50 protein-coding genes and 3 pseudogenes (1 of these 53 only partly in view) are annotated in these 57,245 nt (G+C 70.5%); 29 read left to right on the top strand and 24 right to left on the bottom strand.

The genetic code is table 11. The features are described from left to right. The 3 genes from AC3AGO_RS00680 to AC3AGO_RS00670 form a co-directional block, all read left to right on the top strand. Positions 1–617 carry the 3' portion of a carbohydrate ABC transporter permease gene (locus AC3AGO_RS00680; RefSeq protein WP_487818081.1) on the top strand. The gene continues 685 nt to the left of window position 1, outside the view, so 617 of the gene's 1,302 nt are visible here — the last part of the coding sequence; the start codon falls outside the window, past its left edge; its stop codon occupies positions 615–617. Beyond that, complete coding sequence (locus tag AC3AGO_RS00675) at positions 614–1,462, top strand: carbohydrate ABC transporter permease (protein ID WP_487818080.1); 849 nt, start codon at positions 614–616, stop codon at positions 1,460–1,462. Before AC3AGO_RS00680 ends, AC3AGO_RS00675 begins: the two co-directional genes overlap by 4 nt. Before the next feature lie 142 nt (positions 1,463–1,604). Continuing rightward, the gene (locus AC3AGO_RS00670) at positions 1,605–3,284 is read left to right on the top strand and encodes a glycoside hydrolase family 13 protein (protein ID WP_487818079.1); all 1,680 of its coding nucleotides are present in this window, start codon (positions 1,605–1,607) and stop codon (positions 3,282–3,284) included. Positions 3,285–3,315: 31 nt separating this feature from the next. Here the strand turns inward: AC3AGO_RS00670 and AC3AGO_RS00665 are convergent, their stop codons facing one another. Next, positions 3,316–3,906: a TetR/AcrR family transcriptional regulator gene (locus tag AC3AGO_RS00665; protein ID WP_487818078.1), complete on the bottom strand. Its 591-nt coding sequence runs from the start codon at positions 3,904–3,906 to the stop codon at positions 3,316–3,318. A 100-nt stretch (positions 3,907–4,006) separates the two neighbouring features. Here AC3AGO_RS00665 and AC3AGO_RS00660 point away from each other — a divergent pair, with 100 nt between their 5' ends. Together AC3AGO_RS00660 and AC3AGO_RS00655 are read left to right on the top strand one after the other, a co-directional pair. After that, a complete protein-coding gene (locus AC3AGO_RS00660) occupies positions 4,007–4,465 on the top strand; it encodes a nitroreductase/quinone reductase family protein (protein ID WP_487818077.1) in 459 nt (152 codons plus the stop codon). Between the two features lie 53 nt (positions 4,466–4,518). Continuing rightward, the gene (locus AC3AGO_RS00655; RefSeq protein WP_487818076.1) at positions 4,519–5,388 is read left to right on the top strand and encodes a class I SAM-dependent methyltransferase; all 870 of its coding nucleotides are present in this window, start codon (positions 4,519–4,521) and stop codon (positions 5,386–5,388) included. 21 nt (positions 5,389–5,409) lie between these two features. Here the strand turns inward: AC3AGO_RS00655 and AC3AGO_RS00650 are convergent, their stop codons facing one another. From AC3AGO_RS00650 to AC3AGO_RS00625, 6 genes are all read right to left on the bottom strand, one after another. Beyond that, positions 5,410–6,012: a DsbA family protein gene (locus AC3AGO_RS00650; RefSeq protein ID WP_487818075.1), complete on the bottom strand. Its 603-nt coding sequence runs from the start codon at positions 6,010–6,012 to the stop codon at positions 5,410–5,412. Between the two features lie 162 nt (positions 6,013–6,174). Further along, complete coding sequence (yicI, locus tag AC3AGO_RS00645; RefSeq protein ID WP_487818074.1) at positions 6,175–8,508, bottom strand: alpha-xylosidase; 2,334 nt, start codon at positions 8,506–8,508, stop codon at positions 6,175–6,177. Positions 8,509–8,627: 119 nt separating this feature from the next. Continuing rightward, positions 8,628–9,356 carry a carbohydrate ABC transporter permease gene (locus tag AC3AGO_RS00640; protein WP_487824499.1) on the bottom strand — a complete coding sequence of 243 codons (729 nt, stop codon included), beginning with the start codon at positions 9,354–9,356 and terminating at the stop codon, positions 8,628–8,630. Between the two features lie 152 nt (positions 9,357–9,508). Next, complete coding sequence (locus AC3AGO_RS00635) at positions 9,509–10,465, bottom strand: carbohydrate ABC transporter permease (protein WP_487818073.1); 957 nt, start codon at positions 10,463–10,465, stop codon at positions 9,509–9,511. A 10-nt stretch (positions 10,466–10,475) separates the two neighbouring features. Then, positions 10,476–11,702, bottom strand: a complete 1,227-nt coding sequence (locus AC3AGO_RS00630; protein ID WP_487818072.1) for an ABC transporter substrate-binding protein — start codon at positions 11,700–11,702, stop codon at positions 10,476–10,478. Between the two features lie 80 nt (positions 11,703–11,782). Beyond that, positions 11,783–12,811 carry a LacI family DNA-binding transcriptional regulator gene (locus AC3AGO_RS00625; protein ID WP_487818071.1) on the bottom strand — a complete coding sequence of 343 codons (1,029 nt, stop codon included), beginning with the start codon at positions 12,809–12,811 and terminating at the stop codon, positions 11,783–11,785. A 256-nt stretch (positions 12,812–13,067) separates the two neighbouring features. Between AC3AGO_RS00625 and AC3AGO_RS00620 the strand changes: the two genes are divergently transcribed. Beyond that, on the top strand, positions 13,068–13,502 hold the full coding sequence (locus tag AC3AGO_RS00620) for a hypothetical protein (RefSeq protein ID WP_487818070.1): 435 nt from the start codon (positions 13,068–13,070) through the stop codon (positions 13,500–13,502). A 412-nt stretch (positions 13,503–13,914) separates the two neighbouring features. Here the strand turns inward: AC3AGO_RS00620 and AC3AGO_RS00615 are convergent, their stop codons facing one another. After that, positions 13,915–13,992: a 50S ribosomal protein bL37 gene (locus tag AC3AGO_RS00615; RefSeq protein WP_487824498.1), complete on the bottom strand. Its 78-nt coding sequence runs from the start codon at positions 13,990–13,992 to the stop codon at positions 13,915–13,917. A gap of 161 nt (positions 13,993–14,153) precedes the next feature. Next, positions 14,154–14,690: pseudogene (locus AC3AGO_RS00610) on the bottom strand (GTP-binding protein); the annotation flags it as partial. A 216-nt stretch (positions 14,691–14,906) separates the two neighbouring features. Between AC3AGO_RS00610 and AC3AGO_RS00605 the strand changes: the two are divergent. Further along, entirely contained in the window at positions 14,907–16,070 is a 1,164-nt protein-coding gene (locus AC3AGO_RS00605; protein ID WP_487818069.1) for an RNA-guided endonuclease InsQ/TnpB family protein, read from the top strand. Between the two features lie 321 nt (positions 16,071–16,391). Here AC3AGO_RS00605 and AC3AGO_RS00600 read toward each other — a convergent pair whose 3' ends face one another. Then, the gene (locus tag AC3AGO_RS00600) at positions 16,392–16,805 is read right to left on the bottom strand and encodes an SHOCT domain-containing protein (protein WP_487818068.1); all 414 of its coding nucleotides are present in this window, start codon (positions 16,803–16,805) and stop codon (positions 16,392–16,394) included. 554 nt (positions 16,806–17,359) lie between these two features. On the opposite strand from AC3AGO_RS00600, the gene AC3AGO_RS00595 reads away from it, so the two are divergent. From AC3AGO_RS00595 to AC3AGO_RS00560, 8 genes are all read left to right on the top strand, one after another. After that, positions 17,360–18,310, top strand: coding sequence for a crotonase/enoyl-CoA hydratase family protein (locus tag AC3AGO_RS00595; RefSeq protein ID WP_487818067.1), 951 nt, complete (start codon positions 17,360–17,362; stop codon positions 18,308–18,310). Between the two features lie 295 nt (positions 18,311–18,605). Beyond that, positions 18,606–19,373, top strand: a complete 768-nt coding sequence (locus AC3AGO_RS00590) for a crotonase/enoyl-CoA hydratase family protein (protein WP_487818066.1) — start codon at positions 18,606–18,608, stop codon at positions 19,371–19,373. 130 nt (positions 19,374–19,503) lie between these two features. Next, the gene (locus tag AC3AGO_RS00585) at positions 19,504–20,259 is read left to right on the top strand and encodes a 3-hydroxyacyl-CoA dehydrogenase (protein ID WP_487818065.1); all 756 of its coding nucleotides are present in this window, start codon (positions 19,504–19,506) and stop codon (positions 20,257–20,259) included. A gap of 66 nt (positions 20,260–20,325) precedes the next feature. Next, a complete protein-coding gene (locus AC3AGO_RS00580; protein WP_487818064.1) occupies positions 20,326–21,498 on the top strand; it encodes a thiolase family protein in 1,173 nt (390 codons plus the stop codon). 17 nt (positions 21,499–21,515) lie between these two features. Continuing rightward, the gene (locus AC3AGO_RS00575; RefSeq protein WP_487818063.1) at positions 21,516–22,238 is read left to right on the top strand and encodes a TetR/AcrR family transcriptional regulator; all 723 of its coding nucleotides are present in this window, start codon (positions 21,516–21,518) and stop codon (positions 22,236–22,238) included. A gap of 27 nt (positions 22,239–22,265) precedes the next feature. After that, the gene (locus AC3AGO_RS00570; protein WP_487818062.1) at positions 22,266–23,852 is read left to right on the top strand and encodes an acyl-CoA synthetase; all 1,587 of its coding nucleotides are present in this window, start codon (positions 22,266–22,268) and stop codon (positions 23,850–23,852) included. Beyond that, positions 23,849–25,510: a long-chain-fatty-acid--CoA ligase gene (locus tag AC3AGO_RS00565; RefSeq protein ID WP_487818061.1), complete on the top strand. Its 1,662-nt coding sequence runs from the start codon at positions 23,849–23,851 to the stop codon at positions 25,508–25,510. Before AC3AGO_RS00570 ends, AC3AGO_RS00565 begins: the two co-directional genes overlap by 4 nt. Positions 25,511–25,833: 323 nt before the next feature. Then, a complete protein-coding gene (locus AC3AGO_RS00560; protein WP_487824497.1) occupies positions 25,834–26,388 on the top strand; it encodes a hypothetical protein in 555 nt (184 codons plus the stop codon). Positions 26,389–26,503: 115 nt separating this feature from the next. Here the strand turns inward: AC3AGO_RS00560 and AC3AGO_RS00555 are convergent, their stop codons facing one another. After that, positions 26,504–26,815 (bottom strand): hypothetical protein, encoded by a 312-nt coding sequence (locus AC3AGO_RS00555; protein WP_487818060.1) that lies wholly within the window; start codon positions 26,813–26,815, stop codon positions 26,504–26,506. Positions 26,816–27,025: 210 nt separating this feature from the next. On the opposite strand from AC3AGO_RS00555, the gene AC3AGO_RS00550 reads away from it, so the two are divergent. The 4 genes from AC3AGO_RS00550 to kce all read left to right on the top strand — a co-directional run bounded on the left by AC3AGO_RS00550 (position 27,026) and on the right by kce (position 31,294). Beyond that, entirely contained in the window at positions 27,026–28,090 is a 1,065-nt protein-coding gene (locus AC3AGO_RS00550) for a LacI family DNA-binding transcriptional regulator (RefSeq protein ID WP_487818059.1), read from the top strand. 78 nt (positions 28,091–28,168) lie between these two features. Beyond that, a complete protein-coding gene (locus AC3AGO_RS00545) occupies positions 28,169–29,488 on the top strand; it encodes an MFS transporter (RefSeq protein ID WP_487818058.1) in 1,320 nt (439 codons plus the stop codon). Positions 29,489–29,517: 29 nt separating this feature from the next. Next, entirely contained in the window at positions 29,518–30,282 is a 765-nt protein-coding gene (locus AC3AGO_RS00540) for an SDR family oxidoreductase (protein ID WP_487818057.1), read from the top strand. Between the two features lie 76 nt (positions 30,283–30,358). Beyond that, complete coding sequence (kce, locus tag AC3AGO_RS00535; protein WP_487818056.1) at positions 30,359–31,294, top strand: 3,5-dioxohexanoate:acetyl-CoA acetone transferase; 936 nt, start codon at positions 30,359–30,361, stop codon at positions 31,292–31,294. Between the two features lie 63 nt (positions 31,295–31,357). Here the strand turns inward: kce and AC3AGO_RS00530 are convergent, their stop codons facing one another. From AC3AGO_RS00530 to AC3AGO_RS00515, 4 genes are all read right to left on the bottom strand, one after another. Further along, positions 31,358–31,876 (bottom strand): DUF6083 domain-containing protein, encoded by a 519-nt coding sequence (locus AC3AGO_RS00530; RefSeq protein WP_487818055.1) that lies wholly within the window; start codon positions 31,874–31,876, stop codon positions 31,358–31,360. A 309-nt stretch (positions 31,877–32,185) separates the two neighbouring features. After that, positions 32,186–33,709: an amidohydrolase family protein gene (locus tag AC3AGO_RS00525; RefSeq protein WP_487818054.1), complete on the bottom strand. Its 1,524-nt coding sequence runs from the start codon at positions 33,707–33,709 to the stop codon at positions 32,186–32,188. Between the two features lie 192 nt (positions 33,710–33,901). After that, positions 33,902–34,120, bottom strand: coding sequence for a hypothetical protein (locus tag AC3AGO_RS00520; RefSeq protein ID WP_487818053.1), 219 nt, complete (start codon positions 34,118–34,120; stop codon positions 33,902–33,904). Positions 34,121–34,358: 238 nt separating this feature from the next. Then, entirely contained in the window at positions 34,359–35,480 is a 1,122-nt protein-coding gene (locus AC3AGO_RS00515; RefSeq protein WP_487818052.1) for an NADH:flavin oxidoreductase, read from the bottom strand. Between the two features lie 397 nt (positions 35,481–35,877). Here AC3AGO_RS00515 and AC3AGO_RS00510 point away from each other — a divergent pair, with 397 nt between their 5' ends. Next, positions 35,878–36,465, top strand: a complete 588-nt coding sequence (locus tag AC3AGO_RS00510; protein WP_487818051.1) for a DUF1648 domain-containing protein — start codon at positions 35,878–35,880, stop codon at positions 36,463–36,465. A 135-nt stretch (positions 36,466–36,600) separates the two neighbouring features. Here the strand turns inward: AC3AGO_RS00510 and AC3AGO_RS00505 are convergent, their stop codons facing one another. Further along, positions 36,601–37,539 (bottom strand): sigma-70 family RNA polymerase sigma factor, encoded by a 939-nt coding sequence (locus AC3AGO_RS00505; RefSeq protein ID WP_487818050.1) that lies wholly within the window; start codon positions 37,537–37,539, stop codon positions 36,601–36,603. A gap of 24 nt (positions 37,540–37,563) precedes the next feature. Next, entirely contained in the window at positions 37,564–38,754 is a 1,191-nt protein-coding gene (locus tag AC3AGO_RS00500; protein WP_487818049.1) for an NAD(P)/FAD-dependent oxidoreductase, read from the bottom strand. A 362-nt stretch (positions 38,755–39,116) separates the two neighbouring features. Here AC3AGO_RS00500 and AC3AGO_RS00495 point away from each other — a divergent pair, with 362 nt between their 5' ends. Continuing rightward, on the top strand, positions 39,117–40,580 hold the full coding sequence (locus AC3AGO_RS00495; RefSeq protein WP_487818048.1) for a flavin-containing monooxygenase: 1,464 nt from the start codon (positions 39,117–39,119) through the stop codon (positions 40,578–40,580). Between the two features lie 73 nt (positions 40,581–40,653). On the opposite strand, the gene AC3AGO_RS00490 is transcribed toward AC3AGO_RS00495, so the two are convergent. Continuing rightward, a complete protein-coding gene (locus AC3AGO_RS00490; protein ID WP_487818047.1) occupies positions 40,654–41,454 on the bottom strand; it encodes a heparin lyase I family protein in 801 nt (266 codons plus the stop codon). 639 nt (positions 41,455–42,093) lie between these two features. Between AC3AGO_RS00490 and AC3AGO_RS00485 the strand changes: the two genes are divergently transcribed. Further along, entirely contained in the window at positions 42,094–42,705 is a 612-nt protein-coding gene (locus tag AC3AGO_RS00485) for a hypothetical protein (RefSeq protein WP_487818046.1), read from the top strand. A 235-nt stretch (positions 42,706–42,940) separates the two neighbouring features. Beyond that, positions 42,941–44,923, top strand: a complete 1,983-nt coding sequence (locus AC3AGO_RS00480; RefSeq protein ID WP_487818045.1) for a rhamnogalacturonan lyase — start codon at positions 42,941–42,943, stop codon at positions 44,921–44,923. Between the two features lie 159 nt (positions 44,924–45,082). On the opposite strand, the gene AC3AGO_RS00475 is transcribed toward AC3AGO_RS00480, so the two are convergent. Next, a complete protein-coding gene (locus tag AC3AGO_RS00475) occupies positions 45,083–45,475 on the bottom strand; it encodes a hypothetical protein (RefSeq protein ID WP_487818044.1) in 393 nt (130 codons plus the stop codon). A 903-nt stretch (positions 45,476–46,378) separates the two neighbouring features. Between AC3AGO_RS00475 and AC3AGO_RS00470 the strand changes: the two genes are divergently transcribed. The 4 genes from AC3AGO_RS00470 (at position 46,379) to AC3AGO_RS00455 (ending at position 52,007) form a co-directional block, all read left to right on the top strand. After that, positions 46,379–47,872 (top strand): xanthine dehydrogenase small subunit, encoded by a 1,494-nt coding sequence (locus AC3AGO_RS00470; RefSeq protein ID WP_487818043.1) that lies wholly within the window; start codon positions 46,379–46,381, stop codon positions 47,870–47,872. Next, positions 47,869–50,268 (top strand): xanthine dehydrogenase molybdopterin binding subunit, encoded by a 2,400-nt coding sequence (gene xdhB / locus AC3AGO_RS00465; RefSeq protein ID WP_487818042.1) that lies wholly within the window; start codon positions 47,869–47,871, stop codon positions 50,266–50,268. The genes AC3AGO_RS00470 and xdhB overlap by 4 nt, the downstream gene beginning before the upstream one ends. 1 nt (position 50,269) lies before the next feature. Next, positions 50,270–51,130: a xanthine dehydrogenase accessory protein XdhC gene (gene xdhC / locus AC3AGO_RS00460; protein WP_487818041.1), complete on the top strand. Its 861-nt coding sequence runs from the start codon at positions 50,270–50,272 to the stop codon at positions 51,128–51,130. Between the two features lie 424 nt (positions 51,131–51,554). Then, entirely contained in the window at positions 51,555–52,007 is a 453-nt protein-coding gene (locus AC3AGO_RS00455; RefSeq protein ID WP_487824496.1) for a nucleoside deaminase, read from the top strand. Positions 52,008–52,245: 238 nt separating this feature from the next. On the opposite strand, the pseudogene AC3AGO_RS00450 reads toward AC3AGO_RS00455, so the two are convergent. Next, positions 52,246–52,710, bottom strand: a pseudogene (locus tag AC3AGO_RS00450) (YdeI/OmpD-associated family protein); the annotation flags it as partial. A 74-nt stretch (positions 52,711–52,784) separates the two neighbouring features. Next, positions 52,785–53,378: a dihydrofolate reductase family protein gene (locus AC3AGO_RS00445; protein WP_487818040.1), complete on the bottom strand. Its 594-nt coding sequence runs from the start codon at positions 53,376–53,378 to the stop codon at positions 52,785–52,787. 642 nt (positions 53,379–54,020) lie between these two features. Between AC3AGO_RS00445 and AC3AGO_RS00440 the strand changes: the two genes are divergently transcribed. Next, positions 54,021–54,821 carry a GAF and ANTAR domain-containing protein gene (locus tag AC3AGO_RS00440; protein ID WP_487818039.1) on the top strand — a complete coding sequence of 267 codons (801 nt, stop codon included), beginning with the start codon at positions 54,021–54,023 and terminating at the stop codon, positions 54,819–54,821. Between the two features lie 12 nt (positions 54,822–54,833). Here the strand turns inward: AC3AGO_RS00440 and AC3AGO_RS00435 are convergent, their stop codons facing one another. From AC3AGO_RS00435 to AC3AGO_RS00425, 3 genes are all read right to left on the bottom strand, one after another. After that, positions 54,834–55,328 (bottom strand): hypothetical protein, encoded by a 495-nt coding sequence (locus tag AC3AGO_RS00435; RefSeq protein WP_487818038.1) that lies wholly within the window; start codon positions 55,326–55,328, stop codon positions 54,834–54,836. A 232-nt stretch (positions 55,329–55,560) separates the two neighbouring features. Further along, entirely contained in the window at positions 55,561–56,085 is a 525-nt protein-coding gene (locus tag AC3AGO_RS00430) for a hypothetical protein (protein WP_487818037.1), read from the bottom strand. A 317-nt stretch (positions 56,086–56,402) separates the two neighbouring features. Beyond that, positions 56,403–56,729: a hypothetical protein gene (locus AC3AGO_RS00425; protein WP_487818036.1), complete on the bottom strand. Its 327-nt coding sequence runs from the start codon at positions 56,727–56,729 to the stop codon at positions 56,403–56,405. 197 nt (positions 56,730–56,926) lie between these two features. Here AC3AGO_RS00425 and AC3AGO_RS00420 point away from each other — a divergent pair. Next, positions 56,927–57,199, top strand: a pseudogene (locus AC3AGO_RS00420) (HNH endonuclease family protein); the annotation flags it as partial. Between the last annotated feature and the right edge of the window lie 46 nt (positions 57,200–57,245).

The raw sequence follows: 57,245 nt of genomic DNA, 5'->3' as shown, positions 1-57,245 counted from the left end.
TCGTACTGGAGCGGCTCGGTGCGGCCCGCGGCTGGATCCTCGCCGTTCTGCTGCTGCCCTGGGCGCTGATCAACGTGGTCGCCGCGCAGCTGTGGGGCTATCTGTTCAACGGTACGTACGGCGCGCTGACCTGGCTCTCCACTCAACTCCTCGGCACCCAGCCGGACATCCTGGGCCAGCCGGTGTCCGCGATGGGCGCCATGGTCGTGGTCGATGTGTGGAAGACGACGCCGTTCGTGGCGATCGTCGTGCTGGCCGGGCTGATGCTCATCCCCGACGACGTGTACGAGGCCGCGGAGATCGACGGCGCGAACGCCTGGACGACGTTCTGGAAGGTGACCCTGCCGCAGCTGCGGCCGATCGTCGCGATCGCGGTCCTCTTCCGCATCCTCCAGGCGTTCGGGATCTTCGATCTGCCCTTCGTGCTCACCCAGGGCGGACCGGGCACGGCCACCCAGTCGGTGGCGATCCTCGGCTACAAGACCCTCTTCCAGGATCTCGACATCGGCGGCGGTGCCGCCATCGCCACCGCCACGGCCGTCATCGTCATGGGCTGCTGCCTGCTGTTTCTGCGCGTCTTCCGCGCCCACGTCGACGAGGAGGGCGAACCGGCATGAGCCGTCGTACACCCCCGGCGGGCATCCGCCGCTACCTCAACACCGTCAATCTCGGCGGACTGCTGATCGTCGTCCTCACCACCCTGCCGCTGTACTGGATGGCCACCGCCTCCCTGAAGGGCCCCGGCGAGATCAGCGCCTCCCCGCCCACCGCCGTGCCCGGAAGCCCCGAACTCGGCAACTACACCGAGGCGTTCGTCCGCAACGGCATCGGCCGCTATCTGCTCAACAGTCTGATCGTCGCCTCGGTCTCCACTGTTCTGGTGCTGTCCCTGGCCTTCTTCGCGGGCTACGCGTTCGCCCGTATGCGGCTGCGCGGCAGCGGGCGGATCATGACGGCGCTGCTGATGCTGTCCGTCTTCCCGCCGATCGCGCTGGTGGTGCCGCTGTTCCTGATGGGGCGCCAGTTCGGGCTGCTCAACACCTATCCCGGGCTGATCATCCCGTACGTGGCGCTGAACCTGCCGTTCGCCATCTGGATCCTGCGCAACTATCTGAGCGGGCTGCCGCGCGAGCTGGAGGAGGCGGCGACCGTGGACGGGGCCGGGCCGCTGCGGACCGCGCTGACGGTGATTCTGCCGCTCGCCCGTCCCGGCCTGTTCACCGCCGGCGTGTTCGCCTTCACGGCCACCTGGGCGGAGTTCCTCCTCGCCCTCACGTTCAACAGCTCCGACAGCCACCGCACCGTACCCGTCGGCATCGCCCTGTTCACCAGCCAGTACACGGTCCCCTACGGGGCCATCTTCGCCGGCGCCATGGTGGCCACCGTGCCCATCGCCCTGCTCGTGCTCATCTTCCGCCGATCCATCGTCTCCGGAATGACCTCCGGCGCGGTGAAGGGATGAGAGCGCCCCCGAGAGCGGACCCTGAGAGGGAGACCGCACGGACCCGCCCGTACCCGCGGGCACCACAGGCCCACGACCGAGCACCGCAAGGCACCGGAACCCAAAGCACCGGAACCCGAGGCACCGCACCGAAAGGCACCGCATGAGCGAGCAGCACACCACCGTCGTCCCGACCGCCGACGCCGACTGGTGGCGGCAAGCCGTCGTCTACCAGGTCTATCCGCGCAGCTTCGCCGACACCGACGGCGACGGCCTGGGCGACATCCCCGGCGTCACCTCCCGGCTGCCCTACCTCGCCGGCCTGGGCGTGGACGCCGTGTGGCTGAGCCCCTTCTACCCCTCCGAACTCGCCGACGGCGGCTACGACGTCGCCGACTACCGCAACGTCGACCCCCGCCTCGGCACCCTCGACGACTTCGACGCGATGGTCGCCGAAGCCGACCGGCTCGGCCTCAAGATCATGGTCGACATCGTCCCCAACCACTCCTCCGACCAGCACGTCTGGTTCCAGGAAGCGCTCCGCTCGGAGCCCGGCTCGGCGGCCCGCGAACGGTACGTCTTCCGCGAGGGCCGCGGCGAGCGGGGCGAACTCCCGCCCACCGACTGGATCTCCTGCTTCGGCGGCCCCGCCTGGACCCGCCTGGAGGACGGCTGGTGGTACCTGCACCTCTTCGCCCCGCAGCAGCCCGACTTCAACTGGGACAACCCCGAGGTCCACCAGGAGTTCCGCGACATCCTGCGCTTCTGGGCCGACCGCGGCGTCGCCGGATTCCGCGTCGACGTCGCCCACGGCCTCGCCAAGGACCTCACCGACCCGCTCCGCGACATCGGCACCGTCGAGAGCTACGAACCCGGCGACCTGCCCGAGGACGGCAGCCACCCCTTCTGGGACCGCGACGCCGTCCACGAGATCTTCCGCGACTGGCGCAAGGTCTTCGACGAGTACGACCCGCCCCGCGTCGCCGTCGCCGAAGCCTGGGTACGCGCCTCCCGCCGCACCGCCTACGCCACCTCCGAAGAGCTCGGCCAGGCCTTCAACTTCGACTTCCTCGCCGCCCGCCTCACCGCGCCCGAACTGCGCACCGCCATCGACACGGCCCTCAACGACGCGCGCGCCGCAGGCGCCACCGCCACCTGGGTGCTCTCCAACCACGACGTGGTCCGGCACGCCTCCCGCTACGCGCTGCCCGACGGCACCGACGAGGCGGGCATCGAGGCCTGGCTGCTGACGAACGGTCAGAACCCGGCCCCCGACCGGGAGCTGGGCCTGCGCCGCGCCCGCGCCGCCACCCTCCTCATGCTCGCCCTGCCCGGCTCCTCCTACCTCTACCAGGGCGAGGAACTCGGCCTGCCCGAGGTCGCGGACCTCAAGGCCGACGACCTCCAGGACCCGGTGTGGATGCGCAGCGGCGGCCGCCTCAAGGGCCGCGACGGCTGCCGCGTCCCCCTCCCGTGGACCCGGGAGGGCTCCTCCTGCGGATTCGGGCCCGGCGGCGCCTGGCTGCCCCAGCCCGCCGGCTGGGGCGAGCACTCCGCCGAGGCCCAGCAGGGCGACCCCGACTCCGTACTGGAGCTGTACCGCTCGGCGCTGCGGCTGCGCCGGAAGCTGGTCGCCGACGAGGCCCTGGAATGGATCAGCGGACCGCGGGACACCGAGGCGGGGCAGCTCCACCTGCGCCGCTCCGGGGGCTGGGAGATCCTCGCCAACCTCAGCCACGGCCCCGTACCCCTCCCGGCCGGCGAGGTCCTGCTCTCCTCCGGCCCGCTGACCGGCGGTCAGCTGCCGCCGTGGACCACCGTGTGGCTGCGCACCGGCAACTGACCGGATGAACAGGCGCGTGCGGGCCGGGGGACTACGCCCCCGGCCCGCACAGCGCACCGGCGAGACGCGCCGCCACCTCGCCGGTGACCGGAGCGTGACCGGTCATCAGCCGGTACCAGAGCACCCCGTACGCCTGGTCCACCAGCAGCTCCACATCCGCGTCCGCAGCCAGCTCCCCGCGCGCCCGGCCCCGTTCCAGCAGGCCGTGCAGCACCTCCCGCCGCCCGTGCGTGAACTCCCGCAGAATCCCGCCGATCTCCGGATCGCGCTGCGCCTCGCCCATCGCGAACCGCAGCAGCGCCGCCGTACCGGGGCTGCCCGCGCCGCGGAACGTCGCCACCAGGAACGCCTCCAGATCACCGCGCAGCGTCCCGGTGTCCGGCACCGGCGCCGTCGCCTCAGCCCGCGCCGCCACCGCCTCCAGCAGCACCGCCCCCTTGGACGGCCACCAGCGGTAGATCGTCTGCTTGCCGACACCGGCCGCCCTGGCCACCGCCTCCACCGTCACCGGCGTCCCCCCGGACTCGGTCAGCAGCCGGGCCGCCGCCTCCAGAATCGCCTGCCGCGCCGCCTCGTTGCGCTGCCGCCCGGTGTGCGGGCGGGGGAGAGACCCTGAACTCATGGGCCGGATCCTACCGTTGACGAAACCGGCAGTCTCGGTAACCTTGCCGAGACGGTCACTCTCGACAACCCGGCCGGCACCCCCGAGGAGGCCAGGCGACATGACCAGCCGCACCCCGCACACCCCGCGCACACCGTCCGCCCCGCACGCCCCGCACGCCAGGAAACGCCGCCTCGTCTCCTGGATGCACCGCCGCCTCGCCAACCCCGTCATGCGGCACCTCGTCGGCCACCTCCCGGGCCAGGCCCTGCTGGAGACCACCGGACGGCACAGCGGCCGCCCCCGCCGCACCCCCGTGGGCGGCCGCGTCGAGAACGGCGGCTTCTGGATGGTCAGCGACCACGGCGCCGCCTCCCAGTACGTCCGCAACATCGCCGCCGACCCGCGCGTACGCGTCCAGATCCGCTCCCAATGGCACACGGGCACCGCCCACTTGCTGCCCGACGACGACACCCGCGCCCGGCTGCGCCGCCTGCCCTTCCACAACAGCGTGATGGTCCGCGCCCTCGGCACGAGCCTGCTGACCCTCCGCATCGATCTGGACGACCACCCCGCCTGACCCCTGTGCGGGACCCCGCGAGCGTCCGCCGGTTCACGCGAGAGAATGTGCTCATGAAACGCGGCGGAACGGCAGACGGTGACGGGCAGGACGCGCGGTCCCAGCAGCACGTGGAGCTGAGCGGCGTGCCCGAGACGCTGCTGTGGAACCTCTACCACCGCGCGTACGAGGCCCGGCAGCCCCGCAGAGTGCTCCACGACCCCCGCGCCGTGGAGCTCGTCGAGCGCATCGACTACCCCTTCGAGGAGAACTTCGGTACGCCCCACGCCCATATGGCACAGGGCCACGCGTTGCGGGTGCGCACCTTCGACGACGCCGTACTGCACTTCCTCGACGAACACCCCGACGGCACCGTCGTCGCCCTCGGCGAAGGGCTGGAGACCCAGTTCTGGCGGGTGGACAACGGGCGGGTCCGCTGGCTGTGCGTCGAACTCCCCGAGACCGCCGCCGTCCGCCGCTCCCTGCTGCCCGACGGCGAACGGCAGACCACCCTGGCCCAGTCGGCGCTCGACCTGTCCTGGCGCGACGCCGTCGATCCCAGCCGCGGCGTCCTGATCACCGCGCAGGGACTGCTGATGTACCTGCGGCCCGACGACGCGCGCCACCTCATCGCCGGCTGTGCCGAACGGTTCAGCGGCGGAGCGCTCGTCTTCGACGCGGTACCGAGGTGGCTGAGCGCCCGTACGATGCGCGGCGCGGTGCACACGCTGCAGGGATACCAGGCGCCGCCGATGCCGTGGGGCCTGGACGCGGGGGAGCTGCCGCGGGTGCGCACGGCCCATCCCGCCCTCACCGACGTCCACGAACTGCCGCTGCCCCGCGGCCGGGGCCCGTACTACGGGCTGCTGGCCCCCTGGCTGCACCGGATGCCCGGGGTGCGCAACGTGCGTCCGACGATGACGGCCATCGCCCACTTCGCCTGATCCACGGGGGCGGGGCCCGGGTCAGCGGCGGATCTGGGCCGCGAACTCCTCGGGCGCCACCGCGTATCCGTGCCGGTCGAGGACGGTGACCCGGGCGCGGTCCAGCAGCACCGTGGGGGTGCCCTGCACCTCGCCGGCGTCGAACGCGGCGCTCACGCGGTCCACCCACGGGCCGTACCGCATCCCGGACACGGCCTTCTCGAACGCGGGGGTACGCAGCCCCTCGACGCCGTCCGCGAGGGAGATCAGCAGTTCGTCGGAGGAGAAGTCGTCGGACTCCTCGGGCGGCTGATGCGCGTACAGGGCGCGCAGATACGCCATGAACAGGCCCTGTCCGGCGTCGGCCGCGGCGCCGAGCGCGTTGAGGGCGTGGTGCGATCCGCTGCCGCCGAGAGCGTCGTCGAGGAACGTCGCGAAGTGGTAGTGGAGGGCGAAGTCGCCGTCGTCCGCCAGCTGTTGCATGGCGACGCCGATGCCGTCCTCCATCCGCTTGCAGTACGGGCAGCGCGGGTCGGCGTAGACGTGCAGGATGTGCTCCGCCGAGGGCGCGCCGTAGACGACGATCGTGCCGTCCCCGGTGGTGTTGCCGGGGGTGTCGGAGTTCTCGGGGGTCGAGGATTGCATACCCACAGCCTCGGTACGGGGCCCCGGCCGCGGCAACAGCGGGACGCCCATCGGTGCTGTTCCTCACTCTGCCTGTGGCCCGCCCGTCCGACGTCTGACCTGGGGTGGGGCGGGTCCTGACTGCGGCGGCCGGCCCCCACGCCGGCCGCCGCAGGGGCGCCGTCAGTCCTCGGGGAGGAGGACCGTGAGGCTCGCGGCCCCTTCGGGCGGGGTGAGGAGGGTGCCCGCCTGCGTGGTCTCGGCCGTTCCCGGCGCGCCCTCGGGGAGCTCCGCCGCGGTGCCGGTGACCAGCACCTGCCACGGGCCCGTCGCCCCGTGGACGGCCTCGACGGTGAGCCGGCGGCCCGTACGGCTGGTGCGGAAGGTGGCGCCCGGTCCGCCGTCCGGCGCCGGCACCCGGGTCGTCACCTCGGCGCCGTCCCGCAGTTGGTGCACTCGCAGGGTGAGGCCGGACAGCCAGTCGTACGACGCGTTGTCGTCACCGGTACCGAGGGGGAGGACGGAGCCGGGGCGGGCGAACAGGGGGAGGCTGTCGTGGCCGTACTGTTCGCGCCGCCAACCGGGCCCCTGTACGCGCTCGCCGGTCAGCAGGTGGGTCCAGGTGCCCTCGGGCAGATAGAACGCGCACGTCCCGTCGGCGGAGAGCACGGGCGCGACCAGGAGGTCGTCGCCGAGCATGTACTGCCGGTCGAGCGTGTCGCAGGCCGGGTCGTCGGGGAAGTCCAGCAGCATCGCGCGCAGCACGGGGGTGCCGTCCTCGGTGGCCTGCCGGGCGGCGCGGTAGAGGTACGGCATCAGCCGGTGCTTGAGGAGGGTGAAGTCGCGGGCGACGGTGACGGCTTCCTCGTCGAAGTCCCACGGCACCCGGTAGGAGGAGCTGCCGTGCAGCCTGCTGTGCGAGGAGAGCAGGCCGAACTGCAGCCAGCGCTTGAACAGTTCCGGCGGCGGGGTGCCCTCGAAGCCGCCGATGTCGTGGCTCCAGAAGCCGAACCCGGAGAGACCCAGGGACAGTCCGCCGCGCAGCGATTCCGCCATCGCCTCGAACGTCGACTCGCAGTCGCCGCCCCAGTGGACGGGGAACTGCTGGCCGCCGCTGGTCGCCGAGCGGGCGAACAGCACCGCCTCGCCGTCGCCGCGTTCGGACTGCAGGGCTTCGAAGACCGTCGCGTTGTAGAGGTGCGTGTAGTAGTTGTGCATCCGCTGCGGGTCCGAACCGTCGTGCCAGACGATGTCGGTGGGGATGCGCTCACCGAAGTCGGTCTTGAAGCAGTCCACTCCCTGGCCGAGGAGGCCGCGCAGCTTGTCCGCGTACCAGCGCGCCGCGCCGGGGTTCGTGAAGTCGACCAGGCCCATGCCGGCCTGCCACATGTCCCACTGCCACACGCTGCCGTCCGGCCTGCGCACCAGATAACCCTTTTCCGCGGCCTCCGCGAACAGCGGGGACTTCTGCGCGATGTACGGGTTGATCCACACGCAGACCTTCAGGCCCTGTTCCTTGAGCCGCCGCAGCATGCCCTCCGGGTCGGGGAAGACCTCCGGGTCCCAGGTGAAGTCGCACCACTGGTAGGCGCGCATCCAGAAGCAGTCGAAGTGGAACACGCCCAGCGGGATGTCGCGTTCGGCCATGCCCCGTACGAAGCGGGTGACGGTCTCCTCGTCGTAGTCGGTGGTGAACGACGTGGACAGCCACAGGCCGAACGACCAGGCGGGCGGCAGCGCGGGGCGGCCGGTGAGGGCCGTGTAGCGGCGCAGGATCTCCTTCGGGGTGGGGCCGTGCACGATGTAGTACTCCAGCGTCTGGTCCTCGACGCTGAACTGCACCTGGCCGACGGCCTCCGAGCCGACCTCGTAGGAGACCTCGCCCGGGTGGTTGACGAAGACGCCGTAGCCGCGGTTGGTGAGATGGAACGGGACGTTCTTGTAGGCCTGTTCGCTGGACGTGCCGCCGTCGGCCTGCCACAGGTCGACGGTCTGCCCGTTGCGGACGAAGGGCGTGAAGCGCTCGCCCAGCCCGTACACCAGCTCGCCCACGCCCAGGGAGAGCTGCGCGAGGGAGTGGTGGGCCCCGTCGGGGGTGCGGGCGATGCCGGTGCCGCGGGCGGTGACGGACGTGAGGGTCTGGCCGTCCGCGGTGAAGTCGAGCCGGTAGGGCGCCGCGGTGTCGGTGCGCAACGTGAGGGCGCCGCTGGTGAGTTCGAGGACGGACCCCTCACGGCGGGCTTTCCCCGCGCCGTCCGTGCCGTGCAGCGCGAAGGACGGGCCGGGGTCCAATGTGCCGGCGTGGTGGGTGACGCGTACGCCGATGACGCCTTCGGCGGGGGCGAAACAGTCCACGGTCAGCAGCGGACTGTTGAGGGTGTCGCCGCGGTGCCGGACGCGGCGCACGGGCGCGTACAGCGTGAACCGGTCGTCCTCCACCCGTACGTCGTCGATCTCGGCGGCGAACGACGCGTCGACGCCTTCGCGCATGTGCCAGTAGCCGTCGGTGAACTTCATGCTGTGTGCCAACTCCTCGTGGTGCGGTGCCCGTCGGGCGGGTGCGGGTGACTGTGGTGAGGTCGGCGGGTGTGTCGGAGGGGCGGCGGGTCGGGAGCTTTCGGGGTGGGGGAGCGGGGCTATTTGAGGGAGCCGCCGGTGATGCCGGCCGCGATGTACTTCTGCGCGACGACCAGCAGGACGGCGGCCGGTACGGCGGACAGCACGGCAGTGGCCATGACCGCGCCCCAGTCGCTGACATGCGCGCCGACGAACTGGTAGATGCCGAGGGTCACCGGTTTGACGTCGTCGGTGGTGTTGAGCGTCAGCGCGAACATGAAGTCCGACCAGGCGAACAGGAACGTGAACAGTCCTGCCGTGATGAGGGCGTTGCGGCTCATCGGCAGAACGATCCGCACGAAGGCGGTGAACCTGTTGGCGCCGTCGACCATGGCGGCCTCCACCACCTCGGTGGGGATGGAGACCATGAAGGCGCGCAGCAGCACCACCGAGAAGGGCAGTCCGAGGGAGGCGTCCGCGAGGATCAGCCCCGGATAGGAGTTGACCAGGCCGAGTTCGGCGTACGCGCTGTAGAGCGCGTTGGCGATGACGATGCCCGGCACCATCTGCGTGATCAGCGTCGTGAACACGATGACCCGTCCGCCGCGCAGCCCGAACTGCGCCAGCCCGTACGCGGCCGGCGCGGCCAGCACCAGACAGCACACCACCGCGCCCAGGGCGACGGTCAGACTGGTCAGCAGGGAGCCGCCCTGGGTGTCGAGCACCATTTTGAAGGCGTCCAGGCTGGGCGACGTGGGCAGCCACCGCACCTCGATGCCCGCGTCGCGCTGCAGCGCGGTGTTGAGCATCCAGTAGAGCGGAAAGAGCAGCACGGCCAGGATCAGCAGCGCTGCCGCCGTGTTCCACGCCCCGCGCAGCCCGCCTTTGCGCCGGGAGACGGGGGAGCGGCGCCGCGCAGATGCGGACCGTACGGATGTCGGTGCGGAGGTGGTCACGGTGCTCACTTCCCCTGTCCGAAGTCGGCGCGGTTCGCGCGGAGATACAGCACGGCGAAGACCGCGCTGATGAGGATGAGGACGTTGCCGACGACGGCGCCCTGGCCGAAGTCGAGCTGCAGGAAGGACAGCTGGTACGTGACGGTGCCCAGCGTCTGCGTGGCGTCGGCGGGACCGCCGGCCGTCAGCGCCAGGATCAGATCGAGGATCTTCACCGTCGACATGAAGCCGAGGACGAGGACGACCGTGATGACGGGCCGCAGCAGCGGCAGCGTCACACTGCGGAAGGTCCGCCAGGGGCTCGCCCCGTCGAGCGCTGCGGCCTCGTACAGTTCGCGCGGAATCTCCTGCAGACCGCCGTACAGGATGACCATGTTGAACGGGATGCCGATCCAGATGTTGACCAGCACCGCGGACAGCAGTGCCACGCTCGGGCTGCTCAGCCACGGCACGCCCCCGTTGGTCAGACCGAGGGCCTGCAGGGCGCTGTTGAGCACCCCGTGCTCCTGGTCGAGGATGCGCCGCCACACGACCGCGGCGACCACCATCGGCACCAGCCACGGCAGCAGCAGGACCGCCCGTACGAGCCCGGAGAGCCGGAAGCGGCGGGAGAAGAACACCGCGAGCGCCAGCCCGAGCGTGAACTGCCCCAGCAGCGAGCCCGCCGTGAACAGCGCGGTGTGCCACAGCGCGTCCGTGAACAACTGGTTGGCGAAGACCGCCCGCCAGTTCTCCAGCCCCTCGAAGGGAGCCTCACCGGTGAAATAGGTGGTGGGCGTGTACTGCTGAAAGCTCATCAGCAGATTGCGCACCAGCGGATAACCGAAGAACAGCGCCATGTAGACCAGCGCCGGGGCCACGAACAGCCAGCGCAGCAGGCCCCGTCGGCGCCTGCCGGGCACCACGGCGGGCCCTTCGTGCGCGGCCTGCCGCACGGGCGCGGGGGAGGTGACGGTACTCATCGCGGGCCCCTCACTGCTGGTCCGTCGTGGCCTGGCGCTGCGCCTCGCGCAGCGCCTGTTCGGGCTCGGCGCGGCCGGTCAGCACGGCCTGGAAGGCGCCGGCGAGAGCCTTGCTCACCGTCGGCCACTGCGTGCCGACCTTCGCGGTGCGGGAGCGCGCCGTGGGCACGAGGCCGGCGACGGGGGCGAGCTTGGGGTTCTGCCGGGCGTACGTACGGGCCGCCACCGTACGGGTGGGCACGTTGTAGACGGCCTCGCCCCAACCGATCTGGTTCTTCTCGCTGTTGACGCAGTTGAGGACCTTCGCGGCGTTCTTCTTGCGCTCGCCGCCGGTGCTCTGCGGGACGGTCATCACCGTGCCGCCGATCGGCGAGACGGCCTTGCTGCCGCGCTCGGGCACGGGGAGGCGGGCCACGTCCCAGTTCACCTTCTTCTGGGCTGAGAGGACCGGCACCTGCCACGGACCGTTGACCATCATGGCGGTGCGTCCTGCGGCGAACTGGTCGTTGACGTCCTGCTGGTTCCAGCTGACGACGGCCTTCGACACGGAGCCCTCGGCGACCATGCCCTTCCACAGCCGCAGCGCGTCCACCCCTCCGCCGCCTGCCGGGCGCGCCTCGTCGCCGCCCGCCGACCAGAAGAACGGCAGGAACTGGTACACGCCGTCCTCGTCCGGGCTGGCGCTGAAGGCCATGCCGTAGTGCCCGTCGCCGGTCAATTTGGCTGCGGCGCTGCGCAGTTCGGCCCACGTCTTCGGCGGTGTGACGCCGGCCTTCTTCAGAAGATCGGTGTTGTAGAACAGCGCCAGGGAGTTGGCCGCGCGGGCGACGCCGTACTGCTTGCCGCCGAACGAGCCGAGAGTGACGGCACTGCGGGAAAAACCGGAGGTGTCCACCCCGGCGTCCTGGAGCGTGCGCAGACCTCCCGTCTCGGCGAACTGCGGCAGTTCGGCGCCGTCCAGCTCCAGGATGTCGGTCAGCGAACGGGACGAGGCCATCCGCAGCGCCTTCGACGTCAACTGCGTGTCCGGCACGCTGATCTGCTCCACGCGCAGCCCGTGCGGACGGGCACAGCGGTCGAAGAACCGCTGGTTCTTACGGTGTTCGGCGGTGTCGGTCGCCGAGTTGAGCACGGTGACGGTGTCCTCGGGCGGCTCGGCGGCACACCCGGCGAGACCCAGCACCACCGTACTGGTCATGAGCATGGCAAATACTCGCGCGTCCCTGCGTGGGGCCATGGTGCTCCCTTCGGTGCGGCTCTGATCGCGGGGCCCGGGATTCCGGTTCCGGGGCCCGCGGGGGTCCTTCGGTGCCGGTGTCAGCCAGTAGTGCGGGGCGGATCGGAGCCGGGCGGTGCGCTGCCGGTCCGTACGGTCAACCGCGGGGGCAGCAGCGTCGCTTCGGGCACCGGCTGCCCGTTCTGCTTGGCCCGCAGGAGCTCGACGGCCTGGGTGCCGACCTCGGCCGCCGGTATGGCGACCGAGGAGACGGGGATCGCCGCACCCGCGGCCACCTCGTCGGGGCACAGCGCGACGACCGAAAGGTCCTGCGGAATGCGCAGCCCGGCCCGCTGGAACGCCTCCATCAGCGGATCGAGCATCGGCTCGTTGTGCACGACCACCCCGGTCAGGTCCGGCTGTTCACGCAACAGCCGGTCGGTGACCCGCGCGGCAGCCCGCGCGCCGTTCTCGCACGGCAGCACCCGCGAGGTGAGGCCGCGCCGGCGGGCGGCGGCCGTGAAGCCCGCCGCCGTACGTTCCGCGAACCCGGTCTGCCGTGCGTACACCTCCGGGGGTGAACCGAGCAGCGCCACCGACCGGTGCCCCAGCTGCGCCAGATGCTCCACGCACGCCTCACCGGCCGCGGTGAAGTCCAGGTCGATACAGGTGAGTCCGGCGGCGTCGGAAGGGAAGCCGATGAGCACGGCGGGCTGCGCCAGGGAGCGCAGCAACGGGACGCGCGGATCGTTCAGCTGGACGTCCATCACGATCAGCGCGTCCACCAGCGCACTGTCGGTCACCCGCCGCAGCCCCTCCTCGCCCTCCTCCTGCGTCAGGAGCAGCACGTCGTGATCGTGTACGCGGGCGGCAGTGGCCACGGAGGCGGCGAACTGCATCTGGACGGGTATGTGGATGCCGGAACGCAACGGCATCTGCAACGCCAGCACATTGGTACGGCTGCTCGCGAGGGAACGCGCCCCCGCGTGCGGCCGGTAGCCGAGCTCGCGCACACTGCGCTCGACCCGCTGCCGGGTCTCCGCGGAGATGGACCGCTTGCCGCTCAGCACGTAGGACACCGTGCTGGGGGACACCCCCGCACGCCGCGCCACATCAGTGATCTTGACCAATGCCCGCCTCCTGATGCCGCGTTGCCCTGCGCCCTGGCCGGACCGTGACCCTTCGGCCCCGTGCCGCCCGGCCCGCCCGTCGCCGGTTGTCGAATCGTTTCGACAACGGATGTGCCGATGCGATGCGGCGGGACATTAAGCGGGGGTCACCGGTATGTCAATGGCGTTAACAAAAGGACCGCGTAGGCGGTGCGGGCAGCCCGGTCGGGCCCGAGCTCCCCAGCGGGGCGCACCGACCGGAAGGCGCGTCAACCTGATGCCTCAGATATCCCCTGACCAGGTGGGTATCGGCAGATCAGGCCGGCTGCGCAGCGCCGTGACCATAGGTTCACCGTTGCTGGAAGTCGGTCTGGGGGAGACCCCGGCGCGTGACACCTGGAGGAAGTTGATGAATGCGGGTACATACTTCCCGGGCCGCGGGACGCTGATCGAAGAGACGTTCTTGAAGGGCGAAGCTCAGGGGGAGGCTCGCGGGAAGGCCGAGGAGCGGGCGCGGATGGTGTTGCGCGTGCTGGAGCGCCGTGGGGTTGCCGTCTCTGCTGACGTCCGGGAGCGGGTGACGGGGTGCGTCGATCTGGAGCTTCTGGAGCGGTGGCTGGAGCGGGCTTTCGTGGCTTCCTCGGCCGACGAGCTCTTTGTCGACGCGGGTGAGGATGTGGACGGTGCTCAGGAGGCGGGGGAGAACTCGTAGGCCGCATCCTCGCCCGTGAATCTCACCCTCAACCTCAGGTTGAGGTGGCCCGCCGGGGCGGTGAAATCGTCGCCTGCGTCCCGGACTTGGGCTGTGTTCTCGACACCGGTATGGGTGAACCGGTCAGCGCGGAGGGGCTGGGGTACGGCTTCCGGGCGAGTGGGGCCGCGCCGGTGTATCGGGGCGGGCCTGGCCTTCGTGGGGGCCGGCGGCTTCGGCTGCGGTCACGCGTAGCCGGGGGTGGCGGCGTGCCGGGTGGCCGTCGTTTTGGGTACGATCCCCCGCGCACCCACGGGGTCTCCCGGTCTCCCGGTCCTCGTCGGGGCCGGGGAGAGCCATCCGGCCCCACCCGCGGGCCTCCCGCGTCAGCGCACGGGAAGCCCTTGGGCGGGGCCCGGGCCGGTATCCCCGCTCAGGACTGGGGACGACGGCCGTGGTTGGCCGAGTTCTTGCGACGTGCCTGCTTCTTACGGCGGCGCTTCGAGGACATGCCAGCTCCCATCTGTGCGATGCGGTTTCGTTGCGTATCCACCGTTTCATACCGCTATTGCGCTCGTAAAACACGGGCCACAGCTCTCCCGCAGGTCACGGCCTTCCAACCGTGCTCTCCGGTCCCGTGAAGTCCCGTGAACCGGGACCGCAGAGCACCGGTCACGCCTTCTGCGGGGTGTCCACCCTGCGGACGACTCGCAGCAGGTACTCGCGGCGGTGCAGCGGGTCGTTGTCGGTGCGGGCGCGCGACGGGGGAGTGCCCCGTACCGGCTGGTGGTGGCCGAAGGCGCACTCCAGGACACCTTCGCCGCTGGTCAGCGCGGGCAGTTGCCGCTCCAGCGCGGACACGGAGGCCGCCGGGATGTCGCCCTCGACCACGTACGCGGCACCGTTGAGCACGGAGTGCTGCGGCACGGCGCGCAGCTGCGCCAGTACGGGCAGCAGCGTGCCGAACGTGTCCGACGGCAGCTCCAGCCGGAAGCGCTGCACCGGCTCGCACACCACGGTGCCGGCCCGCCGCAGCGCGGCCATCAGCACCAGCGGGGTCAGATTGCGGAAGTCACCCGCCGTACTGGACATGCTCTTGTCGAACACCGCGTGCGCGTGACTCTGCCGCGGCGCGTAACCGGAATGCGTCATGGTGACCGTGCAGTCCTCGACCGGCCATCCGTACACGCTTTCCCGCAGGGTCTCCCGCTCGCGCTACTCCAATTCCCGAACTCGCCAGCGTGCTTGAGGGAATTCGTGCTGTAACGGTTTTGCGGAGCATCCCAGAAACGAAAGGGACGGTTGCGAAGTACCTGGAGTGCCGTGGAGATGACGTTTGCGAGCGTGTGTGCGAGCTGTCGCGAGTTGGGGTGAGGGTGTGCGATCGGGGCTCATGCGTGCGAGTCGGGTTCTAGGTTCGTGCTCGTGAAGGTGGTTGTGCGGGTGAAGTTGCTGCCGACGTCCGTGCAGGCGGAGGCGTTGGAGGCGACGTTGCGTGCCTGCAACCGGGCCGCCGATCATGTCTCACGCACTGCGTTCGAGAGCGGGGTGAAGGACCGAAACGGGCTGCAGAAGGCCGTGTACGCGGGCATCAAGGCCGACTTCGGGTTGTCGGCGCAGCCTGCGGTGCGGGTGGTGAAGAAGGTCGTCGACGCCTATACGGTGCTGGCCGCGCAGTGCAGGGCCGGGCTGTTGGGCCGACCGCACACCAAGCGGTACCGCAAGGCCACCGGCCGACCGGTCGCGTTCCGTCCGGAGGCGGCGCAACCGTTTGATGACCGGTGCCTGTCCTGGCAGCTGGATGCGCGGACAGTGTCGATCTGGACGATGCACGGGCGGCTGCGCGGGATCCGTTTCACCGGCCAGACCGACCAGCTCAAGACGCTGGCGGCGTATCGCAAGGGTGAGTCGGATCTGATCCGACAGAAGGGCAAGTGGTACCTGCTCGCCACCTGCGAGATCCCGGAACCTGAGGTGGCAGACCCGGTGGACTGGATCGGTGTCGACCGCGGGATCACCAACCTGGCCACCACCTCCGACGGCACCAACTACCAAGGCCGCGGGCTGGCTCGCTACCGCCGCTGGCATGCCGTCAAGCGGGCCGAGCTGCAGCGTAAGAACACCCGCTCGGCCACGCGCCGTCTGGCCCGCCGGTCCCAGCGGGAGAAGCGGCATGCCACGCATGTGAACCATCGGATCAGCAAGGAGATCGTGTCCGTCGCGCAACGCACCGGTCGCGGGATCGCCGTCGAGGAGTTGGACGGGATCCGTGAGCGGGTACGGCTTCGCCGCGACCAGCGGGACAAGATTTCCTCCTGGCCCTTCCATCAGCTCGGACAGCAGCTCGCCTACAAGGCCCAGCAGGCCGGCGTGGCCTTCCTGGCGGTGGATCCGGCCTACACCTCGCAGACGTGCCCGCGCTGCGGGCACACCGAGCGGGCCAACAGGCCCGCCCGGGACCAGTTTTCCTGTCGTCGGTGCGGCCTCGCTGGGCACGCCGACGTCGTCGCCGGGGTCAACGTGCGCAACCGCGCACGCTCGGCGTGGGTATTTGTCACCGCACCCGTCCCCACCACCACACAGACGTAGGTGGTGGGGAGATGCGACCCGTTACCGTCCCGTCGTCGGGGGCAGTCGGGAGCGCGACAAGGCATGAATCAAGCCGAGTTTCACAAGCTCAGCCCCTTCATGGCCAAGAAGGTGACAATGCGTCATGTCCTCAGGGTGAGTGGCGATTCCTTTCCGGCGGGACATGAACGCAGGGCGCATTATCGGGACTCCTCGGCGAGACGGCGGGATGTGCGAAGAGTGCAGCAGAAAGGCGCCGCGGCCGGCAACAGGATTTCCGGGTGCCGGCCGCGGTCGCGCGGTTCCGTGGTGCTGGGGTCGGTCAGTGCTGCGGTCGGACGGTCAGCGCAGCAGCTTCTCCTTCGCCTGCTCGAATTCCCGCTCGGAGAGGTCACCCCGGGCCTTGAGCTGCGTGAGCCGGATCAGGTCGTCGACCCCGTTCGCGGGGCCGGTCGCGCCGGGAGCGGTCCCGTGGCCGTTGGCGGAGTCCCGGGGAGCGGGAATCTGCTGCCGGTTCCGGGCTCCCATGTTCGTACCGCGGGCGACCAGATAGACGAAGACGCCGAGATACGGCAGGACGAGGACGAAGAGCAGCCAGACCCCTTTCGTCAGGCCCTTCATGTCGTCGCTGCGGAAGATGTCGGCGATCACCCGGAACAGCAGCATCAGCCACAGGACCCACAGGAAGATCCACATGGCGGTCCAGAAGGCCCCCATGAGGGGATAGTCGTACGCCAGGAACAGGTGGTCACCCATCGCTGTTCTCCTGCCACTTGCGGTCGGGCGTGCTGTGGCGTCCACCGTCGCGGCGGACGGCGCGCTCACCTCCGTGCACGTGGTCCGCGTGCACGGAAGGCAGTGGCCGGTCCGGACGATGACGGTGGACGCAGGGGGCCGGAGAGATGCTCGGTTCGGGCTCCCGGGATGCCCGGGAGTGCGCGGCGTGACGGTCGTACCGTTTCCGCGGAAAAGGTCTCCGGCCTGTTCTCGAGCCGTGTGGAGAGCCGCGCTGTCGCGTGCGGTGACACCCCCTCAGCGCGCCCTTCGCCGTCAGCCTAGCCGCGCCCGGCCCTGATGCGTACGGCTCGGACCAGCCACAAAAAGTGCACACAAGAGCCGGAACATCCCCTTCCGAGGGGGCGTGTGCACGAGAGGAACAGGGCCTTCCGGGAAGGAAATTGAGTTCCGTGCACACCTATTGGACGCGGGAAGGGCCGCTGTTAACTTAACGAGTGTTCGACAAGCGGCGTACCGGCCCCGAGCCGGTGCCGTCGTGCGGGCCGTCACCCACACCGCCGTTGGGGAGTGCAGTGAGTACCGAGACAGGCGCCGGACACACCACGACAGCAGACCCGCGGGCGGAGGGCTCCGGCCAGGCCGCCTCATACACCCAGATCTCCTACGAGGCGGCCGACGGCATCGCGACCGTCACCCTCGACCGGCCCGACAAGCTCAACGCCTTCACCTGGACCATGGCGGCCGAACTCATCGCCGCCTTCGACGAGATCGACGCCGACGACTCCGTACGGGCCGTCGTGGTGACCGGCGCGGGCCGCGGCTTCTGCGCCGGCGCCGACCTCGACGGCGGCGCCGGCACCTTCGACGCGGGGGAGTCCGGCGCCGAACGCCGCGTCGTGCACGGCGAGATCGACGGCGCGCCCCGCGACGGCGGCGGCACCGTGTCGCTGCGCATCGCGGCCTGCCGCAAACCGGTGATCGCCGCGTTCAACGGCCCCGCCGTGGGCGTCGGCGCGACGATGACGCTGCCGATGGACATCCGCATCGCCGCCGAATCGGCGAAGTTCGGCTTCGTGTTCACCCGCCGCGGCATCGTCCCGGAAGCCGCCTCCAGCTGGTTCCTGCCGCGCGTCGTGGGCATCTCGCAGGCCATGGAGTGGGTCGCCACCGGGCGGGTGTTCGGCCCGCAGGAGGCACGCGAGGGCGGCCTCGTCTCCAAGGTGGTGCCCGACGCCGAACTGCTGTCCACTGCATACGAGTTGGCGCGCGAGATCGCCGAGAACACCTCCGGTGTGTCGGTCGGCGTGGCGCGGCAGATGATGTGGGGCATGCTCGGCGCGGCCACCCCGTGGGAGGCCCACCGCCACGACTCGCACGCCATGTTCGCGCTCGGCAAGGGCGCCGACGCCGCCGAAGGCGTCACCTCCTTCCTGGAGAAGCGCCCGCCCCGCTTCCCGATGCGGCTCGACGAGGACTGGCCGCAGGAGGTCCCGCGCTGGCCGCAGCGGCCGGACACGTACTGACGCGGGCCGCGGGCGGCGGGTGCGTACGGACGGGCGGCCGTTGTGCACCGGTGTACCGGCCGGCTGCCCGTCCGCCGAGCGGCACAGCCCCGCCGATGGGCCCGCGCATCCCGGGCATCCCGCGCGGAAGGCAGGCGCGGAGGACGCGCGCGTCACAGCCGCTCGGCCGGTGAACAGCCCCACAACAGAAGGCAGTTGACCCACAGGCGGCAGTCGAACCATAGGCGGCAGTCGACCACAGGCGGCAGTCGACCCACGGACGGCAGTCGATCCAGCAGGCGAGGAGCAGGGACGTATGGCCGACGCAGTGCTCACCGAATTCCGGGACGACGGCACCACCGTCATCACCCTCAACCGGCCCGCGGCCCGCAACGCCGTGAACCGCGCCGTCGCCGAGGGCGTGGCCGCGGCCCTCGACGAACTCGACCGCCGCGACGACCAGACGGCCTGCGTCATCACCGGCGCCGAGGGCACCTTCTGCTCCGGCATGGACCTCAAGGCGTTCCTGGCGGGGGAGCGGCCCGACGTGCCGGGCCGCGGGTTTGCCGGCATCACCGAGGCGCCGCCGCGCAAGCCCGTGATCGCCGCCGTCGAGGGGTACGCGCTGGCCGGCGGCTGCGAACTCGCCCTCGCCTGCGACATGATCGTCGCCGCCCGGAACGCGCGGTTCGGGCTGCCCGAGGTGAAGCGCGGGCTGGTCGCCGCGGCGGGTGGCCTGCTGCGGCTGCCGCAGCGCATCCCGTACCAGGTGGCCATTGAAGTCGCCCTGACCGGCGGCTTCCTGGAAGCCACGCGCGCCTACGAGTGCGGCCTCGCCAACCGGCTCACCGCCCCGGGCGAGGCCCTGGACGGGGCGCTGGAGCTGGCCGCGGCCGTCGCCGCCAACGGACCGCTCGCCGTACGCGCCAGCAAGGAAGTCATCGCGCAGGCCCCGAGCTGGCCGGCCGACGAAGCCTGGCAGCGTATGCGGGCACTCAGCGAACCCGTCATCGCCTCCGACGACGCCCGCGAGGGCTCCCGCGCCTTCGCCGAGAAGCGCCCGCCCCGCTGGACGGGACGCTGACCGCACCCGAGGCGGTACGGGCCCGTCACCGAGGACGGACCCGTACCGGCGCGCCATCGGGCGCGGCACCGTACCGACGGCGCGCAGCACGCCCCACCTCCCACGACCTCCCGAGGAGAGAGCGAACACCATGCAGACCAACGGCATTTCGGCCCTCGTCACCGGCGGCGCCTCCGGCCTGGGCCTGGCCACGGCGGAGCGGCTCCTCGCGGGCGGCGCCCACGTCACCCTCCTCGACCTGCCCACCTCCGACGGGGCCGAGGTCGCCAAGGACATCGGCGCCACCTTCGTACCCGGCGACGTGACGAGCGAGACGGACGCGGCCGCCGCCGTCCAGGCCGCGGCGGGCGCGGGACCGCTGCGCGTCGCCGTGAACTGCGCGGGCATCGGCTCCGCGGCCCGTACGGTCGGCAAGGAAGGCCCCTTCGATCTGGGCCTGTTCAGGAAAGTCGTCGAGGTCAACCTCATCGGCACCTTCAACGTGATCCGGCTGACCGCCGCCGAGATGGCGGGCCACGAACCGCTCGACGGGGACCGCGGCGTCATCGTCAACACCGCCTCCGTCGCCGCCTTCGACGGGCAGATCGGCCAGGCCGCCTACTCCGCGTCCAAGGGCGGCATCGTCGGCATGACCCTGCCCATAGCCCGCGACCTGGCCAGCCGCAGCATCCGCGTGATGACCATCGCGCCCGGCCTGTTCGAGACGCCGCTGCTGGGCGGCCTGCCGCAGGAGGCACGCGACTCGCTCGGCGGCCAGGTGCCGCACCCCAGTCGCCTCGGACAGCCCACCGAGTACGCGCACCTCGTCGAGTCGATCGTCGGCAACCCCATGCTCAACGGCGAGGTCATCCGCCTCGACGGCGCCATCCGCATGGCACCCAGGTAGCCCCGTACGGGCGCCCGTTGAGCACCTTACTGACTTCTACGGCCCCGGCAGCAGAGGAGACCGCACATGCGGGACGCAGTGATCGTCGACGCCGTACGCACCCCCGTCGGCAAGGGCAAGCCCGGCGGCGCCCTCTCCGGCATCCACCCCACCGACCTGTCCGCGCACGTCCTGCGCGCCCTCGCCGAACGGACGGGCCTCGACCCGGCCACCGTGGACGACGTCATCTGGGGCTGCGTCTCCCAGGTCGGCGAACAGGCAGGCTGCATCGGCCGGTACGCGGTCCTCGCCGCCGGCTGGCCCGAACACGTACCGGGCCTCACCGTCGATCGCCAGTGCGGCTCCTCGCAGCAGGCCGTGCACCAGGCCGCGGCCGGCGTCATCGCCGGACAGTACGACATCGCGGTGGCCGGCGGCGTCGAGTCCATGTCGCGCATCCCCATCGGATCGGCGCGCGCCGAGGGCCGGTTGGGGAAACCGTTCGGGCCCCTCGTCGCCGAACGCTACGACAACTTCCGCTTCCACCAGGGCATCGGCGCCGAGATGATCGCCGACGAGTACGGGCTGACTCGCGCACAGCTCGACCAGCACGCACTCGACTCCCACGAACGCGCGGCGCGCGCCACCGACGAGGGCCGCTTCAAGAGCCAGATCACCCCCGTACCGGCCCCTGACAGGGACGGCGGGACACACCTCGTCGACACCGACGAGGGCATCCGCCGCGGCGGCACGTTGGAGGCGATGGCCTCCCTCAAGACCCCCTTCAAGGAGGGTGGCGTCATCTCCGCCGGCAACTCCTCGCAGGTGTCCGACGGTTCGGCGGCGCTGCTCATCACCACGTCGGAGACGGCCGCGCGGCACGGCTGGACCCCGCTGGCCCGCTTCCACACCGGGACTGTCGTCGGAGCCGATCCGGTCACGATGTTGAAGGGGCCCGTACCGGCCACGGAGAAGGTGCTGCGGCGCGCAGGCCTCGGCCTCGGCGACATGGGCGCCTTCGAGATCAACGAGGCGTTCGCGTCCGTGAGTCTGAGCTGGCAGCACGCGACCGGCGCCGACTACGCACTGCTCAACCCCAACGGCGGCGCCATGGCCCTCGGCCACCCTCTCGGCGGCTCCGGAGCCCGCCTGATGACCACCCTTGTCCACCACATGCGCGACCGCGGCCTGCGGTACGGGCTGCAGTCCATGTGCGAGGGCGGCGGCATGGCCAACGCCACCATCCTCGAACGCCCCTGAACGGCGGCGCGACGCCCGTGAACGCCGACCGCCCCGTGGCCGCCGACCCGTCCGAGCACTCCGGACCGTCCGAGCGCTCCGGAGCGCCCGGTGCGCGGAACACGCCCGACCCACCCGGTCGGCCCGTACCGCCCCGCCCCGCCGGACACAAGGCGATCACCGAGGCCGCCCGCAGGGAGTTCGCCGAGCACGGCTACAGCGCGGCCTCGATCCGTTCCATCGCGCAGCGCGCGGGCGTCAGCCTGTCCGCGCTGTATTACTACTACAAGGGCAAACAGGAACTGCTCGTCGCCATCCTCGACGAGGGACTCGACGCCTACTTCACCGCCTGCCGCGACGCCCTGGACCGTGCGGGCGACACGCCCGCCGAACGGCTGGAGGCCCTCGTCGCCGCCACCGTCCGTTTCCGCACCGAGCACCCCGTGAAGAGCAACATCGTGCTCATGGAGGCCCGCAGCCTCGACCCGGCCTACGTACAGCGTTACCGCGAGACCGAGGCCCGCGGCTCCCGGCAGTTCCGCGACGTCATCGAGGCAGGGCTGGCGGACGGCAGCTTCCACACGCCGTACCCGGACGACGCCCGCCGCGCCGTCATCGCCATGTGCAACGCCGTCGCCCAGTGGTACGACCCCGAAGGGCCGCTGACCGCCGCTGAACTCGTCGAGCGGTACGTGGCGTTGGCGCTCACCCTCGTACAGCACAATCCGTCCGCCGACACGCCCGAAAGCCGAACCGCCTGAACGAATCTTCCACCCGCAGGAGTGCATGTGTACCCAGGCGCGTACGCCGACCGCCTCCCCGACAAGCCCGCCGTCATCATGGCCGGCTCGGGGACCACCGTCACCTACCGCGAACTGGAGGACAGGTCACGCCAGTTGGCCCGCGTCCTGCACGCGCACGGCCTTCGTCGCGGCGACCACCTCGCCCTCCTCTCCGAGAACCACCCCCGCTTCTACGAGGTCTACTGGGCGGCCATCCGCTCCGGCCTGCATCTCACCCCCGTCAACCGGCACCTGTCGGCGGAGGAGGCCGCGTACATCGTCGACGACTGCGGCGCCACAGCCCTCGTCGCCTCCGCCGGACTCGCCGAACTGGCCGAGGACGTCGCAGGCCTCACCCCACGCGTCGGACTGCGGCTCGCCTACGGCGGCACCGTCGCCGGACACCGCCCGTACGAGGACGCGCTCGCCGCCATGCCGCCCGAGCCGCTGCCCGACCAACCGCGCGGCGCCGACATGCTCTACTCCTCCGGAACGACGGGGCGCCCCAAGGGCATCGAGGCCCAGCTGCCGGACCGTCAGGTCCACGAGCCCGGCGACACCATGACCACCGTCTTCGGCCCCCTCTACGGCTTCGACGAGAACACCGTCTACCTCAGCCCCGCACCCCTCTACCACGCGGCACCGCTGCGCTACACCGGCATGGTCCACGCCCTCGGCGGCACCGCCGTGATCATGGAACGGTTCGACGCCGAACAGGCCCTCCAGGCCATCGAACGCCACCGGGTGACGCACAGTCAGTGGGTGCCGACGATGTTCGTGCGGATGCTGAAACTGGCCGCGGACGTGCGGCACGCGTACGACCTCTCCAGCCTCCGCGTCGCCATCCATGCCGCCGCTCCGTGCCCCGCAGAGGTCAAACACGCGATGATCGACTGGTGGGGTCCGGTACTGGAGGAGTACTACGCCGCGACCGAAGGCTCCGGCATCACCGTCATCAACAGCGAGGACTGGCTGCGCAAACCCGGTTCAGTCGGCCGCAGCGTGCTGGGCGAACTGCACATCTGCGCACCCGACGGCACCGACCTGCCCGTGGGGGAGACCGGCACCGTCTACTTCGCCCGCGACGAACTCCCCTTCCACTACCACAACGCGCCCGAGAAGACCGCCCGCGCCCAGCACCCCGACCATCCCGCGTGGACCACCCTCGGCGACGTCGGCCACCTCGACGAGGACGGCTTCCTCTTCCTCACCGACCGGCTCGACTTCACCGTCATCTCCGGGGGCGTCAACATCTACCCGCAGGAGATCGAGGACTGTCTCACCCTGCACCCGCAGGTGTACGACGTCGCCGTCATCGGCGTGCCCGACCCGGAGATGGGCGAGGCCGTCAAAGCCGTCGTCCAGCCCGCACCCGGCGCCGTACCGGGCCCGGACCTCGCCGCCGAACTCCTCGACCACGTCCGCGAACGCATCGCCGGCTACAAGGTCCCACGCACCCTCGACTTCACCGACACGCTGCCCCGCACCCCCACCGGCAAGCTCAGGAAGCGCGAACTCGCCGACCGCTACAGGACGACGGAGAAGCCACTTGCCGACAAGTCGACAGAAGCCCGGGCGGAGGCACGCCCATGACCGGCGGCATATCGACTGGCGGCATGACGGCTGGCGGCATGTCGACCGGCAGCATGACGACCGGCGGTATGACCCTCAGCGACCAACTGGCCCGGCACGCCCGCAAGATCCCCGACAAGGTGGCGGTGCGCTACGAAGGGGACGGACCCACGTACCGCGCACTGGACGAGCGCGTCAGCCGGCTCGCCGACGCGCTGCGCCGCCGCGGCATCCGTACCGGCGACCGCGTGGCGGTCATGGCTCTCAACGGGCCCGAGGTCCTCGAGTCCTATCTGGCGTGCGTGCGGCTCGGCGCGATCTGCGTCCCCGTCAACTTCCGCCTGGTCGCCGACGAGATCGCCCACCAGCTCGCCGACTGCGGCGCCGTCGCCGCCGTGACCGACCCGCCCTCGGCCGCCGCCCTCGCCGATGCCCGCGCGAAGGTGCCGGAGGTGACGGTGTGCCTGGTGACGGGCGACGAGGCCGCTTTCGCGGCTGTCTCCGCTGTCGGAGAGGGAGGGCCTGGAGCGGAGAGCTACGAGGCGGCGCTGGAGGACGCCGACCCCGCGTACGAGGGTCCGGCGGTGGACGAGAGCTCCCCGGCCTTCATCATGTACACCTCCGGTACGACGGGACGGCCCAAGGGCGCCGTCCTCACCCACACCAACCTCTTCGTGCACACAGTGAGCAACCTCGCCTTCCACGGCGTACTCCACGACGACGCCGTATGGCTGGCCGCCGCGCCCCTGTTCCACATCGCCGGAATGAGCGGCATCCTGCCGTACCTGCTGCGCGGCGGTACGACCGTGATCGCCCCCTCCGGCCGCTTCGACCCGGCACAGACCATCCGCCTGCTGGAGCGCGAACGGGTCTCCGCCTGCTTCTTCGTCCCCTCCCAATGGCAGGCCCTGTGCGCCGTACCCGGCGTCGCCGACCGCGACCTGTCCGCGCTGCGCCGCATCTCCTGGGGCGCCGCCCCGGCCTCCACGACCTTGATCCGTACGATGCTCGATACGTTCCCGCAGGCCGACGTCCTCACCTCCTTCGGACAGACCGAGTGCTGCCCCATCACCTGCGCGCTGCGCGGCCCGGACGCGCTGCGCAAGATCGGGTCGATCGGTACGCCCATGCTCAACGTTGAAGTGCGCGTGGTGGACGAGGAGATGAGGGACGTACCGCGCGGCGAGGTCGGCGAGATCGTGTACCGCGGACCCACGGTGATGCGCGAGTACTGGAACCAGCCGGAGGCCACACGGGAGGCCTTCGCCGGCGGCTGGTTCCACTCCGGCGACCTGGTGCGCGAGGACGAGGAGGGCTACTTCTACCTCGTCGACCGCAAGAAAGACATGATCATCTCGGGTGGGGAGAACATCTACTGCGCCGAGGTCGAGGACGTCCTCGCCGCCCACCCGCAGGTCGCCGAGGTCGCGTTGATCGGCGTACCCGACCCGAGGTGGGGCGAGACCCCCCTCGCCGTGATCGTCCCCCGCGACCCGTCCGACCCGCCGACGGACGCCTCGATCGAGACCTGGTGCCGCGCCCGCCTCGCCGGCTACAAACGCCCCCGTCGACTCGCGTTGAGCGACGCCCTGCCCCGCAACCCGAGCGGGAAGGTCCTCAAGACCCGACTGCGGACGGACTACGCGGCCGGCGCGTCGGTGACGGACAGGGCGGTGTGAGGCGGGCGCGCGTGGCGGGGGAGGAGAGGCGGGACGGGGCGGTGGGCCGGTGACGGTAAGGGACGACGCAGAGGTGCGGAAAATCGATCACGGGGAGGGCGTTCCGGGCCCCTGACCTGCCTGTTCTGTGGTGAATGCGACAGCGGGACCCTTCTTCGCTGCGCACGGCGGGGTTCCGGGTGCGTCCGGTGCGGGACAGGCCGAAGACCTGTGCCTGAGCGCCGCTCACGGCTGGCACCGTGGGTGCGCATGAGCACCACCAACACCCCCACACCATTCAGACACACACGTCACAGCCGCCGCGGGGGCGAGCTGTGACCGGCATGGGATCCGGCGCCAACGGCGGCTCCCGCCTGCGTGCCCTGCAACATTGGTTCGAGCGCAGCCTGAAGGTCCAGGCGGCCGTGTACTTTCCGTTGTGCGTGGGTATCGCCGCCCTGTTCCGTCAGGACGCGCCTCCTGCCCTGTGGGTGGTCCAGGGCGCGATCTACACTGCCATCGGCGTCTCGGTCTCGGGGAGGCTTCGGCGCCGGTTCAGCCGTGCGGCCGGTACGGCCAGCGGAGATCACGCCGATCTCAATCGCCGGATCCGGCACCGCGACGTGCCGACAGACCCCGCGGAGCGGGAATCCCTGCGACGGCTGGTCGACGTGCAGCTGACGCATCTGGAGCGTGCAGGCCGGCGGTTGCCGTATCTCATGGGCTTCATGTGTCTGATCCCAGCCGTCCTGCTCGTCATGGGAGCGATGGTCGGCCAGGTGGCCATGCCCTTGGCTCTCACCGTTGCCATGGTCGGCTTCTGCTTCTGGATCTACTGGCTGCGCCGCCGCAACATGACGCGTCACCGCTACATGCGCTCAGCCCTCGAAACGGAGTGACCCGGCGTCGCGTGACGCCTCAACAGGCAAGCGCGGCACGGTAGTCGAGCAAGGCAGGCACGCAGTGTGGGGTGCGGCGGTCACGGGACCGCCGCACCCCACACGTACGTACGCCTCACTGCTGCGCGGGCTCCTCCTCGGAGGCCGCCGCCGCGTCGAGCGCCCGCACCGTGTTCTTGAGGTCCTGCGAGGGCGTGTAGTAGCCGTGCTCCTCGACGAGCCCGGACTCGTAGAGCCCGGCCCGTAGCGCGGTCACCGCCTCGGAGACCTGGGCCCGCAACCGGACGGTCTCTTCCCGCTGTTCGTCCGACAGATCCACGCCGCGCACCCCTGGCGCGTGCCCGTCCAGCGCCGCGTACGCCTGGTTCACGGCGCGCTGGAGTTCGATCAGATGGGCATGCTTCGCGGAGTCGATGATGTCGGTCATGCGTGCGATCTTACTGCGCGAAATGATTTTTCCCAGCGCACAGCATTACGACCGGCGAGTCCCCACAGCCGGGCCCCTGCGAGAGGGCAGCGGGGGAGCGGAGCCGAATCCGCCCCGTACTTATCGTTGCTTAACGTTTTCGCGCCGCTTTACTGTCCAGGCTGATCAGTTCGGCTCGTGATCCACGCAACAGTCAAAGGGGACTCGACGGTGGGCAGCGCGACCAAGGTCCGGCGCGGGGCGCCGGCAGGGCGGGGGCGGATATCGGCGGCTGCGGTCGCCCGCGCGGCGGGCGTGTCCACCGCCGCCGTCTCGTACGTGATGAACGGCAAGGGCGGCGTCGCTCCCGACACCCGACGGCACATCATCGCTGTCGCGAATGAGCTGGGCTTCCGGCCGCCGTCCGGCGGCATGGCCGCCGAGGCGAACCGCACCCGCGTCATCGGCCTCGTCCAGCCCAACATCGTCAACCCGACCTATCCGTGCTTTGCCCAGGGCGTCATCTCCGCGGGCACGGAGAGCGGTTACGAGGTCTTCGTCGCCACCACACAGGACGATCCCCGCACGCTCGAACAGGTCGCCGCGGCGCTCGTCGCCCGCAACGTCGACGGCGTCATCCTCACCGCCGCATTTCGTGAAGACGCCTCCGCGCTGCGCACCCTGCGGACGGCCCGCATCCCGTACGTCTGCCTGTCCCGCAAGTCCCTGTTCCTGGAGGGCGACTTCGTCGGCATCGACGACGAGGGAGCGGCAACGCAGGTCATGCAGCACGTTCTGACGCATGGTCACACGCGCGTCGCGACCGTCGTCGGGCCGCGCTTCTCCACCGCCTCGCTGGCGCGGGAGCAGGCCTTCGTCCGTACCGCCGCCGCGTACGGCATCGACATCAGCGGCGACCGCAAGATCAGCACCCAGCTCGACAGCGACGGCGGACGCCGCGCCGCGGAACGGCTGTTCACCGCGGACGAGCCGCCCACGGCCGTGGTCTGCGGAAGCGACGAGATGGCCATCGGCGTCATGGAGTACGCGGTGGCCCACGGCATCCGCGTGCCCGAGGACGTGGCCGTCACGGGCTGCGACGGTACCCCGCACAATCTGTCCGGCCTGATCAGCCTGACCACCATCGTGCAGCCGCACGACGAGATGGCCCGCGGCGCCTTCCGCCTTCTCCTGGAACGGCTGGCCGACCCCGCGGGCAGGCACCGCTCGCTCATCTGCGAGCACCGGCTGCACCTCGGCCGCACCTGCGGCTGCGTGCAGCCCACCGCACGCTAAACGCTCGTAAAGCACCTAACGCAGCATCAGGCCCCTTGATTCCAGCTGTCGTTGAGACCACCCACCCGAGGAACAGGCATGACCATGACACCACCTTCCGGCGCGACAATGCGGTCGCCCGGAGAGCTCAACCGGGTCATCTTCCGCAAACTGATGCCCATACTCATCGCCGCCTACGTGATGAGCTTCCTGGACCGCACCAACATCGGTGTCGCCAAGGAACGCCTGGAGATCGACCTCGGCATCTCCGCGACGGCGTACGGCATCGGGGCGGGCCTCTTCTTCGTCACGTACGCGCTCACCGAGATCCCCTCGAACCTCATCCTGCACCGCGTCGGCGCCCGCTTCTGGATCACCCGCATCATGGTGACCTGGGGCCTGATCTGTGCCGCCATGGCTCTCGTTCAGGGCGAGTGGTCGTTCTACGCGATGCGCATGCTGCTCGGCGTGGCGGAAGCGGGACTCTTCCCCGGCGTCATGTACTACCTCACCCGCTGGTTCCCCCGTGAGGACCGCGCCCGCGCCAACGGCGTGTTCCTGCTGGGTGTTTCGTTCGCGAGCATCGCCGGACCGCCGCTGGGCGGAGCGCTCCTCGGCCTCGACGGACTCGGCGGACTGCACGGCTGGCAGTGGATGTTCATCGTCGAGGGGCTGCCCGCCTGTCTGCTCGCGATCGTCGTCTGGAAGACCCTGCCCGACCGCCCCAGCGACGCCTCCTTCCTCACCGCCGAAGAGGCAGCGGACCTCGAACACCGCATCCGCACCGAAGAGGAAGCCGGCGCCGCCGCCTCGGGCACCCACGGCATGCGCGGCATCTGGAAGGACCCGCAGATGCTCCTCGTGGTCGCCGTCTACTTCACCCAACAGGTCGCCGTATACGCCCTCTCCTACTTCCTGCCGTCCATCATCGGCACCTACGGCAGCCTCACACCCTTGCAGATCGGCCTGCTCACCTCGCTGCCCTGGGTGTTCGCCGGACTCGGCGCCTACCTCGTACCGCGCTGGGCGACGAACGGCACGGCGTCCCGCCGCCTCGTCGGCGCCACCCTCGCCGGGGTCTGCATCGGCTTCGCCCTGGGCGCGATGTCCGGACCCGTCGTCGGACTGACCGGCTTCTGCCTCGGCGCGTTCTGCTTCTTCGCCATGCAGCCGATCCTGTTCACCTTCCCCGCGTCCCGGCTCAGCGGCGCGACCCTCGCGGGCGGCATCGCCTTCGTCAACATGATCGGCCTGCTCGGCGGCTTCATCGGCCCGTACGTCATGGGCGCCGTCGAGGACGCCACCGGCAGCAAACTCGCCGGCCTGTGGGGCGTCGCCGCGCTCTGCGCCTGCGGCGCGGTCCTCTCCCTCTTCCTCAAGTACGGCGACACCCGTGCCGCCGTCCCCGCGAACCGCTGAACCGACGTACTGAACAGGAGCACGGACAAATGGACTTCACCGGCAGCCGAGTGCTGGTCACCGCCGGCGCCAACGGCATCGGACGGGCCATCGCCGCCACCTTCGCCGACCACGGCGCCCGCGTCATGGTCACCGACGTCGACGAGGCCGCCGTACGCGACGCCAAGGACGCCGGCCTGCACGCCCGCGTCTCCGACGCCTCCGACGAGAACTCCGTCCAGGAGCTGATGACGGCCGTCGCCTCCGAACTCGGCGGCCTCGACATCCTGGTCAACAACGCCGGCGTCGCCGGACCGACCGGACCGGTCGACACCCTCGAACTCGACGCCTGGACCCGTACGTTCGACGTCAACATCCACAGCCAGTTCCTCGCCGTCAAACACGCGCTGCCGCTGCTGCGCCGCGGTACGGACGCGTCCGTCGTGAACCTCTCCTCCGCGGCCGGCCGCCTCGGCATGGCCGGACGCAGCGCGTACTCGGCCTCCAAATGGGCCGTCGTCGGCTTCACCAAGACCCTCGCCATCGAACTCGGCCCCGAAGGCATCCGCGCCAACGCCCTCTGCCCCGGCGCCGTCGACGGCCCCCGCATCCGCTCCGTCATCGCCGCCAAGGCCGACATGCTCGGCCGGCCCGTCGAGGAGATCGAAGCGCTCTACAACGACCAGTCCTCCCTGCGCCGCATGGTCACCGCGCAGGACATCGCCAACATGGCCGTCTTCGCCGCCAGTTCCCTCGCCAAGAACGTCAACGGGCAGGTCCTGGCCGTCGACGGCAACACCGAGAAGTTGTACTGAGCGGGTCCGCCCCTCTTCTGCTCGCCGCCCGCTTTCCGCATCCCGTACGCCCCTCCGCACCGGCAAGGAGCCGTCCGTGTCCGCCGACCGCCGCAAGGTCATCATCACCAGCGCCGTCACCGGAGCCATCCACACCCCGTCCATGTCCGAACACCTCCCGGTGTCCCCGGACGAGATCGCCGAAGCCGCTCTCGGCGCCGCCGAAGCCGGCGCCGCCATCGTCCACATGCACGCCCGCGACCCCCGCGACGGCCGCCCCTCCCAGGCCCCCGAGCACTTCGTACCGATCCTGGAGCGGCTCAAGTCCGGCACCGACGCCGTCGTCAACATCACCACCGGCGGCTCCCCGCACATGACCGTCGAGGAACGGATGCGGCCCGCCGCCGTCTTCCAGCCCGAACTGGCCTCGCTCAACATGGGCTCGATGAACTTCGGCCTCTTCCCTATGCTGGAACGCTTCACCGAGTTCCAGCACGACTGGGAACGCGAAGCCCTGGAGAAGAGCCGCGACCTCGTCTTCAAGAACACCTTCGCCGACATCGAGACGATCCTCACCACCGGCGAACAGCACGGCACCCGCTTCGAGTTCGAGTGCTACGACATCTCCCACCTCAACAACCTCGCGCACTTCCACGCCCGCGGACTCGCCCGCGGCCCGCTGTTCGTACAGTCGGTGTTCGGACTCCTCGGCGGCATCGGCGCCCACCCCGAAGACCTCCTGCACATGCGGCGCACCGCGGACCGGCTGCTCGGCGACGCGTACGAATGGTCGATCCTCGGCGCAGGCAAGCACCAGATGCCCCTCGCCACGATCGGCGCCGCCATGGGGTCCCATGTACGGGTGGGCCTCGAAGACTCCCTCTGGATCGGCCCCGGCGAACTCGCCAAGACCAACGCCGAGCAGGTCACCCGCGTCCGCACCATCCTCGAAGCCCTCAACTTCGACATCGCCACCCCGGACGAGGCCCGCACCATGCTCTCCCTCAAGGGCCGCGAAAACGTGGGCTTCTGACGGGGTGTCGGCGGGGGTGGGGGCTCCCGGAACGTGCCGGGACGGCATTCGGCCGCCGTGCTCTCAGCCGGCTTCGCCCGGAGGCATGCCAGGAGGGTGCTCGCGGCTGTGGCGGCGTTCGTTCTCCTGCTGCAACGAGACGAGCAGGCCCGGTGCCCTGGTGGGCAGCGGCGCGGTGCAGGGGCATACGAGCGCGTGGGGGACGCGGCAGTGCTTGTCGGCGGGAACGGCATCGTCGCCGGCATTGACGGCGATGCCGTCGTCTCCGACGTACCAGCGCTGCCCGGCAGCGAGGATGTGAGCGGCGTGGGCGGGCAGATGGATGCGGGGTTCCAGGAGCACCCACCGTCCGTAACCGGTCTCGTACCGGTCCTGGAGCATCTCGCATTCACGGCAGCGTGGTTCGGCCGGGGGAGGTGGCGCCGTGGCACCCTCGCGGAGCGCTTGGCCGTTGGCGGACCATTCCTGCTCGCCGGCCGAGCAGGGGGAGCAGAGCGGCCCGAAGGGATAGCCGCGGAAGGTGACGCCGGCACCTTGCGTGCCGCACTTGAGGCACTGATCCGAGCTGTGGGTGTCCCCCATGGGACGAGAATCGGACCGGACGTGGGTTCCCGGGTAGGGCGCAGACCGGTCGCGTCGGTTGTGCGGGAAGGTCAGGGCGGGGCCCGTGACGGCCCGTCAGGCGCCTCTGTGCGCGGGGGCGCCTGGCGTGCTGGCCTGTAGGCGATGGCCTGGCGGCGCGCGCAGGGGCATGGGGCGTGCCGGTTGCGATGCGAGTGACGGGCCACTCGATGCCTGTACTGGCGACCGCGTCATGACCCGTGCACCACCGCACGGCGTCCCCATCGCAGGGGATCTCTGCGCATCCCTCTCAGGTACTACGAAGGACGGTCAGGGCGTGAACGGGGCGGGGACGGCGAGGCGTTCGCGTTCGGCGGCGACCTGTTCGCGTACGTCGGCGCGGAGTTGCCGCGCGTCGAAGACGATGCCGTCCTTGATGGTGCGCCGTACGCCGCCGACGCGGGCGAGAGTGCCGTCGGGCTGCATGCGCAGGTGGCCGTGCCCGTAGAGGACCTTGAGGTTGGCGAGGGGGTTCTCGTCGATGACCAACAGGTCGGCGGTCTTGCCCGGTTCGAGGGTGCCGGTGTTCTTCAGGCCCAGCAGCCGCGCTCCGTGGGAGGTGGCGCACTGCACGATCTCCAGGGGGTGCAGCCCCGCCTCGCGGAGCAGTTCCAGTTCCTCGATGAGCCCGAACCCGTAGAGGTTGTAGATGAATCCGGCGTCCGAGCCGGTGGTGAGGAGTCCGCCGCGCAGGTAGAAGTCGCGGACGAACGTCATCCACAGCCGGTAGTTCTCCTTCCAGGCGACCTCTTCCTCGGTGCCCCAGTCGTAGAAGAACGAGCCGTGGCTGACGGGGTCGGGCTGGAAGAACTGCCAGGACTGCGGGGCCGAGTAGTCGCGGTGGTACTCGCGGCCGCGGGCGCGCGCGGCGTCCCGCGAGGCGACGTACACGACGAGTGTGGGGTCGATGGCGGTGCCGAGGGAGACGAGTTCGTCGACGGTCTCCTCCCACATGCGGCTGCCCGGTTCGGCGGCCTCCCGCCACAGCCGGCCCAGCCAGGCGAACCGGTCGTGTTCGTCGTTGTAGTTGTAGTCGCCGGGGAAGCGCTGGACGCGGCGGTCGGTGAACATCGCCTCGGGCAGCCCGTAGCCGTGCTCGATGCTGCCCAGGCCCCAGCGGGCCGTGGTGAGGGCGTTGACGCGGGCGACGTCGGAGGGGGCGTGGTGGCAGGCGCTGCCGAGGCCCAGCCGGTTCGCCTCGGCGAGTCCCGCCTCGAAGATGTCCGGCGGCGCGCCGAAGAACTTGATGCCGCGGGCGCCCAGTTCGGCCTGTTCGGACACCCACTGCTGCGCGTCGCGCGGCGTACGGAAGGGCTCGCCGCGGCCCGCGCCGAACGCGGCGTAGGGCACGATTCGCGGCGCGGTGATCGCGTTCGCCGCAGCCCGCCCGGCCTCGCGCACGGTGAAGGTGACGCCGTTGCCGAGGCAGCCGGGCTCGCGTACGGAGGTGATGCCGTGGCCCAGCCACAGCCGGTAGTGGTAGTCGGCGTCCGGGCCCTGTTCGGCGGCACCGATGTGCGCGTGCGCGTCGACGAGGCCCGGCATCACGTACTGCCCGTGCAGATCGAGGACTTCGGCGTCGCCGTCTGTCCGCTGCCCCGTCTGCGTCATGTCGGTGTTGCGGCCCGCGGAGACGATCGCGGAGATCTTCCCGCCCTCGACGACGACGTCGGCGGGCCCGTACGGCGGGGCGCCCGTACCGTCGATGACGTTGACGCCGCGCAGCACGAGCCGACGGTACGGGCCGCGGCCCGCACTGCCGTCCGAACCTGCCGCGGTGGGGGTGAACTGCATACTGCTGCCTCGCACTTCTGGTCGGGCCCCGGCGCGGGCGGCGCGTCCTCCGGGGCGCGCAGCGGACATGCGCGCGGGGCGTTCATATCCGGTGATCCCTGCCGGCAACACTTTCAGCCCTCCCAAAAACGCACCACCGCGCCCCGCCCGGAGAGGGCGGGACGCGGCAGTGTGGGGAGGGGCGGGGCGGCGTCAGCTGCCGAGGTTGTTGTGCACGCCGTTGCCGCGCAGGACCGGCACCTGGTCGAGGGTCTTGCCCACCAGCGGCACGTCGCTCTTCGGGCCCTTGTCGTCCTGCGTGTGGGCGGTCGCGTCGGTCCGTTCTGCGGCGGACGCCTGCGGCGCGGTCATGGCGACGGCGCCGACGAGAGAGGCGGCGACTCCGGCGGTGGAGAGGATCTGCTTCAGCACGGTGTGTCCTTCTCGGGTACGGAAATCCGGACGTGGTCACCGTGTCCAACTCGCGGATCGCCGAGGGGTTGCCGAAATTCACCTGTACGCCGCAGTGGTCCGGCGAGGCCCGTCAGGCCGCTGGACAGGCCGCAGGAGCCCAACGGGGCTCCGTACGCCCGCCGTTCGGCACCTGCGGGGGTGCTGCCGTGCGAACGACGGCAGCACCCCCGAGGGGCACCTCAGTTCAGGGAACTGTTCAGCTGAGCGAGCCCAGCATCGCCGCGTCGAACGGTACGAGGTCGCCGGTGCGGCCCGCGAAGACCTTCGCCGCCCACTCCGGGTCGGCGATCAGGGCACGGCCGATGGCGACGAGGTCGAACTCGTCGCGCTCCATCCGCTCCAGCAGCCGCTCGATGCCGGTCACCGCGGACTTCTCGCCCTTGAACGCGCTGATGAACTCGTTGTCCAGGCCGACCGAACCGACCGTGATGGACGGCTTGCCCGTCAGCTTCTTGATCCAGCCGCTGAGGTTGAGGTCGGAGTCCTCGAACTCCGGCTCCCAGTAACGCCGCGTCGAACCGTGGAAGACGTCCACACCGGCCGCCGCGAGCGGCGCCAGCACGCCCTCCAGCTCCTGCGGCGAATCGGCCAGCCGCGCCTGGTAGTTGCCCATCTTCCACTGCGAGGTGCGGAACACGATGGGGAAGTCCTCGGAGACGGCGCCGCGGCAGGCGGCCACGATCTCGGCGGCGAAACGGGTACGGGCGGTGAGGTCGCCGCCGTAGCCGTCCGTACGCCGGTTCGTGCCCTCCCACAGGAACTGGTCCACCAAGTAGCCGTGCGCGCCGTGCAGTTCGATTCCGTCGAAGCCGATGCGCTCCGCCTCGCCCGCGGCACGGGCGAAGGCCTCCACCACGTCGTCGAGATCCTGCTGCGTCATCGTGTGCCCGGCGGGCGTGCCGTCGAGGGCGAGACCCGAGGGGCCGGACGGCGGCGCGTCCGGGAACGGCGGGGCGCCGGCCTCGCGGGCCATCCCCACATGCCACAGCTGCGGCATGATCGTGCCGCCCTGCGCGTGCACGGCCTGCACGACCTTCTCCCAGCCGGCCAGCGGCTCCGCACCGTGGAAGCGCGGCACCCGGTCGCTGGTGCCCGCGGACGGATGGTCGACGTACGTACCCTCCGTGATGATCAGGCCGACACCGCCGGCGGCACGCCGCGCGTAGTAGTCCGCGACATCGGCGCCGGGCACGCCGCCGGGGGAGAACTCGCGGGTCATCGGCGCCATGGCGATCCGGTTCGGCACGCTGAGGCTGCCCAGCGAGAACGGACGGGAGAGCACCTGCGCCGCACGCGCGGCAGGATCGCTGGATATCACGGGAGAGCTCCTGGGGGGTGAGAAAAGAGTCGTGAGGAAAGTGCGTTCCGCCTTGCGCAACGCAAGATCCGCTCTCCGTCATCCGGCCCCGGACTGTGTCCCCGGCCACACAGCCTGCTCGTACGCCCCGTCCGCCACATCCGCAGCGCTCGGCCCCCGGCGGAGGCGGGGGAGTACGGGGAGCCCCGTCAGAACCTGACGGCCCGTCAAGCCGCCCGGACGCCGGGGCAGGGCGCACTCGCGTGCCCGCACTGCCCCGCCCCGTCCCGTACATCCCTTCGGTTGCGACCCCCGCCTGTGCCCGGTGCGGCGCGGCTGATAGGGACGGGTGCACGCCCGTCGCTCCTGCGCGGTCGGCCGGGCGGTGACGAGGTGCGTGTGGTGCGGGAGGAGTGCGATGGAGTACGGCGGGGACAGAACGGCCCGGCAGACAACGGAACCGTCCCCGTACCCCTGGTGGTGGCTGACGCCCAGTCTGACCCTGCTCGGGCTGCTCGCCGCGTGGGGTGCGGCCGCCTATCCGCGGCTGCCGGACCGCGTACCGCAGCACTTGGGGCCGGACGGAGTGGACGCGTACGCGGCGAAGTCCATCGGCTCCGTGTTCGCGCCGGTGTTCGTGTACGCCGGCGTCGTGCTGCTGATGGCCGGTGTGGCGGCCGCCTTGTTGCGGGTGCGTCCGCAGAGCGAACTCGCCCCCGGTGAAGCCAAGACCAAACTGGTGAACCGTCCCGCCACCCGTACCGGCGGGGCCCGCGTCGCGAAAGCGAGCCTCTTCCTCGCCCTCTGCGTCGGCGTCACCGTCGGCGGCGCGTGCGGCGTCATGTGGCAGACCGGCCCCTGGCAGGACCCGCCGGAGTGGGCGTTCATCGTTCTCGCGTCCCCTTCGCTGCTGGGCGTGCTGCCCCTCCTCGTCGTCGCCCTCTGGGACCAACGCCCCGCGTCCGCCCGCCGCACCCCGGAACGGTTCCCCACCCAGCGCGGATGACTGCCGCACCCCCGCCGCACATCCCAAACCGCCGCCGACACGCGGCTGTTGAGGTTCTCCGACCCGGACGGCGTCAACTCTGCAAGGTGAACCGGGTTTTGGGTCCGGACGTTTCGTGTTGTCCGGCGGCCCCGGTCACCAGGCGTCGATGACCGGTGCGTCGGGTTCGTGCTGTTGCCAGGCCTCGTTGAGGCGCGTGAGCCGGTTCGCGGCGGCGATGCCGCGCAGGGACGCGACCCTGCCGTCGCCGACTTCGAACACGACAGTGCCCACGACCCGGCCGTCGACCACGGCAAGGACGGCCGGAGAGCCGTTGACCAGCGCGATATGCAACGCGGGCGAGCCGCCGGCCAGCCGCCGCTTCGCCGGCGTGGGCTTGAAGCCGGCCCGCACGAAGGAGGCGACCCGCTCGCGCGTCTCGAACCGCAACAGCCGCCTGCCCAGCCCGGCACCGTCCGAGACCGCCGTCACGTCCTCGGTGAGCAGCGCCACCAGCCGTTCGGTGCGCCCCGACGTGGCGGCGGCGAGGAACTCCTCCACGACCCGGCGCGCGGACGCGGGATCGGCCTCGCCATGGCGACGGCGCTCGGCGGCGACCCGGACCCGGGCCCGGTGGACATGCTGCTGACTCGCGGACTCGGTGACGTCGAGGATCCCGGCGATCTCGGCGTGGCTGTACGAGAAGGCCTCACGCAGGACGTAAGCGGCCCGCTCCACCGGTGACAGGCGCTCCAGGAGGGCCAGTACGGCCAAGGACACCGATTCGCGCTGCTCGAACGTGTCGGCCGGACCCAGCATCGGGTCGCCCTCGAGGAGCGGCTCGGGCAGCCAGGCACCGGCCGTACGCTCGTGGCGCGCCTGCGCCGAACGGAGCCGGTCGAGGCAGATGTTGGTGGCGACCTTGGTCAGCCACGCTTCCGGCACCTCGACCAGTTCGCGGCCTGCGGCCTGCCAGCGCAGGAACGTGTCCTGTACGGCGTCCTCGGCGTCGGCGGCCGAGCCGAGCAGACGGTACGCGAGCGAGGTCAGCCGTCCCCGGCTGGCCTCGAACCGGTCGACGGCTGCGCTGTCCATGCGGAACAACCTACGCGGCGCCACCTAGGCGACGACCCTCGTGCCGGCCCGGTCGGGCACGGTGGCCAGACGGCGCCTGCGCTTCGGCATGCCGAAGGTCGGGTGGACGATGCCCCACCCGGCGGCCTTGAGCACGCCCGACTTGAGCCGCGCGGCGCTCCGGCCGCCCAGATACCAGGACTTCGCCCGGACATCCCCGTCCACCATCTGGAAGATCGCGTCCCGGCGCCCGAGGCTGATGTGGTTGCCGTGATACTTCAGCCCGGTGGCCGGAACCTCACTGCCTGTCAGACGCGCGATGATCGCGGCGGTCGCCTGCATGTTGGTGTAACCGGCCGAGGCACAGGACATCGGCAGCGGCCGGCCGTTCTCGCCGATCGCGTAGGCGCAGTCACCGGCGGCGTAGACGTCCGGGTGCGAGACCGAGCGCATGGTGCGGTCGACGACGATCTGGCCGGTCCCGGCAACTTCCAGGCCACTGGCGGCCGCTATGGGGTGCACGGCGAACCCGGCCGCCCACACCGTCACATCGGCCGGAACGGACGTACCGTCGGCGGCGATCGCCCGTTCCGGCTCGACGCCTTCGATGCCGGTGTGCTCGTGGACGGTGATGCCGAGCCGGTCGAAGGCCTGGCGCAGGTGACGGCGGGCCTTCGGGGAGAGCCAGGCGCCCAGGTCGCCGCGCGCCGCGAGCGCGACCGAGAGGTCGGGCCGGGACTCGGCGAACTCGGTGGCGGTCTCGATGCCGGTCAGCCCCTCACCGACGACCAACACGGTGCCTCCCTCGCCCAGTTGGGCCAGACGCTCGCGCAGACGCAGCGCCGAGGACCGGCCGGTCACGTCGAACGCGTACTCGGCCACACCGGGAACGCCTTGGTGAGCCACGGAGCTGCCGAGCGTGTAGAGAAGAGTGTCGTACGCGAGCTCGTCCTCGCCGTCCTCTCCGGTGACAGCGACAGTCCTGCGGTCGGGGTCGACGCCGGTGACGCGCGCCAGGCGCAGCCGCACCCCGGTGCCCGCGAACACGTCGGCGAGCTTGCGGAACGCGAGGTCCTGGCCGATCGCGAGTTGGTGGAGCCGCATCCGCTCGACGAAGTCGGGCACGGCGTTGACGACAGTGATCTCGGTATCGGCGGGGGAGAGCCGGCGGGCCAGATTCCCGGCGGCGAAGGCCCCGGCGTATCCGGCGCCGAGTACGACGATGCGGTGCTTCATGGCGTTGCTCCCATCTCGTTCACGTGCACTTCGAACGAGACGGCGTCCCGATTGCTGACAGGAGTCGAATGTGACGTGGGTCACCGGGGCGGGGTGAGTGCTGAGCCCCCTGAACGGCTGCCGCGCGCGAAGGGCGCCGCTTCTGCGGCCTGGCCCCCTTTCCGTACCGGCAGCACCCCTCCGTACCGGTGGTTCGCTTGCGTACCGGTGCCGTCCCGGTGACACCCGGGCCGTCGGATCCTCGTGAACTCGCCGCCACGGTGGTAGACATCCCGGGAGCCGTCACCGTGCAGCGGGGCCGCAGACCTGCGACGTCGCCGGGTGCTGGGTGCGGCCGGAAGCTCGTCGGAGGAGGAGGGCGGATGAAGGTCGTCATCGTGGGCGCCGGATTCGGCGGCATCGCCGCCGCGGTCGAACTGGCCCGGCACGGCTTCGACGACGTGACCCTGCTGGAGGCGGCGCCCCAGGCGGGCGGCACCTGGCACTACAACCGCTATCCGGGCGCGGCCTGCGACGTGCCCAGCCACCTGTACTCGTACTCCTACGCACAGCGGACCGACTGGCCCCGGCTGTGCTCGGAGCAGCCGGAGATCCTGGAGTATCTGCACGGCGTCGCGGGCGACTTCGGCATCGACAAGCAAATCGTCACCGGCACCACCGTCACCGCCTGCCACTGGGACGACGACACCTGCCGCTGGAACGTCCACACCGAGGACCAGGCCGGAACCCGCGACGTGTGGCAGGCAGACGCACTGGTGGCGGCCACCGGCCAGCTCAACCAGCCGGCCCTGCCCCGTATCGAGGGGCTCGACCGCTTCGCCGGACACAGCTTCCACTCCGCACGCTGGGACCACGACTACGCCCTCGACGGCAAACGCGTCGCGGTCATCGGCACGGGCGCCAGCGCCGTCCAGTTCGTTCCCGAAATCGCCTCCCGCACCGGCCCGTTGACCATCTTCCAACGCACCGGAAACTGGTTCCTGCCACGCAGCAACCGCCCCTACCCGCCCGCACTCACCGCGCTGCTGCGCCGCGTACCAGCCCTGCAACGGCTCCGCCGCCGCTGCCTGTTCCACTACGCGGAGGCCATCACCGCCGCCATCCGCCGCCCCGAGACTGTCGGCCGGCTCGTCCGGCTGCGCGCCGCCGGGTTCATGCGCCGGCAGCTGCGCGACCCCGAAGTGCGCCGCAAGGCGTGGCCGGACTACACCTTCGGCTGCAAACGGGTGCTGTTCAGCTCCTCCTACCTGCCCGCGCTCCAGCGGGAGAACGTGGAACTGGTCACCGACCCCATCGCGCGGATGACCCCGGAGGGACCGGAGACGGCCGACGGCCGGGTGCACGAGGTGGACTGCGTCATCTACGGAACGGGCTTCCGCGCGGGCGACTTCATGTTCCCGATGGAGATCACCGGCAGCGGCGGCCGCTCCCTGCGGGAGACCTGGTCGGCCGGACCGCGTGCCCATCTGGGCATCACGGTGGCCGGGTTCCCCTCGATGTTCCTCATGTACGGGCCGAACACGAACACCTCGGGCGGCTCGATCCTGCACTTCCTGGAGGCGCAGGCGGGCTACCTGCGCCAGGCCCTGCAGCACGTCCACGGCAGCGGTGCAGCGGCCCTCGACGTACGCCCGGAGGTGGAGGCCGCCGACGACCGGGAGGTGCAGGCCCGCTTCGCCGGCACCGCATGGACGCGCTGCGACTCCTGGTACCGCGACGACACAGGCCGCATCATCGCCAACTGGCCCGGCTACATGGCCGAATACGCGGCCCGCACACGCACCCTGAACCCCGCCGACTTCCGCCTGGTCCACCGCGAGGGCTGATGCCCCGGCGGGCGGGTATCGCCGTACGGGGGCGGGCACCGACCACGGCAACCGCCCCCCCGTACGGCGCGGGTCAGTCGACGTCGGCGCGGGTGGTGCCCATCTTCAGCCCGTCGAGCCAGTTGATGGAGGCGGTGCTGTCATCGGTGCCCCAATAGGTGCCCCAGCGCGGCTTGTTGCCCTTGTCGTCCCAGGTGCGGGCGTCGTCGCGGGAGGCGATCCGCTTGCCGTCCAGGTAGACGGACAGGCTGCCGGATGAGCCTGAACTGGTCGCGATGCCCAGCTGGACCGAGTGCCACTGCCCGGCCGACCACGGAGCGGTGCCGATCGGAATCCACTCCTCTCCCGGGGCCACGTACCAGACCTTGAGCTTTCCGTCCTCGACCTTCATCAGGACCGGGTAGTTCTGGCTGTGTTCGTCGTTGGCGCCGTTGGACTTCCACTGGAAGACGGTCTGCGCGTCGCCCGTTTTGGTCATCGAATCCCAGCCGAACCAGTACGTCTTGCCGTCGGCGAAGGGGTACTCCCCGCCGCCGGTCTTGACGTTGTGGGCCTCGCAGCGCGGCACGCCGATGGGCTTGTTGAACTTGAAGATCTTGCCGCGGGAGGTGCCCCAGTCGTCGACGGTGACGCCGCCGGGAGCGTCGCACAGGGTGGTACCGAAGACGCCCAGGCCGTGCGAGGCGTCGCCGTCCCACAGCAGTGAACGGGCGCCGGCGGAGGCGGTGTTGCTGTGAGGCCGGCTGAGGGAGGGGGACGCGGCATGGGAGTGGGACGAGGGAGCGGTGGCGCCCAGCGAGGACGTGGCACCCACGGCGATCGCGCACACGACGGCGGCGCCGGCGGGTATGAGGTACTTGGGCAGGCGAGACAACGAGACCTCCTGGACAGGTGGGGGGTGGGGGAACGATCAGACAGGCCCCGGTGTCGTGATGCGGCGAGGTCCCGGCCTGATGTCGCTGTCGTCGGGTCGGCCGTCACTCTAGATCGCCCCTCCGGCGCCCGCGCAACGCGAGCACCGAAGATTGGTGCATCCTCCGGCCGCGGAGGCCTCCCTTCGCTGCATCCGACAACTCTCCTGACGCGAAAGGCCGTTAGGACGGCCCCGACAAGGGGGTGTTGTGGCGTTCAATTCGGTTCACCACGGCCCTTGGCCGGGCCGGGCGGCCACTGTGGACCCGCGCCGAACTTCCGCTTGGGCCGCCGCGGGCCGCGATCAGGCGCGTCGCCGCGAACGCCAACAGCCGCAGCACCGCGCCGAACCGCGGCGCATGAAGTCCAGGGCCCGCGTGCACGCGTCGGCCCGCCCACCGCGTGACCGTCCCGCCGGAGCCGGCGGTGTGCTCCAGCCCCATGTCGACAGCCCTGTGTCGACCGCCCCGTGTCGGCGGCGAACGCGCAGCGCACCGCATTAGCCGTTCGTTAGCGCTGGTTAGTGGAACGTCAAGGCGATCTTGGAAGCTGGTTCTCGTCCGGGAGCGAAACCGAGAGATCAGAGCAACGGGAGAACTTGATGAACACCGCCACCCCCCGCCTCCATGGCCGCGCAGGCCGCCGCCTCGCCACCGCCCTCGTCGCCGCCGCGGCACTGGGCCTGGGGGCCACGGCCTGCGGGCCGGGCTCCGACTCGGCGGGCGCCGCCGGCTCCTCGGAATCCTCGCCCTCGGCCGGTTCGCAAAGCTCCTCGGCCGCGCCCGAGGCAACGAACGACTCCTCGGAGAACGCCGGTTCGCAGGACCAGGGCAGCAGTGAGCCCACCGCCGACAGCAAGCCCGCGGCCGACAGCACCTCCACGCCCGACGGGAGCGGCGTGGCCAACGCGGGCAACCACCGGGTGATCGTGGGCAAGCTGGAGTACCTGGCCCCCGGCAAGCTGATCGTCAAGCCCGAGGACGGCGGCATGGACCAGGCGTTCTTCGTCGCCAACGCCACGACGATCCTCGGCGCGGCCGCGATCTGCTCCGACGACAGCGGCAGCGTGTCCCTCGGCGACGACGGCTACGGCACCGCGAAGTGCACCGTGGAGGAGCTGGAGCAGGCCGCGAAGAAGAAGAGCGTGACCGTCCGCGTCACCATGAGCGACAAGTCCGGTGCCGAGACGGTCGAGGAGAAGTACCACCCGTAAGCACCCCTCCCTCCCATACGCCGCGCGCCCGGCCGGGCCTTCCGCCCCGCCGGGCGCGCGGCGTTGTCGCGTCAGCCGGCGGAGGGCCACCCCGCCGCAGCACCACGGCAACAGCCCACAGTCCACGCCGAGTTGATGACGCACGTGTCTTGACCCGGGGCCAGGGGGATGGAAGTGTCTCGCTCCGCATCAGTTGGAACGATTCACATCCTTCGATTCCCCCGAGGTGGCAGTCGTGACCCCTGCTCGAAGACGAACCCCGGCCGGTGCGCCCGCCGCGTACCGAAAAGCCGTCATCGGTACGGGACTTGTCGCCGCGGCGGCACTCGTGGCCACCGCGGCCCCGCCCCACAACCTCGCAGCGGAGCCTGCCGCGGCGGCCACGCCGGCGGCCGGCCAACCCGTACGGCAGATGGAGAAGCTGGACCGCGCCCCGGTGGCCGTCGCCCGTGAGGGCGGGGTCTATCTGGGGTGGCGGATGCTCGGACTGGACCCGGAGACGGTGGGCTTCACCGTCTACCGGGACGGCCGGAAGATCACCGACAAGCCGCTGACCGGCAGCACCAACTTCCTTGACAAGAGCGGCACCAGGGACTCGGTGTACCGCATCGCCACTGTCCTCGACGGCCGCGAGAAGGAACGTACGCGGGAGTTCCGCGTACAGGCGGAGCAGGCGCGCGACATCCCGCTGGACAAGCCCGCCGGGGGCGTCACCCCGGACGGCAAGAAGTACACGTACAGGGCGAACGACGCGAGCGTCGGCGACGTCGACGGTGACGGCAGCTACGAGCTCATCCAGAAGTGGGACCCGACCAACTCGCAGGACAACTCGCGTACGGGCTACACCGGCAACGTGTACGTGGACGCCTACCGGATGGACGGCACCCGGCTGTGGCGCATCGACCTGGGGCGCAACATCCGCGCCGGCGCCCACTACACACAGATGCTGGTCTACGACGCCGACTCGGACGGCAAGGCCGAGGTCGCGATGAAGACGGCCGACGGCACCGTGGACGGCACCGGCCGGACCCTGGGTGACGCCGACGCGGACCATCGGGACGCCAACGGCCGCGTTCTGAAGGGCAAGGAGACCCTCACCGTCTTCAACGGGCGGACCGGCAAGGCGGTCGACACCATCGACTACGCACCCGGCCGCGGGAACGTGTGCGACTGGGGCGACTGCGACGGCAACCGCAGCGACCGCTTCCTCGCCTCCGTCGCCTACCTCGACGGCCGGCACCCCAGCCTCGTCTTCAGCCGCGGCTACTACACCCGCTCGGTCCTCGTCGCCTACGACTTCGACGGGGAACACCTCAAGAAGCGCTGGACCTTCGACTCCGACAAGGCCGGCGCGGACTACGCCGGGCAGGGCAACCACCAGACCTCGGTGGCCGACGTCGACGGCGACGGCAAGGACGAGATCGTCTACGGATCGATGGCGGTGGACGACGACGGCGGCCCGCTCTACAGCACCAAGCTCGGGCACGGCGACGCGCTGCACGTCAGCGATCTCGACCCGTCCCGTCCCGGGCAGGAAGTGTTCGCCACCCACGAGGACATGAAGAGCAGCGGCAACCGCGGCGCCACGTTCCGGGACGCGGCCAGCGGTCGCGTGCTGCACTCGATGCCCTCCGAACGCGACACCGGCCGCGGCGCGGCCGGCGACATCGACCCCCGGCATCCGGGAGCCGAATCGTGGGCCGTGACCAAGACCGGCGCATGGAACTCGAAGGCGGGTGAACTGCGCGCCGCCGACGGCACATTGATCAGCAACAGCATCCCGTCGGCCAACCACATGATCTGGTGGGACGCCGATCCGCTGCGCGAGATCCTCGACCACGATTACAGCGAGGACAGCGACATCAGCCACCCCTACATCGCCAAGTGGGACTGGAAGCAGCACACCCAGAGCAAAATCCTTCAGCCCCAGGACGCCCAGACCAACAACGGTACGAAGGGCAACCCCGTCCTCCAGGCCGACCTGGCCGGCGACTGGCGCGAAGAGGCCCTCTACCGTTCCGCCGACAGCACGAAACTGCGCCTGTACACCACCACCGACACCACAACGCACCGCCTGCGTACGTTGATGCACGACCCGCAGTACCGCCTCGGTGTCGCCTGGCAGAACGTCGCCTACAACCAGCCCCCGCACCCCTCCTTCCACCTCGGCGACGGCATGCGGCAGCCCGCCCCGCCCCGTATCAGATACACCAACTGACCGCAGGGCATGCGGTGTTGCCGCCCCTGCGCGGCGCCCGGGGGAAGGGCGACCGGGACGACGGCCCCGGCTCTCAGGAGCCGGGGCCGTACGGTGTCCGCGGGCGGGGGCGGGGCGTTCCGGCCAGGGGTACGAGGTGAGGGTGGCCGGGCGGGGCGGTCAGGCGGCCGCGTGCAGGATCTTTTCGGGGCGCCGGGCGTGACGCGAGCGCGGCAGCCCGTCGACAAGTTCACCGCGGGAGAAGACGGCGAGGGCAGTGGCCGGCCGGGACGTGCGGTTGCGGAGGGTGAAGAGCTCACCGCGCGGCACCATGACGCAGATGCCGGGCGTCACCCGCGTGGCGCCGCGGCACGGCCCACCCACATCGAGCGTGCCGTCGACACCGGTGAGGACCACTTCGGAATCTCCGTAGGAGTGCGCCTCGATGCCGGTTTCCGGAAGGAGCTGGATCCGGGCTGTCACGAGGTCCGACAGCGGGGCGCCTTGCGGATCGATGCGTACGACGGGCATGTCACCGCGTACGTACTGGGTGCCGATGTTGATCGGGATCACGGAGTCCTCCTCCGGGGCGTGCAGAGCTTCAGGGGGGTATGGCGCGTGGCGCGGAAGAGGCCGTACCCCGGGGCTTCGGACGGGGACGGCCCGTATCGAGGGCGACCGTTTCGCGCGCATGGCTGCATTCAACCGATCCGCACTCCGGCTCAACCAGAGGAGAAAGTCCCGGACACGGCTCTTTCCGTGGCGATGAGGCCCTCACGAGCCGGCGGTCAGGCCCGGAGACCCAGCCTGCGCAAGCTGTCAGAACGCGGCCTCGCAAGCCGCGCCAACTCGCCGCCGGACGCCCAACTCGCCACCGGACAACGGGGGATGTGGACCCGGATGTCGCGGCGGCGAGGCCGCTTGTTTCTTCACTGCGGCCTCGTGTGCCGGAGGCATCAGGCAGGGACGTGTGGCGGGCCCACAGCGACGACGCATTTCCCGTGGGAAATCTTTTCGCCGTATCTACTTGTGTGATTGGTCAATCGTTTCCGAGGTAACCGGCCGCATCGCTGTAGCTTCCTCCGAAGAGTTGCCGGTCTTCGCAGGTCGTCTTGACGGTGGGTCCGCGGCTGCCTAGGTTCGGGCGGACCAACTCATGAGCTGCTGCCGAAGGAGGCGAAGTCGGATGTCCAGCCTCTCCGACCTGAATCGCCTTGTGCAGCAGACCGCCTGGGTGCCGGGCCGCGTCGCACACGGCTGCTGACGCGTAGCCCACGGCTGCTGAGCAGCCCCTTGCCGGCGTGCCCGATCGTGGCCCCGGCGCTTTCCTGCCTCTGTTATTGCCTGCGGCGCGTCGCCGCGCGCTGATTCATGCCCCGGATTCTCGGATTCTCAGGCCGCTTCACCGAAATAGAAAGCCCTTGAAATGGCGAACAGGATAGTCAGAACGACCGCGCAACGGAATGAGGATGTGGCATGGTAGCCGCGCGGATCACGGTCAACGGGAAAGAGGCACCGATTTCCCCGTCCGCACCGCACACAACGGTCCTGGATTTCCTGCGTGAGCGTGGCCTCACCGGGACGAAGGAAGGCTGCGCCGAGGGCGAATGCGGCGCGTGTTCGGTCATGGTGGCCCGTCCCGGGGTGGACAAGCCCACCGACTGGGTGCCGGTCAACGCCTGTCTGGTCCCGGTCGCGGCCCTCGACGGCCAGGAGGTCGTCACCTCCGAGGGGATCGCCACCGCCGGCGCACCCGGCACGCCGCCCACGCTGCATCCGGTGCAGGAGGAGATGGCGGTCCGCGGCGGCTCCCAATGCGGTTACTGCACACCGGGGTTCATCTGCAGCATGGCCGCCGAGTACTACCGTCCCGACCGCTGCGCGCACGCCGATTCGGGCGGCAGCACCGACTCCGGCAGCCCCGACTCGGGCGGCGTCGACTCGGAGCACGGCCCGAACGGTTTCGATCTGCACGCGCTGAGTGGCAACCTGTGCCGCTGCACCGGCTACCGCCCCATTCGCGATGCCGCGTTCGCCGTCGGTACGCCCACCGACGACGACCCGCTGGCGCAGCGTCGCGAGCAGTCTCCGCCCGAACCGGTCGCCACCGAATACGCCCAGGACGGCAGCACGTTCCTGCGCCCCACCACCCTGGCCGAAACGCTGCGGCTGCTGCGCGAGCGGCCCGACGCGATGGTGGTCGCGGGCAGTACCGACTGGGGCGTGGAGGTCAACATCCGTTCCCGCAGGGCGGATTGCGTGGTCGCCGTCGACCGGCTTCCCGAAATGCGGGAGCTGCGCGTCGAATCCGACCACGTCGAGATCGGGGCCGCGCTGACGCTCACCGAGATCGAACGCCGCCTCGACGGCGGCGTCCCGCTGCTTGCGGAGCTGTTCCCGCAGTTCGCGTCCCGGCTCATCCGCAACGGTGCGACCCTCGGCGGCAACCTGGGCACGGGTTCGCCCATCGGTGACAGCCCGCCGGTGCTGCTCGCACTGGAGGCGTCGGTGGTCCTCGCCGACGCCGACGGCGAGCGCGAGGTCCCCCTCGCCGACTACTTCACCGGTTACCGGCAAAGTGTGCGCAGGGCGGGCGAGTTGATCCGCGCGGTGCGCATCCCGCTGCCGCAGTCGCCGGTCGTGGCCTTCCACAAGATCGCCAAGCGGCGCTTCGACGACATTTCCAGCGTGGCGGTCGCCGTCGCGCTCGACATCGAGGACGGGATCGTCCGCAAGGCACGTATCGGCCTGGGCGGCGTGGCCGCCACCCCGATCCGCGCCCTCGCCGCCGAGGCGGTCCTGGAGGGCAACCCGTGGGCTTCGGAGACCGTCGAGTACGCGGCGCAGGTGCTGCAGGCGCAGGGCACGCCGATGGACGACCATCGCGCCAGCGCCGGCTACCGCTCGGCGATGCTCGGCCAGAGCCTGCTGAAGCTGTACGCACAGACCAACGAGGCGGTGCCGTCATGAGCCAACTGTCCCAGCGTCCCGAAAAGCCTCTCGTCGGCGTCTCGATGCCGCACGAGAGCGCGTCCCTGCACGTCACGGGCACCGCGCTCTACACCGACGACCTGGTGTACCGCACCAAGGACGTACTGCACGCCCACCCCGTCCAGGTCATGAAGGCCCACGGCAGGATCACCGCGCTGCACACCGAGGAGGCGCTCGCCGTACCGGGCGTGGTCCGCGTACTGACGGGCGCCGACGTGCCCGGCATCAACGATGCAGGGATGAAGCACGACGAACCGCTGTTCCCCGACGAGGTCATGTTCCACGGCCACGCGGTCGCCTGGGTACTCGGCGAGACCCTGGAGGCGGCCCGGCTCGGTGCGGCGGCCGTACAGGTGGAACTCGACGAACAGCCCGCAGTGCTCACGCTGAAGGAAGCGATCGCGGCGGGCAGTTTCCACGGCGCCCGGCCGCAGATGCTGACCGGCGACATCGACGCCGGCTTCGCCGACTCCGCGCACGTGTTCACCGGCGAGTTCCAGTTCTCCGGCCAGGAGCACTTCTACCTCGAAACCCATGCGGCGCTCGCCCACATCGACGAGAACGGGCAGGTGTTCGTCCAGAGCAGCACCCAGCACCCCTCCGAGACGCAGGAGATCGTCGCGCACGTGCTGGGGGTGGCCAGCCACGAGGTGACCGCGCAGTGCCTGCGGATGGGCGGCGGCTTCGGCGGCAAGGAGATGCAGCCGCACGGCTTCGCCGCCATCGCCGCACTCGGCGCGAAGCTCACCGGACGGCCTGTACGGCTGCGGCTCAACCGCACGCAGGACCTGACCATGTCCGGCAAGCGCCACGGATTCCACGCCGAATGGAAGATCGGCTTCGACGCCGAAGGCCGTATCCAGGCCCTGGACGCCACCCTGACCGCGGACGGCGGCTGGAGCCTCGACCTGTCCGAACCGGTCCTGGCCCGCGCGCTGTGCCACATCGACAACACCTTCTGGATCCCCAACGCGCGCGTCGCCGGCCGCATCGCCAAGACCAACTCGGTCTCCAACACCGCCTTCCGCGGCTTCGGCGGACCGCAGGGCATGCTGGTGATCGAGGACATCATGGGCCGGTGCGCGCCACTGCTCGGCCTGGACGCGATGGAGCTGCGCGAGCGCAACTTCTACCGGCAGGGCCAGGCCACGCCGTACGGTCAGCCCGTAGCCCACCCCGAGCGGATCTCCGCGGTCTGGGAGCAGGTCAAGGAGGACGGCGGCATCGCCGACCGCCGGCGCGAGATCGCGGCCTTCAACGCCACGCACCCGCACACCAAACGCGGACTCGCCCTCACAGGAGTCAAGTTCGGCATCTCGTTCAACCTCACCGCCTTCAACCAGGGCGGCGCGCTGGTGCTGATCTACAAGGACGGCTCGGTCCTCATCAACCACGGCGGCACCGAGATGGGCCAGGGCCTGCACACCAAGATGCTGCAGGTGGCCGCGACCACGCTGGGTATCCCGCTGCACAAGGTACGGCTGGCTCCCACACGTACCGACAAGGTGCCCAACACCTCGGCCACCGCGGCCAGTTCCGGCTCGGACCTCAACGGTGGGGCGATCAAGAACGCCTGCGAGCAGCTGCGCGAGCGACTGTTGCAGGTGGCCGGCACCCAGCTGGGTGCGAACGCCTCGGATGTCCGCATCACCGGGGGCGTCGCCCGCGCCCTCGGCAACGACACGGAGCTGGCCTGGGACGACCTGGTGCGCACCGCGTACTTCCAGCGGGTCCAGCTCTCGGCGGCCGGCTTCTACCGGACCGAGGGCCTGCACTGGGACGCGAAGACCTTCCACGGCACCCCGTTCAAGTACTTCGCCTACGGCGCCGCCGCGACCGAGGTCGAGGTGGACGGCTTCACCGGCGCGTACCGCATCCGGCGCGTGGACATCGTGCACGATGTCGGCGACAGCCTGTCCCCGATGATCGACCTCGGTCAGGTCGAGGGCGGCTTCGTGCAGGGCGCCGGCTGGCTGACGCTGGAGGACCTGCGCTGGGACACCGGCGACGGACCGAACCGCGGCCGGCTGCTGACCCAGGCCGCGAGCACCTACAAGCTGCCGAGCTTTTCGGAGATGCCCGAGGAGTTCAACGTCACCCTGCTGGAGAACGCCACCGAGGAGGGCGCGGTCTACGGGGCCAAGGCGGTGGGCGAACCTCCGCTGATGCTGGCCTTCTCGGTACGGGAAGCGCTGCGGCAGGCCGCCGCCGCCTTCGGGCCCGCCGGAGTCAGCGTGGATCTCGCCTCGCCCGCGACCCCGGAGGCCGTGTACTGGGCGGTCGAAGCAGCCCGCGGCAGCGAGGCGCGGCACAACGGCCACGCCCGCAACGGCAGCGAGGTCACCACCGGCACAAGTGCTCTGAGTAATGCCTGACATGACCTGGATGGCCGCGGTCGCGCGGTTGCGAGCACACCGGGAACCCGGCGTGCTCGTGACCGTCGCGACCGTGCGCGGCCACGCGCCCCGCCGGGCCGGGGCCAAACTCGTCGTGGGACAGACCGAGGCCTGGGGTTCGATCGGCGGCGGCAACATCGAGGCCGTGGCGATCGACCGGGCCCGCGAACTGATCGGCGAGCACCGACCGGAGCCGGAGCTGATGGACTTCGCCCTCAACGACAAGGTCACCAACCGGCACGGTGTGCAGTGCTGCGGCGGAGCCGTCACCGTACTGCTCGAACCGCTGCCGGTGGTCCCGGCGGTGGCCGTCTTCGGCGTCGGGCACGTCGGGCTGGAGCTGGCACGCATCCTCGCCCGCCACAACCTCGATCTGCACCTGACCGACACCCGCGCCGACATGCTCACCGACGAACGCCTCGACGTACTCGCGGACGCGGTGGCGCAGGTCCACGTGCACCACATACCGCTGCTCCCGGAAGAGGTACTCGCGGAACTGGCGCCCGGCACCCATGTCCTGATCATGACTCATGACCACGCCGAGGACGCCGCGTTGGCCGACGCGGCCTTGCGCACCACCCATCTCGGCTCGATCGGACTGATCGGCTCGGCCGCCAAATGGACGCGCTTCCGGCACCGCCTGGCCACCGAGGGCGGCCACGACGACGCCACCATCGACCGGATCAAGACCCCGATCGGCATGCCCGAGATCACCGGCAAGGAACCCGCCACGATCGCGGTGAGCGTCGCGGCAGACCTGCTCCACACCATCGAACAGGACCACATGCGAGCGGCGCCGACAGCGGACACCGCAGCCCACGCACTGCCCGGCGGCCGATAATGCGCGAGGCCGCACAGACCGGCCGGGCCGCACAGGCCGGCCGGGCCGGTCGCGTACCGGCACGTGCCGGAAGGCACGGGAAGGCGCGGCCCGGCGCACGCGCGCACTCGCGCGGGCCTTCCCGCCATCCCGGACCACGGCCCAGTGCAGGTGCAATCGCCCAACACCCCAGCGCACTTGGGGTTGTAGAAGTCTACGAATCACGGGCTCTGCCCAGCGCGGTTTTCATGCCTTCCTTGCCTGGCCGCCCCCAGCCGGTGAGCGATGTACTGCCTTACACAAGCCGCCGAGCTCCGGCCGCCCCTGCACCACGTCCGTACCACCGGAACACGTCGCCGGCGCACGACCGCAGCTCACCACCCACCACCAAGGAGCGACCGTGACCACGCACGCCTACGACACCAGCCTCCAGGAGCGCACCTGGATGGAGCAGGCGGTCGGCCTGGCCACCGACAGCGTCATGACCGGCGGAGGCCCGTTCGGCGCCCTCATCGCCAAGGACGGCGAGATCATCGCCACCGCGAACAACCAGGTCACCTCAACCTTCGACCCGACCGCGCACGCCGAGGTGAACGCGATACGCGCCGCCTGCAGGAAGTTGGACACCTTCTCCCTCGAAGGCTGCGTCCTGATCACCTCCTGCGAGCCGTGCCCGATGTGCCTGTCCGCCTCCCTGTGGTCGCGCGTCGACCGGATCATCTTCTCCGCCGACCGCCACGACGCCGCGATCGGCGGATTCGACGACCGCAAGTTCTACGACCTCTTCGAGAAGAAGCCCCAGGAGAAGTGGCCGATGACGGTCGAGCACCTCGATCTGCCCAACCGCACGGCCCCGTTCGACGCCTGGATCGCCAAGTCCGACCGCATCGACTACTGACCCGGCACACCGCACAAGGAGCTCTCGCGGCGATGACCTCGCCGGGTTCCCGAGCCACATGTGCATGGCCTTCACCTCCCTTCAGGGCGCCGGCCTGCGCGGCAACCCACCACCGTGGTCGCCGACGTACGTGTGGCTCCGGGCCAGACCGCGCCACGGCTTCCGGCGGGGGAGTGGGAGCGGCCCGGGACCGGCGTGCGCCGTCAGGCGACGGCGTCCGCCGCGTCCCCGCCCGTCGGCGAGAGGCGGGGAGTTGGTCGAACGCGGCCTGCGCTGTGGGTGATTCGGCCAGGGCCCGCCGCAGGTCGTCGGGGACTTCCGCGGTACCGGGCGGGTCGTAGGCGGCGGCCCAGCGACCGTCGGCCTTGGCGCGCTCGACCTGTTCGAGCCCGGCAGGCCGCATCCGCCCGGTGCGGATCAGCTCCTCCACCCGCTCGCAGTTGATCCTCGACCACATGCTGCGCGGCCTGCGCGGAGTGAACCGCTGCGCCCACCAGCCCTCCGGCATGCTCGCCGCGGCGGCAGCCTTGCCGTCGATCCAGCCGAAGCACAAGGCGATGTCCAGCGCCTCGGACCGGGTGAGGGACGCCGCCCGGGTGCCCTTCTTCGGCAGGAACAGCCAGATCTCATCGGCGTCCCGGTGGTGTTTCTCCAGCCAGGCGGTGAACGCGTCGGCTGTGGCGAAGACCTGAGGCTCTGTCATCACTCACTCCACTCCTCCGGGACCCGCCACCCGGCTCCTCGTGGCGAGGGCCCGGCAGCAGACGCGGTGCCTGTCTACTGTGCGGCGGCCGGCCGGTAGGTGCACACGTGCACACCCTTGTCGCTGGTGACGTTCGAGACGAGCGCGAATGTGTGCTGAGTGCCGTCCTCGGGGAAGATCGTCTTGCCGCCGCCGAGGATCACGGGCTCGATCAGGAGCCGGAGTTCGTCGAGCAGGCCCTCGTGCAGCAGGGCGGCCACGAGGGTGGGGCTGCCCATCACCAGCAGGTCGCCGCCGTCCTGGGCGCGCAGCTGCCGGATGCGGGGAACGGCTTCGGCGCCGGGGATACGGCTGGTGTTGTCCCACGAGAGCTTGTCGTCGCCGAGGGCGGCGGTCACGACGTACTTGGTGATGCTGTTCATCCGGTCGGCGAAGGGATCGCCGGTCCGCCCGGGCCATGCGGCGGCCATCGCCTGCCAGGTGCGACGGCCGAACAGCAGCGCGTCGGCGTGGGAGAGCGCGTCGTCGAACGCGTCGCCCAGCGCCTCGTCGAAGAACGGCTGCGACCAGCCGCCGTGTTCGAAGCCGCCGTCGGTGTCCTCCCCAGGGCCGCCGGGAGCCTGCACGACACCGTCCAGGCTCATGAACTCGATTGCCACGATGCGCATGAACGGGCTCCTCTCGTCGGTACCGGACCCGCGGTGGGGGAGACCGCCCCATCGCGCGGAACGCGGTATGCCGCCCCTGCCTCGTCGAGGGCGCTGAGCCGGGGGCGGCCTGACACCCTGCCACCACTGTCCGAGCACGCTATCCGCTGCCACTGACAACGGCAGCAGAACCCGACCGCCGACGCCGTGACGCGGCACGTACGCGACACATGAGACACACGCGCCGAACTGGCGCCCCCGGATGGATCCATGAGGCCACGTCAGAAGGCCGCAGCACCCGGAGTCCGGAGCGTCAACAGGCCCCGGAGGCCGGGGCTCACCAGGTCGCCCGCCGAACTCGGGCGGTCCGCGCTCACCCGAGGGGAGGGCTTCACCGAACGAATACAGTCGGAACCCAACGTGATCATTCCCACGCCCTGTGTGAATAACTGCAGCTCAGCGGGCGCGTTCCAGATGTCGGACAGGGCGGGGGCTCCTTTTCAGCCGTAGCGCCACATGTGGGGCTGACCCACTCCGTTCCGGCGTCGTAGGGTCAACGCCGAGATCGAGCCCGGATATGGGCGTCGGGCGTACGTTCCGGTGAGGGCTGCCGGGTCGGGGAGGACACGGCAGCCACCGGCATCAAACGGAACGGAAGGAATCATGAACACGCGGCAGGGGCGGGGTCACAGCGTGGAGGCCGGAACAGGCAAAGGCGAGGACGGCAGAGAGGACGACACATGGGCGTCGGCCTCCGAGCTGCTGGAACTGGCCGACGCCTGGGGGAGGGAGAGCAGCCCCCAGCGAGTGGAGAGACTGGCCGAGAGCGCCCGCGACCGCCTGGCGAGCCGCGGGCACACCGTCGAGACAGCCGTGCTGGTGTGGCACGCGCAGCAGGACGGCGGGCGGAGAACCGAGGGGCACAGCGGAGCACTGGCCGCGCGGCTGCAAGGCGTGGAGATCGACCGTGGCGAGGGGCCGACGCTCGACACCCTGCACACCGGTACCGCCCTCAACGAGACGTTCGTGGACGGGACGTCCACTCGCTGGCCCCGCTTCGCCGAGGAGGCGGCCTGCGCGGGAGTCTGCCAGGTCGCGAGCCTGCCCCTGCATCATCGGGGGCGGACGCTGGGCGCGCTGGTCATGTACCTCCTGGACGAGAGGCCGCTGTTCCGCGGCGATCACATCGCGGCCCGGAACCTGGTCGACGCGTGCGCCGTGGGTCTCGCTGCCCAGGATCTCCTGCGCCGTAACGGGCAGTTGCAGCACGCGCTCGACTCCCGGGTGGTGGTCGAACAGGCCAAAGGCATCCTCTCCGAACGCCGGCAGTGCTCACCAGAGGAAGCATTCGGCCTGCTGCGCTCCCACGCACGCTCCCACCGCCGGCCCTTGCAGACCGTGGCCCGCGAAGTGGTGGACGGCACCCCCGAAGAGCCCCTGTCAGGACCCACATCGGCAGCCTGAAAAGCCTCCTGCTCAGCAGCCCGGATCCGTGTTGCACAGCAGGCAGCCGTCCCAGTGGGGGAGGGAGTTGAGGAGCCGGTGGCGTACGCAGCAGGCGGCCAGGGCCTCGTGCGGTTCGGGGAACTCCTCTCCTCCCGGACCTGGGGTGAAGTTCTCCACCATCTCCTTGAACTGGCGCAGGTAGCGGGAGGCGTATGGCGGCTCGTAGCCCAGTTCGTCCCAGCGGTGCCGGCGCAGGGCGAGGTCCACCACGTCCAGAACAAAGCCTTTCGCCCGCTCCTGCTCGGCCCGGGTGGTGCCCCAGTCGATGTCGTCCAGGTCGAAGCCGACGGTGCCGCGCCCCATGAACGCCTGGTCCTGGAAGGCGAGTAGCGCGGCGAAGCGGAAGTCCCACGGTTCCCGGGCCAGTTCGGAGGCCGCCAGCATCAGTACGGCGACGAACACATCGGTGCCACCGTTGGACAGGCCGAGAGAACGCCCCCCGCCGCCGTGAAACACGTTCCCCACGGCTCAACCTCCTTACGAGAAACCGTAGTCAACGGCATCCACACGCTCACGGTGTGCCGGCATCCCGCGGGCGCCCGCGTGGACGGAGTCCACTTGCTGCGTGCAGACGGGTGGGCACGGTCCCCTGCTCCTCGACGGGGCGAAGCCACATCAGGAGCCCCTCCGTCATCCGTTGCCGCGGTGCCAGTGGGCTGAATCCTTTCGCTCGTGACCGTGCCTGCTCCGGTACGTCTCAGTCTCCGAAGAGTGGCTCGTAGGGGTGGCCCTCCGGCGTGAAGATGAGAACGAAGTTCTCACCCACCCGGACAGCTACCTCCCGCAAGCGGGCCAGGACTTCCGCTTGGCCCGGAAGGTCGAGGCCAAGGGCCGCGGCGGCGCGGTCTCTTCGGGCACCGAGGTCCGGCATGTCCTGCAGATACTCGGCCGCAAGCTCGCGGCCTTCTTCCTCCGTGAACGCGTGGCAATCGCGCCACCACGGGGCGACCAGCAGCAGCCGCAGGAGCTCGGGCAGGCCGATCGCAACCAGCGATGCGCCGCCTTCGGAGTCGGCGTAGAGGATGGGGCGTTCCTCGCCGCCTTCGCCGCAGAAGAAGTACGTGCCTCCGGCGTTGTCGCCGGCGAATCCCTCGAGCGCGGCGCCGGAGGCGAGGTGGACCTCCTCGACATGGTCGTCACGGTCCAGGTCGAAGTCTCCCGGCCAAGCGAGAAAACGGGCGGCTTCGTCCTGCTCGCGGACGGCAGCGATCAACGATTCCATGAGCCGCAGCCTACGACTCACTGCCTGGCAAGAGTCAGTTCCGGGGCGGGCCCCGACCGCTGCCGGCGCCCCGCCCGGCAGCCTCAGAGAAGCCAGCTGATATGAACTGCACCTTCACGGGTGTTCGCACGGCCGCCCGCAGCGCTCGTTAGCGTCGCAACCCCACCGGTCACCGTGAGGTTGCCGGGGAGCGCATGCGCAGACATACGAAAGGCCCCGACAGTCCGAGGGCCATGTGTCGGGGGCCAGACGCGCGATAGACAGTGTGGCTGCACACCGCGCTGCGGGAACTCTATCCACCCATCGCCGGTGCCAGTTCAGTGCCAGGTCACGTCCCAGCCGCGGGAGGGGTCGAGACGGCCCCCGCGGGCGTTGGCGAAGAACCTGGCGGCGACGGACGACTTGTAGCAGCAGTTGCGGTAGGCGTACAGCCAGTGCCCCGCCAGCCACAGCAGCGGCCCGAGAACGAGCACCGGCACCGAGATGAGTAGACCGCCCAGCTGATCAAAGTGGGTCAGGGAAGAGAAGGTGGTGACCAGCCCCACCAACATGGCGAGCCACCCGGTGACACGCAGGGCTATCGACCCCAGAACCCAGACCGCAACGGCCAGCAGCACGGCCCCCAGCACCCAGACACCAACCACGCTTCCCCCTCCACTTGTTGCCCTTCGCCGGCGCGCGAAGCCGTCGAAACCCGAGCGCCCGAAAGATCCACTCAATCACAGCAGCAGACGCCACCACACCCAACTTCCCTCACTGCAGGGCCGGTTCGACTCGGCGCTGCGCACGAGAGGAAGCCCGTGTCCGGGGCAGCAGGCGCCACGCTGCTGCACCGGCCGCAATCTGCCGCCAGTCGAGTGACGCGGCTCGTGTTGCGCGGAAGTCCAGCCAGCGCAACGCCCGTTCACTCGACATCGACCACGTGGTTCCCCTGGCCGAGGCGTGGGACAGCGGGGCGTCGAAGTGGGACGCCGACAAGCGTGAGCGGTACGCGAACGACCTCGGTGCGAAGCGCAGCCTCGCGGCCGTCTCAGCGAAGGAGAACCGCAGCAAGGCTGACATAGACCCATCGCAATGGTGGATCCCCAGCGCCAAGCAGGCCTTGGCCCATGTCGCCTGATGGTGCAGGCGCTGGTTGTCGTCCGCAGTCGGCGGGATGA

This window comes from Streptomyces sp. BL1 (genome assembly GCF_057628045.1).
This window is presented reverse-complemented; position numbering and strand designations above follow the sequence as displayed.

Excerpts from the sequence above, each read along its gene's own strand:
- AC3AGO_RS00675 (WP_487818080.1), top strand. The coding sequence starts at position 614 with ATGAGCCGTCGTACACCCCCGGCGGGCATCCGCCGCTACCTCAACACC.
- AC3AGO_RS00670 (WP_487818079.1), top strand. The coding sequence starts at position 1,605 with ATGAGCGAGCAGCACACCACCGTCGTCCCGACCGCCGACGCCGACTGG.
- AC3AGO_RS00665 (WP_487818078.1), bottom strand. The coding sequence starts at position 3,906 with ATGAGTTCAGGGTCTCTCCCCCGCCCGCACACCGGGCGGCAGCGCAAC.
- AC3AGO_RS00660 (WP_487818077.1), top strand. The coding sequence starts at position 4,007 with ATGACCAGCCGCACCCCGCACACCCCGCGCACACCGTCCGCCCCGCAC.
- AC3AGO_RS00655 (WP_487818076.1), top strand. The coding sequence starts at position 4,519 with ATGAAACGCGGCGGAACGGCAGACGGTGACGGGCAGGACGCGCGGTCC.
- AC3AGO_RS00650 (WP_487818075.1), bottom strand. The coding sequence starts at position 6,012 with ATGCAATCCTCGACCCCCGAGAACTCCGACACCCCCGGCAACACCACC.
- yicI (WP_487818074.1), bottom strand. The coding sequence starts at position 8,508 with ATGAAGTTCACCGACGGCTACTGGCACATGCGCGAAGGCGTCGACGCG.
- AC3AGO_RS00640 (WP_487824499.1), bottom strand. The coding sequence starts at position 9,356 with ATGCTCAACACCGCGCTGCAGCGCGACGCGGGCATCGAGGTGCGGTGG.
- AC3AGO_RS00635 (WP_487818073.1), bottom strand. The coding sequence starts at position 10,465 with ATGAGTACCGTCACCTCCCCCGCGCCCGTGCGGCAGGCCGCGCACGAA.
- AC3AGO_RS00630 (WP_487818072.1), bottom strand. The coding sequence starts at position 11,702 with ATGGCCCCACGCAGGGACGCGCGAGTATTTGCCATGCTCATGACCAGT.
- AC3AGO_RS00620 (WP_487818070.1), top strand. The coding sequence starts at position 13,068 with ATGCCTCAGATATCCCCTGACCAGGTGGGTATCGGCAGATCAGGCCGG.
- AC3AGO_RS00615 (WP_487824498.1), bottom strand. The coding sequence starts at position 13,992 with ATGTCCTCGAAGCGCCGCCGTAAGAAGCAGGCACGTCGCAAGAACTCG.
- AC3AGO_RS00600 (WP_487818068.1), bottom strand. The coding sequence starts at position 16,805 with ATGGGTGACCACCTGTTCCTGGCGTACGACTATCCCCTCATGGGGGCC.
- AC3AGO_RS00590 (WP_487818066.1), top strand. The coding sequence starts at position 18,606 with ATGGCCGACGCAGTGCTCACCGAATTCCGGGACGACGGCACCACCGTC.
- AC3AGO_RS00585 (WP_487818065.1), top strand. The coding sequence starts at position 19,504 with ATGCAGACCAACGGCATTTCGGCCCTCGTCACCGGCGGCGCCTCCGGC.
- AC3AGO_RS00580 (WP_487818064.1), top strand. The coding sequence starts at position 20,326 with ATGCGGGACGCAGTGATCGTCGACGCCGTACGCACCCCCGTCGGCAAG.
- AC3AGO_RS00565 (WP_487818061.1), top strand. The coding sequence starts at position 23,849 with ATGACCGGCGGCATATCGACTGGCGGCATGACGGCTGGCGGCATGTCG.
- AC3AGO_RS00560 (WP_487824497.1), top strand. The coding sequence starts at position 25,834 with ATGGGATCCGGCGCCAACGGCGGCTCCCGCCTGCGTGCCCTGCAACAT.
- AC3AGO_RS00555 (WP_487818060.1), bottom strand. The coding sequence starts at position 26,815 with ATGACCGACATCATCGACTCCGCGAAGCATGCCCATCTGATCGAACTC.
- AC3AGO_RS00545 (WP_487818058.1), top strand. The coding sequence starts at position 28,169 with ATGACCATGACACCACCTTCCGGCGCGACAATGCGGTCGCCCGGAGAG.
- AC3AGO_RS00540 (WP_487818057.1), top strand. The coding sequence starts at position 29,518 with ATGGACTTCACCGGCAGCCGAGTGCTGGTCACCGCCGGCGCCAACGGC.
- AC3AGO_RS00530 (WP_487818055.1), bottom strand. The coding sequence starts at position 31,876 with ATGGGGGACACCCACAGCTCGGATCAGTGCCTCAAGTGCGGCACGCAA.
- AC3AGO_RS00525 (WP_487818054.1), bottom strand. The coding sequence starts at position 33,709 with ATGCAGTTCACCCCCACCGCGGCAGGTTCGGACGGCAGTGCGGGCCGC.
- AC3AGO_RS00510 (WP_487818051.1), top strand. The coding sequence starts at position 35,878 with ATGGAGTACGGCGGGGACAGAACGGCCCGGCAGACAACGGAACCGTCC.
- AC3AGO_RS00505 (WP_487818050.1), bottom strand. The coding sequence starts at position 37,539 with ATGGACAGCGCAGCCGTCGACCGGTTCGAGGCCAGCCGGGGACGGCTG.
- AC3AGO_RS00500 (WP_487818049.1), bottom strand. The coding sequence starts at position 38,754 with ATGAAGCACCGCATCGTCGTACTCGGCGCCGGATACGCCGGGGCCTTC.
- AC3AGO_RS00495 (WP_487818048.1), top strand. The coding sequence starts at position 39,117 with ATGAAGGTCGTCATCGTGGGCGCCGGATTCGGCGGCATCGCCGCCGCG.
- AC3AGO_RS00485 (WP_487818046.1), top strand. The coding sequence starts at position 42,094 with ATGAACACCGCCACCCCCCGCCTCCATGGCCGCGCAGGCCGCCGCCTC.
- AC3AGO_RS00470 (WP_487818043.1), top strand. The coding sequence starts at position 46,379 with ATGGTAGCCGCGCGGATCACGGTCAACGGGAAAGAGGCACCGATTTCC.
- xdhB (WP_487818042.1), top strand. The coding sequence starts at position 47,869 with ATGAGCCAACTGTCCCAGCGTCCCGAAAAGCCTCTCGTCGGCGTCTCG.
- xdhC (WP_487818041.1), top strand. The coding sequence starts at position 50,270 with ATGACCTGGATGGCCGCGGTCGCGCGGTTGCGAGCACACCGGGAACCC.
- AC3AGO_RS00455 (WP_487824496.1), top strand. The coding sequence starts at position 51,555 with ATGGAGCAGGCGGTCGGCCTGGCCACCGACAGCGTCATGACCGGCGGA.
- AC3AGO_RS00445 (WP_487818040.1), bottom strand. The coding sequence starts at position 53,378 with ATGCGCATCGTGGCAATCGAGTTCATGAGCCTGGACGGTGTCGTGCAG.
- AC3AGO_RS00440 (WP_487818039.1), top strand. The coding sequence starts at position 54,021 with ATGAACACGCGGCAGGGGCGGGGTCACAGCGTGGAGGCCGGAACAGGC.
- AC3AGO_RS00430 (WP_487818037.1), bottom strand. The coding sequence starts at position 56,085 with ATGGAATCGTTGATCGCTGCCGTCCGCGAGCAGGACGAAGCCGCCCGT.